At 60.3% G+C, this 57,671-nt stretch carries 47 protein-coding genes and 1 tRNA gene (1 of these 48 running past the window's edge); 16 read left to right on the forward strand and 32 right to left on the reverse strand.

Annotated elements, in window-relative coordinates; all coding sequences use genetic code 11:
• Positions 1 to 77: 77 nt before the first annotated feature.
• Positions 78 to 785: a 3'-5' exonuclease gene (locus tag ACXR0M_RS23530; RefSeq protein ID WP_458834059.1), complete on the reverse strand. Its 708-nt coding sequence runs from the start codon at positions 783 to 785 to the stop codon at positions 78 to 80.
• On the reverse strand, positions 782 to 2,716 hold the full coding sequence (locus tag ACXR0M_RS23535; protein ID WP_458834060.1) for a putative nucleotidyltransferase substrate binding domain-containing protein: 1,935 nt from the start codon (positions 2,714 to 2,716) through the stop codon (positions 782 to 784). The genes ACXR0M_RS23530 and ACXR0M_RS23535 overlap by 4 nt, the downstream gene beginning before the upstream one ends.
• Positions 2,717 to 2,974: 258 nt before the next feature.
• Here ACXR0M_RS23535 and ACXR0M_RS23540 point away from each other — a divergent pair, with 258 nt between their 5' ends.
• Positions 2,975 to 3,424, forward strand: a complete 450-nt coding sequence (locus ACXR0M_RS23540) for a response regulator (protein WP_458834061.1) — start codon at positions 2,975 to 2,977, stop codon at positions 3,422 to 3,424.
• 144 nt (positions 3,425 to 3,568) lie between these two features.
• On the opposite strand, the gene ACXR0M_RS23545 is transcribed toward ACXR0M_RS23540, so the two are convergent.
• Complete coding sequence (locus ACXR0M_RS23545; protein WP_458834062.1) at positions 3,569 to 5,746, reverse strand: malate synthase G; 2,178 nt, start codon at positions 5,744 to 5,746, stop codon at positions 3,569 to 3,571.
• 650 nt (positions 5,747 to 6,396) lie between these two features.
• Here ACXR0M_RS23545 and ACXR0M_RS23550 point away from each other — a divergent pair.
• Positions 6,397 to 6,915, forward strand: coding sequence for a glycine cleavage system transcriptional repressor (locus ACXR0M_RS23550; RefSeq protein ID WP_458834063.1), 519 nt, complete (start codon positions 6,397 to 6,399; stop codon positions 6,913 to 6,915).
• A gap of 223 nt (positions 6,916 to 7,138) precedes the next feature.
• Here ACXR0M_RS23550 and rarD read toward each other — a convergent pair whose 3' ends face one another.
• The 5 genes from rarD to ACXR0M_RS23575 form a co-directional block, all read right to left on the reverse strand.
• Positions 7,139 to 8,026 carry an EamA family transporter RarD gene (gene rarD, locus ACXR0M_RS23555; protein ID WP_458834064.1) on the reverse strand — a complete coding sequence of 296 codons (888 nt, stop codon included), beginning with the start codon at positions 8,024 to 8,026 and terminating at the stop codon, positions 7,139 to 7,141.
• A 196-nt stretch (positions 8,027 to 8,222) separates the two neighbouring features.
• Positions 8,223 to 9,197 (reverse strand): serine/threonine protein kinase, encoded by a 975-nt coding sequence (locus ACXR0M_RS23560; RefSeq protein WP_458834065.1) that lies wholly within the window; start codon positions 9,195 to 9,197, stop codon positions 8,223 to 8,225.
• 199 nt (positions 9,198 to 9,396) lie between these two features.
• Positions 9,397 to 11,298 carry a PhoX family protein gene (locus tag ACXR0M_RS23565; protein WP_458834066.1) on the reverse strand — a complete coding sequence of 634 codons (1,902 nt, stop codon included), beginning with the start codon at positions 11,296 to 11,298 and terminating at the stop codon, positions 9,397 to 9,399.
• Between the two features lie 71 nt (positions 11,299 to 11,369).
• On the reverse strand, positions 11,370 to 12,134 hold the full coding sequence (locus ACXR0M_RS23570) for a TOBE domain-containing protein (RefSeq protein ID WP_458834067.1): 765 nt from the start codon (positions 12,132 to 12,134) through the stop codon (positions 11,370 to 11,372).
• A gap of 185 nt (positions 12,135 to 12,319) precedes the next feature.
• Positions 12,320 to 13,054 carry a phosphoribosyltransferase family protein gene (locus tag ACXR0M_RS23575; protein WP_458834068.1) on the reverse strand — a complete coding sequence of 245 codons (735 nt, stop codon included), beginning with the start codon at positions 13,052 to 13,054 and terminating at the stop codon, positions 12,320 to 12,322.
• A gap of 91 nt (positions 13,055 to 13,145) precedes the next feature.
• On the opposite strand from ACXR0M_RS23575, the gene bioB reads away from it, so the two are divergent.
• The 9 genes from bioB to ACXR0M_RS23620 all read left to right on the forward strand — a co-directional run bounded on the left by bioB (position 13,146) and on the right by ACXR0M_RS23620 (position 23,660).
• Positions 13,146 to 14,201 carry a biotin synthase BioB gene (bioB, locus tag ACXR0M_RS23580; RefSeq protein ID WP_458834069.1) on the forward strand — a complete coding sequence of 352 codons (1,056 nt, stop codon included), beginning with the start codon at positions 13,146 to 13,148 and terminating at the stop codon, positions 14,199 to 14,201.
• A 137-nt stretch (positions 14,202 to 14,338) separates the two neighbouring features.
• On the forward strand, positions 14,339 to 15,517 hold the full coding sequence (gene bioF, locus ACXR0M_RS23585; RefSeq protein ID WP_458834070.1) for an 8-amino-7-oxononanoate synthase: 1,179 nt from the start codon (positions 14,339 to 14,341) through the stop codon (positions 15,515 to 15,517).
• Complete coding sequence (locus ACXR0M_RS23590; RefSeq protein ID WP_458834071.1) at positions 15,510 to 16,241, forward strand: alpha/beta fold hydrolase; 732 nt, start codon at positions 15,510 to 15,512, stop codon at positions 16,239 to 16,241. Before bioF ends, ACXR0M_RS23590 begins: the two co-directional genes overlap by 8 nt.
• Positions 16,234 to 17,046 (forward strand): malonyl-ACP O-methyltransferase BioC, encoded by an 813-nt coding sequence (gene bioC / locus ACXR0M_RS23595; protein ID WP_458834072.1) that lies wholly within the window; start codon positions 16,234 to 16,236, stop codon positions 17,044 to 17,046. Before ACXR0M_RS23590 ends, bioC begins: the two co-directional genes overlap by 8 nt.
• The gene (gene bioD / locus ACXR0M_RS23600) at positions 17,043 to 17,723 is read left to right on the forward strand and encodes a dethiobiotin synthase (protein WP_458834073.1); all 681 of its coding nucleotides are present in this window, start codon (positions 17,043 to 17,045) and stop codon (positions 17,721 to 17,723) included. The genes bioC and bioD overlap by 4 nt, the downstream gene beginning before the upstream one ends.
• A 108-nt stretch (positions 17,724 to 17,831) precedes the next feature.
• Positions 17,832 to 18,128, forward strand: a complete 297-nt coding sequence (locus ACXR0M_RS23605) for a hypothetical protein (RefSeq protein WP_003228898.1) — start codon at positions 17,832 to 17,834, stop codon at positions 18,126 to 18,128.
• 275 nt (positions 18,129 to 18,403) lie between these two features.
• Positions 18,404 to 20,209, forward strand: a complete 1,806-nt coding sequence (locus ACXR0M_RS23610; protein ID WP_458834074.1) for a phenylacyl-CoA dehydrogenase — start codon at positions 18,404 to 18,406, stop codon at positions 20,207 to 20,209.
• Positions 20,210 to 20,402: 193 nt separating this feature from the next.
• Positions 20,403 to 21,692, forward strand: a complete 1,290-nt coding sequence (locus tag ACXR0M_RS23615) for a GGDEF domain-containing protein (protein WP_458834075.1) — start codon at positions 20,403 to 20,405, stop codon at positions 21,690 to 21,692.
• Between the two features lie 189 nt (positions 21,693 to 21,881).
• Positions 21,882 to 23,660, forward strand: a complete 1,779-nt coding sequence (locus tag ACXR0M_RS23620; RefSeq protein WP_458834076.1) for an acyl-CoA dehydrogenase C-terminal domain-containing protein — start codon at positions 21,882 to 21,884, stop codon at positions 23,658 to 23,660.
• Positions 23,661 to 23,887: 227 nt separating this feature from the next.
• On the opposite strand, the gene ACXR0M_RS23625 is transcribed toward ACXR0M_RS23620, so the two are convergent.
• Complete coding sequence (locus ACXR0M_RS23625; protein ID WP_458834077.1) at positions 23,888 to 24,802, reverse strand: LysR family transcriptional regulator; 915 nt, start codon at positions 24,800 to 24,802, stop codon at positions 23,888 to 23,890.
• A gap of 169 nt (positions 24,803 to 24,971) precedes the next feature.
• On the opposite strand from ACXR0M_RS23625, the gene ACXR0M_RS23630 reads away from it, so the two are divergent.
• Positions 24,972 to 26,255, forward strand: a complete 1,284-nt coding sequence (locus ACXR0M_RS23630; RefSeq protein ID WP_458834078.1) for an aspartate aminotransferase family protein — start codon at positions 24,972 to 24,974, stop codon at positions 26,253 to 26,255.
• 197 nt (positions 26,256 to 26,452) lie between these two features.
• Positions 26,453 to 26,611 (forward strand): YqaE/Pmp3 family membrane protein, encoded by a 159-nt coding sequence (locus ACXR0M_RS23635; protein ID WP_003228885.1) that lies wholly within the window; start codon positions 26,453 to 26,455, stop codon positions 26,609 to 26,611.
• A gap of 116 nt (positions 26,612 to 26,727) precedes the next feature.
• Here the strand turns inward: ACXR0M_RS23635 and ACXR0M_RS23640 are convergent, their stop codons facing one another.
• The 16 genes from ACXR0M_RS23640 to rpsU form a co-directional block, all read right to left on the reverse strand.
• Positions 26,728 to 28,539: a S9 family peptidase gene (locus ACXR0M_RS23640; protein WP_458834079.1), complete on the reverse strand. Its 1,812-nt coding sequence runs from the start codon at positions 28,537 to 28,539 to the stop codon at positions 26,728 to 26,730.
• Positions 28,505 to 29,644 (reverse strand): pyrroloquinoline quinone biosynthesis protein PqqE, encoded by a 1,140-nt coding sequence (gene pqqE / locus ACXR0M_RS23645; RefSeq protein ID WP_458834131.1) that lies wholly within the window; start codon positions 29,642 to 29,644, stop codon positions 28,505 to 28,507. Before pqqE ends, ACXR0M_RS23640 begins: the two co-directional genes overlap by 35 nt.
• Positions 29,637 to 29,912 carry a pyrroloquinoline quinone biosynthesis peptide chaperone PqqD gene (gene pqqD / locus ACXR0M_RS23650; protein ID WP_458834080.1) on the reverse strand — a complete coding sequence of 92 codons (276 nt, stop codon included), beginning with the start codon at positions 29,910 to 29,912 and terminating at the stop codon, positions 29,637 to 29,639. The genes pqqE and pqqD overlap by 8 nt, the downstream gene beginning before the upstream one ends.
• The gene (gene pqqC / locus ACXR0M_RS23655) at positions 29,909 to 30,661 is read right to left on the reverse strand and encodes a pyrroloquinoline-quinone synthase PqqC (protein ID WP_123469296.1); all 753 of its coding nucleotides are present in this window, start codon (positions 30,659 to 30,661) and stop codon (positions 29,909 to 29,911) included. The genes pqqD and pqqC overlap by 4 nt, the downstream gene beginning before the upstream one ends.
• A 137-nt stretch (positions 30,662 to 30,798) precedes the next feature.
• Positions 30,799 to 31,710, reverse strand: a complete 912-nt coding sequence (gene pqqB / locus ACXR0M_RS23660; protein ID WP_458834081.1) for a pyrroloquinoline quinone biosynthesis protein PqqB — start codon at positions 31,708 to 31,710, stop codon at positions 30,799 to 30,801.
• An 80-nt stretch (positions 31,711 to 31,790) separates the two neighbouring features.
• Positions 31,791 to 31,865 carry a pyrroloquinoline quinone precursor peptide PqqA gene (pqqA, locus tag ACXR0M_RS23665; protein WP_003422658.1) on the reverse strand — a complete coding sequence of 25 codons (75 nt, stop codon included), beginning with the start codon at positions 31,863 to 31,865 and terminating at the stop codon, positions 31,791 to 31,793.
• Positions 31,866 to 32,021: 156 nt separating this feature from the next.
• The gene (pqqF, locus tag ACXR0M_RS23670; RefSeq protein WP_458834082.1) at positions 32,022 to 34,436 is read right to left on the reverse strand and encodes a pyrroloquinoline quinone biosynthesis protein PqqF; all 2,415 of its coding nucleotides are present in this window, start codon (positions 34,434 to 34,436) and stop codon (positions 32,022 to 32,024) included.
• 48 nt (positions 34,437 to 34,484) lie between these two features.
• On the reverse strand, positions 34,485 to 35,279 hold the full coding sequence (locus tag ACXR0M_RS23675) for a carbon-nitrogen hydrolase family protein (protein WP_458834083.1): 795 nt from the start codon (positions 35,277 to 35,279) through the stop codon (positions 34,485 to 34,487).
• Positions 35,280 to 35,291: 12 nt separating this feature from the next.
• Positions 35,292 to 36,974 carry a flavin monoamine oxidase family protein gene (locus ACXR0M_RS23680; RefSeq protein ID WP_458834084.1) on the reverse strand — a complete coding sequence of 561 codons (1,683 nt, stop codon included), beginning with the start codon at positions 36,972 to 36,974 and terminating at the stop codon, positions 35,292 to 35,294.
• Positions 36,975 to 37,198: 224 nt separating this feature from the next.
• Positions 37,199 to 37,660, reverse strand: coding sequence for an Lrp/AsnC family transcriptional regulator (locus ACXR0M_RS23685; protein ID WP_458834085.1), 462 nt, complete (start codon positions 37,658 to 37,660; stop codon positions 37,199 to 37,201).
• Between the two features lie 296 nt (positions 37,661 to 37,956).
• Entirely contained in the window at positions 37,957 to 38,523 is a 567-nt protein-coding gene (locus ACXR0M_RS23690) for a PBECR2 nuclease fold domain-containing protein (protein WP_458834086.1), read from the reverse strand.
• A 368-nt stretch (positions 38,524 to 38,891) separates the two neighbouring features.
• A tRNA-Ile gene (locus ACXR0M_RS23695) sits at positions 38,892 to 38,968 on the reverse strand.
• A 15-nt stretch (positions 38,969 to 38,983) separates the two neighbouring features.
• Entirely contained in the window at positions 38,984 to 42,730 is a 3,747-nt protein-coding gene (locus tag ACXR0M_RS23700; protein WP_458834087.1) for a bifunctional diguanylate cyclase/phosphodiesterase, read from the reverse strand.
• Between the two features lie 127 nt (positions 42,731 to 42,857).
• Positions 42,858 to 44,705 (reverse strand): RNA polymerase sigma factor RpoD, encoded by a 1,848-nt coding sequence (rpoD, locus tag ACXR0M_RS23705; RefSeq protein ID WP_458834088.1) that lies wholly within the window; start codon positions 44,703 to 44,705, stop codon positions 42,858 to 42,860.
• A gap of 67 nt (positions 44,706 to 44,772) precedes the next feature.
• Complete coding sequence (dnaG, locus tag ACXR0M_RS23710; protein WP_458834089.1) at positions 44,773 to 46,734, reverse strand: DNA primase; 1,962 nt, start codon at positions 46,732 to 46,734, stop codon at positions 44,773 to 44,775.
• Positions 46,735 to 47,213: 479 nt separating this feature from the next.
• Complete coding sequence (gene rpsU / locus ACXR0M_RS23715; RefSeq protein WP_002551877.1) at positions 47,214 to 47,429, reverse strand: 30S ribosomal protein S21; 216 nt, start codon at positions 47,427 to 47,429, stop codon at positions 47,214 to 47,216.
• 199 nt (positions 47,430 to 47,628) lie between these two features.
• Between rpsU and tsaD the strand changes: the two genes are divergently transcribed.
• Complete coding sequence (tsaD, locus tag ACXR0M_RS23720) at positions 47,629 to 48,654, forward strand: tRNA (adenosine(37)-N6)-threonylcarbamoyltransferase complex transferase subunit TsaD (RefSeq protein WP_458834090.1); 1,026 nt, start codon at positions 47,629 to 47,631, stop codon at positions 48,652 to 48,654.
• A gap of 23 nt (positions 48,655 to 48,677) precedes the next feature.
• Here tsaD and plsY read toward each other — a convergent pair whose 3' ends face one another.
• On the reverse strand, positions 48,678 to 49,247 hold the full coding sequence (plsY, locus tag ACXR0M_RS23725) for a glycerol-3-phosphate 1-O-acyltransferase PlsY (RefSeq protein ID WP_458834091.1): 570 nt from the start codon (positions 49,245 to 49,247) through the stop codon (positions 48,678 to 48,680).
• A 74-nt stretch (positions 49,248 to 49,321) separates the two neighbouring features.
• Here plsY and folB point away from each other — a divergent pair, with 74 nt between their 5' ends.
• On the forward strand, positions 49,322 to 49,678 hold the full coding sequence (gene folB, locus ACXR0M_RS23730) for a dihydroneopterin aldolase (RefSeq protein ID WP_248740038.1): 357 nt from the start codon (positions 49,322 to 49,324) through the stop codon (positions 49,676 to 49,678).
• Entirely contained in the window at positions 49,669 to 50,187 is a 519-nt protein-coding gene (folK, locus tag ACXR0M_RS23735) for a 2-amino-4-hydroxy-6-hydroxymethyldihydropteridine diphosphokinase (protein WP_458834092.1), read from the forward strand. Before folB ends, folK begins: the two co-directional genes overlap by 10 nt.
• A gap of 85 nt (positions 50,188 to 50,272) precedes the next feature.
• Here the strand turns inward: folK and ACXR0M_RS23740 are convergent, their stop codons facing one another.
• The 6 genes from ACXR0M_RS23740 to ACXR0M_RS23765 all read right to left on the reverse strand — a co-directional run.
• On the reverse strand, positions 50,273 to 51,502 hold the full coding sequence (locus tag ACXR0M_RS23740) for a multifunctional CCA addition/repair protein (RefSeq protein ID WP_458834093.1): 1,230 nt from the start codon (positions 51,500 to 51,502) through the stop codon (positions 50,273 to 50,275).
• 63 nt (positions 51,503 to 51,565) lie between these two features.
• The gene (locus ACXR0M_RS23745) at positions 51,566 to 53,128 is read right to left on the reverse strand and encodes a SpoVR family protein (protein WP_458834094.1); all 1,563 of its coding nucleotides are present in this window, start codon (positions 53,126 to 53,128) and stop codon (positions 51,566 to 51,568) included.
• Positions 53,125 to 54,396, reverse strand: coding sequence for a YeaH/YhbH family protein (locus ACXR0M_RS23750; RefSeq protein WP_458834095.1), 1,272 nt, complete (start codon positions 54,394 to 54,396; stop codon positions 53,125 to 53,127). The genes ACXR0M_RS23745 and ACXR0M_RS23750 overlap by 4 nt, the downstream gene beginning before the upstream one ends.
• Before the next feature lie 117 nt (positions 54,397 to 54,513).
• Entirely contained in the window at positions 54,514 to 56,436 is a 1,923-nt protein-coding gene (locus ACXR0M_RS23755; RefSeq protein ID WP_434766918.1) for a PrkA family serine protein kinase, read from the reverse strand.
• 293 nt (positions 56,437 to 56,729) lie between these two features.
• Positions 56,730 to 57,059, reverse strand: a complete 330-nt coding sequence (gene glpE, locus ACXR0M_RS23760) for a thiosulfate sulfurtransferase GlpE (protein WP_458834096.1) — start codon at positions 57,057 to 57,059, stop codon at positions 56,730 to 56,732.
• Positions 57,060 to 57,092: 33 nt separating this feature from the next.
• Positions 57,093 to 57,671, reverse strand: partial view of a symmetrical bis(5'-nucleosyl)-tetraphosphatase gene (locus ACXR0M_RS23765; RefSeq protein ID WP_458834097.1) — the 3' portion only. It continues 303 nt past the right edge of the window; only the last 579 of its 882 coding nucleotides appear in the window; its start codon lies beyond the right edge, outside the window; the stop codon is at positions 57,093 to 57,095.

A 57,671-nucleotide genomic window follows, 5' to 3' on the forward strand; every position in this document is an offset into this window, starting at 1 on the left:
CTCCTACAAAGGCGCGATGGCGCAAATTCTGTGGGAGCGAGCTTGCTCGCGAAGGGGCCGGAACCGGCAACGCAAAGCTAGAAGGACGGCGCCTGCTGCCGCCGCTTCCACTGACTCAAACGCTGCTGCAAATTCAACGGGCTGTGAATCTGCTGTTGCCGCGCGCGGCTGAACAGAATCAGCGCGAGTTCCGCCGTGGCCAGCGCATCGGCGCTCGCGTTGTGTCGCTCGAACACCTCAAGCTTGAACCAGTCGATCCACTCATCCAGCCCGGCCTCGCGAATATTCGCCTGCGGGCTCAGCAGCGGCGCCATGTCCGCGACATCCAGAAACACATTTTGCAGCTTGTAGCCCAAGTGTTCCTTCAGCGCGCGCCCGAGCATGTGCTGATCGAACGGCGCGTGAAACGCCAGCACCGGGCTGTCACCGATGAATTCCATGAGCGCCAGCAGCGCCTCGGCGGGGTCGCTGCCGGCGGCAATCGCATTCGGCCCCAAACCGTGAATCAACACGCTGGGGCCGAGTTTCAGCTCTCGACATTGCAGGGTGCGCTCGAACTGCTGACTGAAATCGATTGCGCCGTCCTCAATGACCACCGCGCCGATCGACAGCACGCGATCCTTGTTCAGGTTCAGCCCGGTGGTTTCCAGATCCAGCACCACCCAGCGCTGTTCGCGCAGACTGCATTCGCGCGGTTGGCTGATCGCCGGCAACTGCGCCAGACGCTGTTGCAGGTCGGCCGAGAGCAGCGGACTGGCCGGACGCAGCCACGAAAACAGGCTCATAGCTGATACCGCAAGGCCAGGCTGCTTTGCAGGCGCTGGGCCTGGCGCAGCGATTCACGCAGGATGCGCCGGTCCAGATGATTGAGGCTGTCGGGATCGACCCGGTTCGACCACGGCTGGTTTTCCCGGGTCTGAATCTGGTGTTGCTGCATGCGCGTCTGCTGAATGAAATGGTAAGCCTCTTCATACGCCGCGCCGTCGAGGCGTTCGATGACCTCTTTTTCGACCAACTGACGCAGGCGTTCCAGGGTGTTATTGGTTTCGATGCCATGGGCCAAAGCGAGCAAGCGTGCGCCGTCGACGAAGGGCGTCAGGCCCTGGACCTTGAGGTCGAGGGTGGCTTTCTCGCCATTCTTGCGCGCCAGCACAAACTCGCGAAAACGCCCCACCGGCGGACGATTGCGCAGGGCGTTCTCGGCCATCATGCGCTGGAACAGACGGTTGTCGCCGACCTGATCAAGGATTCCCCGGCGCAGTTGTGCACAACCTGTTTCGTCGCCCCAGACCACCCGCAGGTCGAAATAGATGCTCGAACCCAGCAGGTTCTCCGGCGTGGCCTCGCGGATGAACGCCGCAAAGCGCCGCGCCCATTCCGCTCGGGACAAGCACAGCTCCGGGTTACCGGCCATGATGTTGCCTTTGCACAGGCTGAAGCCGCACAGCGCCAGGCTCTGGTTGATCTGCTGCGCAATCGGCAGCAGCTTGCCGCGAATCTCTGCCGCATGCGCCGCGTCCCGCGCTTCGAACAGAATGCCGTTGTCCTGATCGGTGTGCAGGGTCTGCTCGCGCCGGCCTTCGCTGCCGAAGCACAGCCAGCTGAACGGCACACCGGGATCGCCTTTTTCGGCGAGGGTCAGTTCGATCACCCGGCATACGGTGTGGTCGTTGAGCAGGGTGATGATGTGTGTGATCTGGGTCGAGGACGCGCCGTGCGCCAGCATGCGTTCGACCAGTTGGCCGATCTCGCCGCGCAGGCTCACCAATTGCTCCACGCGCTGGGCGCTGCGGATGGTCCGGGCCAGGTGCACCAGGTCGACTCGTTGCAGCGAAAACAGATCGCGCTCGGAAACCACCCCGCACAGGCGCTGGTCCTTGACCAGACAAACGTGGGCAATGTGCCGTTCGGTCATGGCAATCGCCGCGTCGAACGCACTGTGATCCGGCGACAGATAAAACGGCGTGCGGGTCATGTGCTGCTCAATGGCTTCGCTGAAATCGCCGCTGCCATTGGCCACCACTTCACGCAGATCGCGCAGGGTAAAAATCCCCAGCGGCGTCTTGTGCTCATCCACCGCAACGATGCTGCCGACCTGTTGTTCGTGCATCAGCTTCACCGCTTCGCGCAGGGGCGTGTCGGGGCTGCAGGTCACCGGATGCCGCATTGCCAGCTCGCCCAGGCGGGTGTTGAGCGAATACTGGGTGCCGAGAGTTTCCACGGCTTTTTGCTGGACTTGCTGGTTGACCTGATCGAGCAGGCTGCTGACTCCGCGCAAGGCGAAGTCGCGGAAGCTGGTGGACAGGGCGAACAGTTTGATGAACGCCGGTTTGTTCAGTTGCAGACAGAAGGTGTCTTCACCGGCCAGGTGTTCGGTGCGCGTGGCCCGTTCGCCGATCAGCGCGGCAAGGGGGAAACACTCGCCGGTGGTGATCTCGAAAGTGGTTTCGGTGCCGGCTTTGGTGATGTGCTGCCGCTCGCCGATCACCCGGCCCTGTTTGACGATATAGAAGTGTTCCACCGGCCCGTCGGCAGGCTTGATGATGCTCTCGCCCTGGCCATAGAAACGCAGCTGGCATTGCTCCACCAGATACGCGAGGTGGGCGTGTTCCATCTGATTGAAGGGCGGGAAGCGCTGGAGGAATTGCAGGGTGCCCTGAATGTTCTGCAACACCGCGGTTTTCCCTGCCTGGGTGAAGGCGTCCGCTTTGCTCATAACCATTACCGCAGTCTTTTTTGAATTGTTGTGGTCGGATCGTTGCGGCCATGGTCGACCCCCGCGCGCAGGGTGCCCATTGGACGTAAGTCTAGGTTTGCGCCGCCGTTGAGCACATTTAGGAAGTGCCCTACAAAAACAGTCGGAAATTCCCCTGTCAGCCTCTTGGAAAAAAATCCGACGAAGTGCACATTGAAGCGGTGCCTAGCGATGTCTGACCACTTGCCAAGGGATTGATCCAGTACTTTAGAGAATGTTATGTCCGACCACGATATTTTGAGCGACGCCGAGCGTGAAGCGCTCAGCGCTGTAATGCTCGAATCCGACCTGCTGCCGCCGCAGCGTGTGCTGATCGTCGATGACGACAAGGACGCCCGTGAGCTGCTATCGGAGATTCTCGCGTTGGATGGAATTCGTTGTATGACCGCAGCCAGCGGCGAAACCGCACTGAAGATGCTCGACGAAAAACCGTCGATCGGGCTGGTGATTACCGATCTGCGCATGGGCAATGTCGACGGCCTCGAGCTGATCCGCCAGGTGCGCGAATCGGTCAGGGCGGCACTGCCGATCATCATTGTCTCGGGGGATGCGGATGTGAAAGATGCCATTGCGGCGATGCATCTGAGCGTGGTGGATTTTCTGCTCAAGCCGATTGATACGGTGAAGTTGCTTGGGCTGGTCAAACACGAACTTGGCATTGAGCCCTGACTTTTAAGATCAAAAGATCGCAGCCTGCGGCAGCTCCTACAGGTGATCTCATGTAGGAGCTGCCGCAGGCTGCGATCTTTTGATTTTGCTTTCCAAAGAAAAAGCCCTGACCGAAAGATCAGGGCTTTTTCACATCAGCGCGAATTACAGACCATTGGCCTTCTTGAACTCGCGACGACGACGGTGCAGCACCGGCTCGGTGTAGCCGTTCGGCTGCTTGGTGCCCTCGATCACCAGCTCGACCGCCGCCTGGAAGGCGATGTTGCTGTCGAAGTTCGGGGCCAGCGGACGGTATAGCGGGTCGTTGGCGTTCTGACGGTCAACCACCGGCGCCATGCGCTTGAGGCTTTCCATCACTTGCTCTTGGGTGACGATACCGTGGCGCAGCCAGTTGGCGATGTGCTGGCTGGAGATCCGCAGTGTGGCACGGTCTTCCATCAGGCCGATGTCGTTGATGTCCGGCACTTTCGAGCAACCGACGCCTTGGTCGATCCAGCGCACCACGTAGCCGAGAATGCCCTGGGCGTTGTTGTCCAGTTCGTTCTTGATCTGCTCCGGTGTCCAGTTCGGCTTGACCGCCAGCGGGATGGTCAGGATGTCGTCCACCGAAGCACGGGCGCGCTTGGCCAGTTCGGCCTGACGGGCGAACACGTCGACCTTGTGGTAGTGCAGCGCGTGCAGGGCTGCGGCGGTCGGCGACGGTACCCAGGCGGTGTTGGCGCCGGCCAGCGGATGAGCGATTTTCTGTTCGAGCATCGCCGCCATCAGGTCGGGCATTGCCCACATGCCTTTACCGATTTGCGCACGACCTTGCAGGCCGGTGCTCAGACCGATATCGACGTTCCAGTTTTCGTAGGCGCCAATCCATTTCTCGGCCTTCATGTCGGCCTTGCGCACCATCGGGCCGGCTTCCATGGAGGTGTGGATTTCGTCGCCGGTGCGGTCGAGGAAACCGGTGTTGATGAACACCACGCGCTCGCTGGCGGCCTTGATGCAGGCCTTGAGGTTGACCGTGGTACGGCGCTCCTCGTCCATTATCCCGACTTTCAGAGTGTTGCGTTTCAGGCCCAATACATCTTCGATGCGCCCGAACAACTCGTTGGTGAACGCCGCTTCTTCCGGGCCGTGCATCTTCGGTTTGACGATGTAGACCGAACCGGTGCGGGTGTTCTTGCGCGAGGTGTTGCCGTTGAGGTTGTGCATCGCCGCCAGGCACGTGACCAGACCGTCGAGAATGCCTTCCGGCACTTCGTTGCCGTGCTTGTCGAGGATCGCGTCGATGGTCATCAGGTGTCCGACGTTACGCACGAACAACAGCGAGCGACCGTGTAACGTCAGTTCACTGCCATCGACGCGGGTGTAGGTGCGATCCGGGTTCATGGTGCGGGTGAAGGTCTGGCCGCCCTTGGCGACTTCTTCGGACAGGTCGCCCTTCATCAGGCCAAGCCAGTTGCGATAGATCACCACTTTGTCATCGGCATCGACGGCAGCCACGGAGTCTTCGCAGTCCATGATGGTGGTCAGCGCCGCTTCCATCAGGATGTCTTTGACGCCGGCAGCATCGGTCTGGCCGACCGGGGTGCTGGCGTCGATCTGGATTTCGAAATGCAGGCCGTGGTTCTTCAGCAGGATCGCGATCGGTGCGTCGGCCGGGCCCTGGAAACCGATCAGCTGAGCATCGTTGCGCAGGCCGCTGTGGTTGCCGCCCTTGAGCGCCACCTGCAGTTTGCCGTCAACGATTGTGTAACCGGTGGAGTCGACGTGGGAGCCGGCCGCCAATGGCGCCGCTTCGTCGAGGAAGGCGCGGGCGAAGGCGATGACTTTGTCGCCACGCACCTTGTTGTAGCCTTTGCCTTTTTCCGCGCCACCGTCTTCGCTGATCGCGTCGGTGCCGTAGAGGGCGTCGTACAGCGAACCCCAGCGAGCGTTCGAGGCATTGAGGGCGAAGCGGGCGTTCATCACCGGGACCACGAGTTGCGGGCCGGCGGTACGGGCGATTTCATCATCGACGTTTTGCGTCGTTGCCTGGAAATCAGCCGCTTCTGGCAGCAGATAACCGATTTCTTGGAGGAAGGCTTTGTAGGCCACGGCGTCATGCGCCTGGCCAGCGTGCTCCTGATGCCAGGCATCAAGGCGAGCCTGGAAGTCATCGCGTTTGGCGAGTAGGGCTTTGTTCTTCGGTGCCAGGTCGTGAATGACCTTGTCGGCACCTTCCCAGAATTTTTCGGCGGTGAGGCCGGTACCGGGAATGGCTTCGTTGTTCACGAAGTCGAACAGGACTTTGGCGACCTGCAGGCCACCGACTTGAACGTGTTCAGTCATTGCTTGCCTCACTCTGCTCAGCTATTTCGCTTTTCAGCTCTTCAATTTTGACAATGAAGCCTCTGGCCATTTAAACCACAAACCTGCCGACCAGTACATGCCATTGCTGGCGGCTGGGCTGGGACCAATCAACGGCTGGGTGGCCTTGCTGACAGGGCTTTCAGGGTTGCGAACATGCCTTGGGCAGACATCGATCCAGCGTTATGTAGTGCGCGCTGCGGCATACTACATGATGCGTTGCGCTTGTGAAAATCAGACTAATTACGTCGTTCTGCGACCTCATGACGCATTGCGGTCACGTCGCGGAACGGGATGTTCTCAAAAAACCGGGAGATTGTTCCAGTTAAATATAAAAAGTTGTACACATAAATACTTTCTGCCTGCTATGGCATCCCCCTGCGGAGCACACTTCTGTGGCGAGGGGATTTATCCCCGATGGGTGGCGAAGCCACCCCCTGCGCGCTGACAGGTAGACCGAGCTGACAGGGCTTACGGCTGCTGCGCAACCGATCGGGGATAAATCTCCTCGCCACAGGTTGCTTCCAAAACCCAGACACAGGTCATCCGCACAAAATGCTGTCCGGGCTGAATCAAACCCCTTGCCTATACTTGCCTTTCTATAACAAAAGTCATGACAAGAGGGCTGTGCCATGGACCATCTCGTACTCACTGTCTTCGCCCCGGACAAGCCCGGGCAGGTCGAGCGCATCGCCCAATGCATTGCCGAGCACGGCGGCAACTGGCTGGAAAGTCGCATGTCACGGATGGCCGGGCAGTTCGCCGGGATTCTGCGGGTGGCCGTGCCGGCGGAGGCTTACGACGAATTAGTCGATTCCCTACAAGCATTGTCAACGCACGGCATTCGCGTGCTGATTGCCGAAAGCGGCATCGAGCAATCCTGCACCTGGAAACCGATCGCCATGGACCTGGTGGGCAATGACCGCCCGGGGATCGTGCGTGATATCACTCGCCTGCTCAGCGAGCAGGGGGTAAACCTCGAACGGCTGGTGACGGAGGTGCGACCGGCACCGATGAGCAGTGAGCCGCTGTTCCACGCCGAGGCGATTCTCGCGGTGCCGCTGACCCTGTCGCTGGATGTGCTGCAATCGCGCCTGGAAACTCTGGCCGATGATCTGATGGTCGAATTGGTGTTACGCACGGACGTTTAAGCGGCGTCCGGGTTATCCAGTTTTAACGTGCACCTGCCTGTGGATAACCTGTAGAGACCGGGCGCCAGCCCTTACCGGCCGTGGCTCGCCGAGAGTTGATCAAAAAAACGCCAGTATTCAGTAACTTGCACACAAACGGCGGGGATCACGCTGTGGATAACCTTGGGAAGGAACGGTGCAGGCCACGAGAACCGTGGCCTGCGAAGCTTTGTGCGTTTTTTGATCAGCTGCGCCGACGCAAACTGATTACCGCATCGACGCTGTAAACCGCCAGACCGGCCCAGATAAAGATGAACGCGATCAGGGTGCTCGACGACAAGTGCTCGCCAAACAGCAGCACCGCTTGCAGCAATACCAAGGTCGGCGCCAGGTATTGCAGGAAGCCAATCGTGGTGTACGGCAAGTGGCGCGTGGCGGCGTTGAAGCACACCAGCGGCACCAGCGTCACCGGGCCAGCCGCTACCAGCCACCAGGCTTGCGAGGTGGTCCAGAACTCGGGTTGCGCACTGGTGGCGGTCTGGTTGAATAGCAGCCAGGCCACGGCAATCGGCACCAGCATCCAGGTTTCCACCACCAGCCCCGGCAAGGCTTTGACCGGTGCCTGTTTGCGGATCAGCCCGTAAAAACCGAAGGTCAGCGCCAGCACCAGCGAGACCCACGGCAGGCTGCCGACCTGCCACACCTGCTGCGCCACGCCGACGGCTGCCAGCCCCACCGCGATCCACTGCATCCGGCGCAGACGTTCGCCGAGAATCAACATCCCCAGCAGCACGTTGACCAGCGGGTTGATGTAGTAACCGAGGCTGGCTTCGAGCATGCGTCCGTTGTTCACCGACCACACATAGGTCAGCCAGTTGGCTGCGATCAGGGTGCCGCTCAGTGCGAGGATCGCCAGACGTTTGGGATTGTCCAGCAACTCGCGCCACCAGCCGGGGTGCTTCCACACCATCAGCAGCAAGGCGCCGAACAGGGCTGACCACAGCACCCGGTGAATGATGATTTCAACGGCCGGGACTTCGGCAATGGCTTTGAAATAGATCGGGAACAGGCCCCAGATGATGTAGGCACTCAGGCCCAAAATGTACCCGCGACGCGGGTTGGCGGCTTGCATGCAGAATCCTTGCTCAGACAGCTGACAAAGGAGGGATTGTAAGGAGATTTGTTGGCCAATGAGTTCTGAAATTGTGAGCACAGGACAAAATTGTGGGAGGGGGCTTGCTCCCGAAGGCGGTGTGTCAGCCAACATTTTTGTTGAATGTCAGTCCGTCTTCGGGAGCAAGCCCCCTCCCACATGGATTTGCGGGTAATCAGAAGAGTTTCAGCGGTTCTTCGTTGAGCGCCGCCAATTGTTCACGCAACGCCAGCACCTGATCGCCCCAATACCTTTCCGTACCAAACCACGGAAAGCTGTGCGGAAACGCCGGGTCATCCCAACGCCGCGCCAGCCAAGCGCTGTAGTGCATCAGGCGCAGGGCACGCAGCGGTTCGATCAGCGCCAGTTCGCGTGGGTCGAAGTCGTGGAATTCGTTGTAGCCGTCCATCAGTTCCGACAGTTGCCCGAGGCATTCCTGACGGTCGCCGGCGAGCATCATCCAGATGTCCTGTACCGCCGGGCCCATGCGGCAATCGTCGAGGTCGACGATGTGGAACATCTCGTCGCGGCACATCATGTTGCCGGGGTGGCAGTCGCCGTGCATGCGGATGTTCTGGTGCGGCGTGTTGGCGTAGGCATCTTCCACGCGTTTAAGCAGATCGCGGGCAACCGATTCATAGGCCGGCAGCAGGCTTTTCGGAATGAAATTGCCTTCGAGCAAGGTGTTCAGCGAGGCGTGACCAAAGTTCTGCACCGCGAGCGCTTCGCGGTGTGCGAACGGTTTGGTCGAACCCACCGCATGAATCCGCCCAAGCAACTGGCCGAGGCGATACAACTGATCGAGATTGCCCGGCTCCGGCGCCCGGCCTCCACGACGCGGAAACAGGGTGAAGCGGAAACCGGCGTGTTCGTGCAGGGTCTCGCCGTTGTGGATCAGCGGCGCCACCACCGGAATCTCGACATCCGCCAGTTCAAAGGTGAATTGGTGTTCTTCGAGGATCGCCTCGTTGCTCCAGCGTTGCGGACGATAGAACTTGGCGATCAGCGGCTCGGAGTCTTCGATGCCGACCTGGTAGACGCGGTTTTCGTAGCTGTTGAGCGCCAGAATGCGCGCATCACTGAGGAACCCAATGCTTTCGACGGCATCGAGGACAAGGTCGGGGGTGAGGGTTTCAAACGGGTGGGCCATGCTGACTCCTGCGCGCAGCAGGCTGCCGCGTCCGGCCCAGCATGGTAGCGCAGATGGCGGGATTGATGGGGCTGGCTTCGCATGGGCGGTTGTCAGTGAAGACCCCTATCGCGGGCAAGCCCGCTCCCACAGGTTTTTGCGCAGATTTGCAGATAGCGCAAGACCTTGTGGGAGCTGGCTTGCCAGCGATGAGGGCCTGTCAGGCGCCGACTATTCCGCCATCCTCACGGGTAATCGCCATCACCGAAGACCGTGGCTTGCCATTCGGCAGATGTTCGGGGAAGGTCGAGCCACCGTTCTCGCCTGGATGCTGGATCCCGACAAACAGAGTTTTCTGATCCGGCGAGAAGCTGATCCCGGTGACTTCACAGCCCACCGGCCCGACCATGAATCGGCGAATTTCGCCAGTCGCCGGGTCGGCGCAGAGCATCTGGTTGTTGCCCATCCCGGCAAAATCCCCGGCGTTGCTCGAATCGCCATCGGTGAGAATCCACAGGCGCCCGGCCTTGTCGAAACCCAGGCCATCCGGGCTGTTGAACATGTTCTGCGGGGTGATGTTCTTCGAGCCGCCTTTCGGCGTGCCGGGATGCACGCTCGGGTTGCCGGCGACCACGAACAGATCCCAGGCGAAGGTCTTCGAGGCGTGATCGTCGCGGTCGGTGCGCCAGCGCAGGATCTGCCCGTAGACGTTCTTCGCGCGCGGGTTCGGTCCACCCACCGGTTGCCCGTCCTCGCCGCGTTTGGCGTTGTTGGTCAGGGTGCAATAGACCTGGCCATCCTTCGGACTGACCACGATCCACTCCGGTCGGTCCATGCGCGTGGCGCCGACGACACTGGCGGCGAGGCGCGCGTGGATCAGCACTTCGGCCTGATCGGCAAAACCGCTGCTGGCGTCGATGCCGTTCTTGCCGTGGGCCAGTTCGATCCACTGGCCCTGACCTTTCGGGTGATCCGGGTTGCCGTCACCGGCATCGAACTTGGCTACGTACAGGGTGCCGTGATCGAGGATGTCGCGGTTGGCTTTCGGGTTGCGGTGGTTGATGCGGTCGCGGCTGACGAATTTGTAGATGAACTCGCCACGCTCGTCGTCGCCCATGTACACCACGGCGCGACCGTCATCGGTCTCGGCCAGCGCGGCGTTTTCATGTTTGAAGCGGCCCAGCGCGGTGCGTTTGACCGGCGTCGATTGCGGATCGAACGGATCGATCTCCACCACCCAGCCGTGACGGTTGAGTTCGTTGGGGTTCTTCGCCATGTCGAAACGCGGATCGAACGGGTGCCAGTTGATCTCGCGGCTGGCGGCCGTCACGCCGTAGCGCTTCTGCGCCGGGTCGAACTGCTGCTGGGCGTTGCTGCTGCCGAAGCAATCAGTGAAGTTCTCTTCACAGGTCAGATAGGTGCCCCACGGTGTCTTGCCGTTGGCGCAGTTCTGGAAGGTGCCGAGGACTCTCTTGCCGTGCTTGTCGGCGGCGGTTTTCATCAGATCGTGGCCGGCAGCCGGACCACTGATGCGCAGTGGCGAGTTGCCGTGGATCCGCCGGTTGTAACGCGAGCCCTGGACGAACTGCCACTGACCATTCTTGCGCTGCACTTCGATCACCGACACGCCTTCGCAAGCCAGCGCCTTGCGCACATCTTCGGCCGATTGCGGCATGCCGCCGTGCGGGTAGAGGTAGCGGTAGTTGGTGTATTCGTTATTGATCGCCATCAACGCGCGGTTTTTGTCGTCAGGGAAGGCGAACAGGCTCATGCCGTCGTTGTTGTCGCCGAACTGCACTTCCTGGGCGGCGGCGGTGCCGTTACCGCTCGGGTCGAAGGCCGGGCCGTTTTTGTGCAACGGCTGGCCCCAACTGATCAGCACCGAAGACTTGTAGCCCTTGGGCAGGCTGATGGCGTCGCTGGTTGCGGCGGGAATGCTCTCGAAACCCAGCAGGCGACTGTTGCCGGCGCTGACGCTGGATGCCAGCACGCTGCGGCTGAGCAGGTTGCCGCCGAGGAACATCGCCGCGCCGCACAGCGCGCCGGCGCTGATGAAACCGCGACGGCTGAGGCCGACCATTTTTTCCAGATCAGTCGATTGGTTTTCTTCTAATAGGCTCACATCAGGCTCCCTGCTTGGTTTTGGCAGCCACCTTAAAGCGGGGCGATGAAGCTTTTGTTGCAGGCCGTCCGTTACAGCGGTGTGCCGAGCAGCACATTGGACGGCGAGAACTGCACCTGCACCGGCTGCCCGACACCCAGCCCGCGAGTGCGCAACTGCAACGGCTCAGCCAGGGCGCACAGCGTCGGCCCATTGGGCAGGGCGATGCGCACTTCGCTGGGGCCGTCTTCGGCATCGAGAATGGCTTCGATGCTGCCGCGCAGAAGATTGTGTCCGGATGTTGCGGATTGGTCTGTCGCGAGCAGTTCAAGCCAGCCGGCCTTGATCAGTGCCACCACTTCAGTGCCCGCTTGCAGCTCCAGATGCACGGTGCTGTCGTGGGTGATCTGCGCGTCGATCCACAGGCCTTCGGCCAGTTCGAGGCGGATCAGGTCATTGCGGCCCTGGCTATCGATGGCCACGACTGTGCCATGCAACTGGTTGCGCGCACTGGTGCGCAGCATCAGCCGACCCAGCAGATCGAGATCGCTGGCGTCTTCGGCGGCTTCCAGTACCTGCGCCTGCAGGGCTTGCAGTTTTTGATACAGACGCAGTACCCGCTCGCCTTCGCTGGACAACCTCGCGCCACCGCCGCCCTTGCCACCGACGGCGCGTTCCACCAAGGGTTTCTGCGCCAGGTTGTTCAGCTCATCGATCGCATCCCACGCCGCCTTGTAACTCAGCCCGGCGCTTTTCGCGGCACGGGTGATCGAGCCCTGTTCGGCAATGTGCTGCAGCAGGGCAATGCGCTGCGGGCGGCGGACGATGTGCTGGGACAGCAGAGAGGGCATGGACATGAGTGGGGGGCTTTTGAGCTGTGGCGGTGGGAACGAAGTTGGCCGCTTGCAACACATCAGTCAAGCCAGACACAAGATCTTGTGGGAGCGAGCTTGCTCGCGAAAGCGCTGTGTCAGGCAGCACAGATGTTGGATGTGATGGCCTCTTCGCGAGCAAGCTCGCTCCCACAAGGTTGGTGTTGGCTTCAGCTTCCGGGTTTTGGTGTGCGCGCCAGGCAGTACACGTCGACCCTTGCCGCCCCGGCATCTCTCAACAACCGCGCCAATGCCTGCGCGGTGGCACCGGTGGTCAGCACGTCATCGACCAAGGCGAAATGCCGACCTTTCACGTCCGCGTCTGGCGCGAGGGCAAATGCGTTGCGCAAATTGCGCTTGCGCGCCTTGGCGTCGAGGTCCTGCTGGGCGCTGGTGTCGTGAATTCGCCGGAGCACTTGCTCTGCAAACGGCAGATCGAGCTGTTTGCTCAACCATCGCGCCAACATGGCGGCTTGATTGAACCCGCGTTGACGCAGACGTTTGTTGGCCAACGGCACGGGCAGCAACACGTCGGGGCGTGGCAATCCCTCATCGAAGCGATGTTGCAGGTATTGGCCGGCAACGTCGGCGAGCAGGTGACCAAACGGCCATTTCGCGTTGTGTTTAAAACGCGTAATCAGCGTGTCCACCGGAAAGTCATAGCGCCACGGCACCACCACCTGCTCGAAGGCCGGCGGCTCTAGCAGGCACGCTCCGCAGGTCAGGCCGGCGGTGGAAAGTGGCAATGCGCAGGTCTGGCAATGATCGCCGAGCCACGGCAGATCGGTTTCGCAGGCGTCGCAGATTGGCATTTCTGCCTCTGCGGGCTCATCGCACAATAAGCATGCCTGTACGTTTTTTAAACAGATGTAAACCTGCTCTTCGTCGTATGGTTGACAGCGCATGGCTCTTCCTTAAATATGCCGAACATCCGTGTCGCGTCTGTGGGTATTGCGTTCCCGCAGCCGCCAGCCAAGCATAACCAAGGAACTGCCCATGAGCGCCAGCACCTCTGCCACCCTGCGTCACGACTGGACTTTAACCGAAGTCAAAGCGCTCTTCGTACAGCCATTCAACGACTTGCTGTTTCAGGCGCAGACCGTGCACCGCGCGCATTTCAACGCCAACCGCGTACAGGTTTCGACGTTGCTGTCGATCAAGACCGGCGCCTGCCCGGAAGACTGCAAGTACTGTCCGCAGTCCGGGCACTACAACACCGGCCTGGAAAAAGAAAAGCTGATGGAAGTGCAGAAGGTCCTCGAAGAGGCGGCCCGCGCCAAAGCCATCGGCTCGACGCGGTTCTGCATGGGCGCGGCGTGGAAACACCCTTCGGCCAAAGACATGCCGTACGTGCTGAAGATGGTTGAGGGCGTCAAGGCCCTGGGCCTGGAAACCTGCATGACCCTCGGTCGCCTCGACCAGGAACAAACCGAGGCACTGGCCAAGGCCGGTCTGGATTACTACAACCACAACCTCGACACCTCGCCGGAGTTCTACGGCAGCATCATCACCACCCGTACTTACAGCGAGCGCCTGCAGACGTTGGCCTACGTGCGTGAGTCGGGGATGAAGATCTGCTCCGGCGGCATCCTCGGCATGGGCGAGTCGCTGGACGACCGCGCGAATCTGCTGATCCAGCTGGCCAACCTCCCGGAGCACCCGGAATCGGTGCCGATCAACATGCTGGTGAAAGTCGCCGGTACGCCGCTGGAAAACGCCGACGATGTCGATCCGTTCGACTTCATCCGCATGCTCGCGGTGGCGCGGATTCTCATGCCGCAATCCCACGTGCGGCTGTCCGCCGGCCGCGAAGCGATGAACGAGCAGATGCAGGCCCTGGCGTTCTTCGCCGGTGCCAACTCGATTTTCTACGGCGACAAACTGCTGACCACCGCCAACCCGCAGGCCGACAAGGACATGCAATTGTTCGCGCGTCTGGGCATTCAGCCGGAAGCGCGTGAAGAGCACTCCGATGAAGTGCATCAGGCCGCGATCGAGCAGGCGCTGGTGGAGCAGAAGAGCAGCGAGCAGTTCTATAACGCGGCGGTTTGAACATCGCTTGAAATGCAAACCCTGTAGGAGCTGCCGCAGGCTGCGATCTCTTGATCTTGTTTTTAAAAAATCAGAATCAAAAGATCGCAGCCTGCGGCAGCTCCTACAGGGGATATTTCTGACTTTCGAGGCTTGCAATGTCTTTCGATCTCGCCGCACGCCTTGCTGCCCGCCGTGCCGAAAATCTCTACCGCCAGCGCCCGTTGCTCGAGTCGCCGCAAGGGCCTGAAGTGGTGGTCGATGGTCAGCCGTTGCTGGCGTTCTGCAACAACGACTACCTCGGCCTGGCCAATCACCCGCAAGTGATCGAAGCCTGGCGCGCGGGGGCCGAGCGCTGGGGTGTTGGCGGCGGCGCGTCGCATCTGGTGATCGGCCACAGTGGCCCGCACCATGCACTCGAAGAAGCGCTGGCCGAGTTCACCGGCCGGCGGCGTGCGCTGCTGTTCACCACCGGTTACATGGCCAACCTCGGCGCAGTCACGGCGCTGGTCGGGCAGGGCGATACCGTGCTGGAAGACCGGCTCAACCACGCCTCGCTGCTGGATGCCGGTCTGTTGTCCGGCGCGCGCTTCAATCGCTATTTGCATAATGATGCCGCCAGTCTGGCCAAGCGTCTGGAGAAAGCCACTGGCAACACGCTGGTGGTCACCGATGGCGTGTTCAGCATGGACGGTGATATCGCCGATCTGCCGGCCCTGGCGCGCGCGGCCACGGCCAAGGGCGCGTGGCTGATGGTCGATGATGCCCATGGCTTTGGTCCGCTCGGCGCCAATGGCGGCGGGATTGTCGAGCATTTCGGCCTGAGTCAGGAGGATGTGCCGGTGCTGGTCGGCACCCTTGGCAAGGCGTTTGGCACTGCGGGAGCCTTTGTTGCCGGCAGTGAAGAGCTGATCGAAAGCCTGATCCAGTTCGCCCGGCCGTACATCTACACCACCAGCCAGCCTCCGGCGCTGGCCTGTGCGACCCTGAAAAGTCTGGAATTGCTGCGCAGCGAACACTGGCGACGTGAGCATTTGCAGACGCTGATCCGCCAGTTTCGCCGTGGCGCCGAGCAGATCGGTCTGCAACTGATGGACAGCTTCACCCCGATCCAGCCGATCCTGATCGGCGATGCCGGGCGCGCCGTGCGTCTTTCGCAACTGCTGCGCGAGCGTGGATTGATGGTCAGCGCGATCCGTCCGCCGACCGTGCCCGCCGGCAGTGCACGTTTGCGCGTGACCCTGACCGCCGCCCACAGCGAGGCGCAGGTGCAGCTATTGTTAGAAGGACTGGCCGATTGCGTTGCCCAACTGCCGCCGGAGCCAAGCCATGCGTAATCGTCTGATCCTGCTGCCCGGCTGGGGTCTGGGTGTTTCGCCGCTGGAGCCTTTGGCGGCGGCGTTGCGCGGGCTCGACGAGCATCTGCACGTCGAGATCGAGCCGTTGCCGGAGCTTGAGTCCAGCGATCTGCAGGACTGGCTCGACGAACTCGATGAACGTGTTGATCAGGATGTCTGGCTTGGCGGCTGGTCGCTGGGCGGCATGCTCGCGTCCGAGTTGGCAGCACGCCGTGGTGAGCGTTGCTGCGGTCTGCTGACCCTGGCGAGCAATCCGTGTTTCGTGGCCCATGAGCAATGGCCGAGTGCGATGCCGGGCGAGACGTTCGATGCGTTTCTTGCGGGCTGCATGGCCGATCCGAAAACCACCCTCAAACGTTTCACGTTGCTGTGTGCCCAGGGCGCGCAAGACCCGCGTGGCTTGTCGCGCCTGATGCTCGGCGGTGCGCCGAATATGGCCCCGGCAGCCTTGATGGCTGGGTTGGAGTTGCTCGCGCAACTGGACACTCGCGTGGCGTTACAGGCGTTTCGTGGCCCGCAGTTGCACCTGTTTGCCGGGCAGGACGGCCTGGTGCCAGCGGAGGCCGCGGGCGAGTTGTTCAGGCTGTTGCCGGATATCGAAATTGGCCTGATCGAACAGGCCAGTCATGCGTTCCTTCTGGAAGACCCCCATGGTGTGGCGGGTGCGATCCAGGCTTTTCTCCACGAGTGCGGTGATGACTGATTTGTCTTTTGTTGCGCTGCCCGGCGGCTTGCCCGACAAGCGCCAGGTTGCGGCCTCGTTTTCCCGTGCGGCGGCCAGTTACGACAGTGTCGCCGAGTTGCAGCGCGATGTCGGCACGCAGTTGCTGCAGCGCTTGCCGGCGAGTTTTGTGCCGTCGCGCTGGCTCGATCTGGGCTGCGGCACCGGTTATTTCACTCGCGCACTGGCCGAGCGATTTGCCGAGAGTCAGGGCCTGGCGCTGGATATCGCCGAAGGCATGCTCGAGCATGCGCGTCCGTTAGGCGGGGCCGAGCATTTCATTGCCGGTGATGCCGAGCGTCTGCCACTGCAGGACGCAACCTGCGAGCTGATCTTCTCCAGCCTGGCGGTGCAGTGGTGTGCGGACTTCGAATCGGTGCTCAGCGAGGCTTTTCGCGTGCTCAAGCCCGGCGGGATTTTTGCGTTTGCTAGTCTTTGCGTGGGGACGCTGTACGAGTTGCGCGACAGCTGGCGTCAGGTCGATGGCCTGGTGCATGTCAATCGCTTCCGCGAGTTTGCCCGTTATCAACAGCTGTGCGCCGCCAGTGGTTTGCGCACGCTGAGTCTGCAGAATCAGGCGCACGCGCTGCATTACCCGGATGTGCGCAGCCTGACTCATGAATTGAAAGCTTTGGGTGCGCACAATCTGAATCCGGGTCGTCCCGGCGGTTTGACCGGGCGGGCGCGGATTCTGGGTCTGGTCGAGGCTTATGAGCAGTACCGTCAGGCACAGGGATTGCCGGCGACTTATCAGGTGGTTTACGCCGTGTTGGAGAAACCCTTATGAGCGCAGCCTATTTCATCAGCGGAACGGACACCGATGTCGGCAAGACCACCGTGGCTGCCGGCTTGCTGCATGCGGCGCGGGCGGCGGGGTTGACTACGGCGGCGGGTAAGCCGGTGGCTTCGGGTTGTGAAGTGACGCCCAAAGGCCTGCGCAATGCCGATGCGCTGGCGCTGCTGGCTGAATGTTCGGTGCCGCTGACTTATCAACAGGTCAATCCGGTGGCGTTCGAGCCGGCCATCGCCCCGCATCTGGCAGCGCGCGAGGCCGGTGTGGCGTTAACGGTGCAATCGCTGCTGGCGCCGATGCGCGAAATTCTCGCGCTGAATGCCGAGTTCACCCTCATCGAAGGCGCGGGTGGCTGGCGCGTGCCGTTGGCCGATCAGGCCAATCTGTCCGACTTGGCGATGGCATTGAAGCTGCCGGTGATTCTGGTGGTGGGGGTGCGGTTGGGTTGCATCAGTCATGCGCTTCTGACGGCTGAGGCAATCGCCCGCGATGGGCTGCAACTAGCCGGCTGGGTGGCCAACATCATCGATCCGAAGACGTCGCGGCTGGAAGAGAATCTGGCAACGCTGGCCGAACGGCTGCCGGCGCCGTGCCTGGGGCGTGTGCCGAAATTGAAGGCGCCGAGTGCCGAGGCGGTGGCGGCTCATTTGCAACTGGATTTGCTCGACTAAGCTTTTGTCTATGGGCAGGCACTGTGCCATTAGTGTTTTTGACGGGTGTTTTTCTGGCGCGTCTGCTTCAATGGCAACCATTGATCCTTCCCAAGGATGAGAACTCCCATGGAAATCTCCGGTAACACAGCTTTTTATGCGGGTTTGAGCACCATTCAGACCGGGCAGAACCGCGTCGATCAGGCGGCCAGCCAGATCGCCAATAACACCATTGAGCGTTCGGTCACCAGCCAGTCTTCCGAGGCGCAGGTCGATCGTCTGCGCGGTATCGACCGCAGCCAGCAGATGGATCCGGGCAGCGCCATGGCCGAGATGGCCCAAGGCAAGTTTCAGGTGGAACTGGGCACCAAAGTCGCCAAGGCTTCCGATGAAATGCTCGGTACGATCATCGATACCTTTGCCTGATTTTTTCCTCTTCTGTCCGCCGAACGCCGCGCCTTGTCGCGGCGTTTTCCGTTGTAAGTCCTTCTCCCTCAACTAATCTTTTTCAAGACTCGTGGCGCTTGGCAGTCCATGGCGATTTATTGCGTCCGGCGTTTGAAAAGAGCGGATGACGAACGGCAAAAGATCGACGCTTGACAAGATTTCGGCGTAAACGTATGTTTCAAACAACTGTTTGACCGTCATAACAAATCAACACGGTCGTTCATTCCCGGTTACATCAGCAGAGGTTTATCGCTATGCCTGACTACAAGGCCCCCTTGCGTGATATTCGCTTCGTACGTGACGAACTGCTTGGCTACGAAGCGCACTATCAGAGCCTTCCGGCTTGCGCCGACGCAACGCCTGACATGGTTGACGCCATTCTTGAAGAAGGCGCCAAGTTTTGTGAGCAGGTACTGGCACCGCTGAACCGCGTGGGCGACCTGGAAGGCTGCACCTGGAGCGAGTCCGGCGTGAAAACCCCGACTGGCTTCAAAGAGGCCTATAAGCAATTCGTCGAAGGCGGCTGGCCTAGCCTGGCGCACGACGTCGAGCACGGTGGTCAAGGCCTGCCGGAGTCGCTGGGTCTGGCTGTCAGCGAAATGGTTGGCGAAGCCAACTGGTCGTGGGGCATGTACCCAGGCCTGTCGCACGGCGCGATGAACACCATCTCCGAGCACGGCACCCCGGAGCAGCAGGAAGCCTATCTGACCAAACTGGTCTCCGGCGAATGGACCGGCACCATGTGCCTGACCGAACCGCACTGCGGCACCGATCTGGGAATGCTGCGCACCAAGGCCGAACCTCAGGCCGATGGTTCCTACAAAGTTTCCGGCACCAAGATCTTCATCTCGGCCGGTGAACACGACATGGCCGACAACATCGTCCACATCGTGCTGGCCCGCCTGCCGGACGCTCCGGCTGGCACCAAAGGCATTTCGCTGTTCATCGTTCCAAAGTTCCTGCCGAATGCCGATGGCACCATCGGTGCACGCAATGCCGTGAGCTGCGGTTCGCTGGAACACAAGATGGGCATCCACGGCAACGCCACGTGCGTGATGAACTTCGACGGCGCCACCGGTTTCCTGATCGGCCCGGCGAACAAAGGCCTTAACTGCATGTTCACCTTTATGAACACCGCACGTCTGGGCACCGCGCTGCAAGGTCTGGCTCACGCCGAAATCGGCTTCCAGGGCGGCCTGAAATACGCTCGCGACCGTCTGCAAATGCGCTCCCTGACTGGCCCGAAAGCACCGGACAAAGCCGCTGACCCGATCATCGTGCACCCAGACGTACGCCGCATGCTGTTGACCATGAAGGCATTCGCCGAAGGCAACCGTGCGATGGTGTACTTCACCGCCAAACAGGTCGACATCGTCAAATACGGCGTCGATGAAGAAGAGAAGAAGAAAGCCGACGCACTGCTGGCCTTCATGACGCCGATCGCCAAGGCGTTCATGACCGAAGTCGGTTTCGAAGCCGCCAACCACGGCGTGCAGATCTATGGCGGCCACGGCTTCATCGCCGAGTGGGGCATGGAGCAGAACGTTCGCGACAGCCGCATTTCGATGCTGTACGAAGGCACCACCGGTATCCAGGCGCTCGACCTGCTCGGCCGTAAAGTGCTGATGACTCAAGGCGAGGCTCTGAAAGGCTTCACCAAGATCGTCCACAAGTTCTGCCAGAACAACGAAGGCAACGAAGCCGTCAAAGAGTTCGTCGCACCGCTGGCCGCGATCAACAAGGAATGGGGCGAGCTGACCATGAAGGTCGGTATGGCCGCCATGAAGGATCGCGAAGAAGTCGGCGCAGCCTCCGTGGACTACCTGATGTACTCCGGTTACGCCTGCCTGGCCTACTTCTGGGCCGACATGGCACGTGTGGCCGCCGAGAAGCTGGCAGAAGGCAGCGGCGACGCAGCGTTCTACACCGCCAAGCTGCAAACTGCGCGTTTCTACTTCCAGCGCATCCTGCCGCGTACCCGTACCCACGTGGCCACCATGCTGTCCGGTGCCAACAACCTGATGGACATGAAGGAAGAAGACTTCGCACTGGGCTACTAAGCCTTAACGCGGTCTGACGAAAAACCGCTGCTCCTCCGGGAACAGCGGTTTTTTTATTTCTGATTCGCTCAGAAACCGGGGTTTTCGGCCGTTAAAGAGACTGCCTGTGATCTGGATCACATTGTGAGTGCTTAACTGCGCACATTGCAGGCACAATGCCATCTCTTTGCTATGACGGGTCGGAGCTTTACCCTTGCCGCGTTCTTCCGCTGTACGTTTCAGTCATTTCCTGCCTTCGCTGCTGTTGTTGCTTGCGGGGCTGTCGGCTGCGTACATCAAAGACCTCAATGTTTTCTTCACTTCGCTGTTCAATGTGCTGCCGACCCTGGTGCTGCTGTTGGGTGGTGCTTACTGTGCGGTTTACCGACGTCAGCGCGAACTGTTTCTGATGCTCACGGTGTACATCGCCTACTTTCTGCTCGACACCCAGACTGACTATTACCGCGACAACGGCAAAGTGCGTGACGACGCCGCGGTGGTGTTCCATCTGGTCTGTCTGCTGCTGCCGTTGCTGTTCGGCCTGTTTGCCGCGTGGCAGGAGCGCACCCATCTGTTTCAGGACATGGTCGCGCGATTCGCGGTGCTGCTGGCCTTTGGCAGCGTTGCTCTGGGGCTTGAACAAAGTTATCCCCAGGCGTTGCTGCTGTGGCTTTCGGAGATCCGCTGGCCGGCGCTGCACGGGGCGTGGATGAGTCTGATCCAGATGTCCTATCCGGTATTCCTCTCGGCATTCCTGCTGCTGGCGTGGCAATACTGGCGCAATCCGCGTCCGCTGCATGCGGCGCAACTGGTCGGCTTGCTCGGGGTGTTCTGGATGCTGCCGAAAACCTTCATCCTGCCGTTTACGCTGAACATCATGTGCAGCCAGGTAATGTTGATGATTGCCGCCGCCGTGGCGCACGAGGCGTATCAAATGGCCTTCCGCGACGAGCTCACCGGATTGCCGGGGCGTCGCGCGCTGAATGAGCGCATGCAGCGCCTGGGGCGCAACTACGTGTTGGCAATGAGCGACGTCGATCACTTCAAGAAATTCAACGACACCCACGGTCACGACGTCGGTGATCAGGTGCTGCGACTGGTTGCCAGCAAACTGTCGAAAATCAGCGGTGGCGGTAGGGCGTATCGCTACGGCGGTGAGGAATTTGCCCTGGTGTTTGCAGGCAAAACCCTTGAGGAGTGCATGCCGCACCTGGAAGTGATCCGCGAGTCGATTGCTTCCTACAACATCCAGCTGCGCAATCAGGAAAACCGTCCGCAGGATGACCAGCAAGGTCGCCAGCGCCGTGCTGGCTCCGGCGCTTCCAGCGTTTCGGTCACGGTCAGTATCGGCGTCGCCGAGCGGGTCGATCAACGCACCCCGGAAGAAGTCCTGAAGTCCGCCGACCAGGCCTTGTACAGCGCCAAGGGCGCCGGGCGTAACTGCGTCATGGCGTTCGGACAGAACCGTCGCGGCGCGGTACGCATGGACAGCGCCGCTAGTTGAATCGAGTCCTACCCGTTCTCTGAAGAGCCCGCGATTGCGGGCTTCTTTTGATCCATGAAATGCCAGTGACTAAAAATAACAAATCAGTCACTGGCTGACCCTATGTGTCGCAAAAGTTGTTGAGGTACACTCGGCCTCAACGAAAACACCCTTCCACGAATCACCTGTTTAGATCTTGCGAGGTTTGCCATGGCTGACTACAAAGCGCCGCTGCGCGATATGCGCTTCGTCCTCAATGAAGTATTCGAAGTCGCCAAACTCTGGGCCGAATTGCCGGCATTGGCCGAGACCGTCGATGCGGAAACCGTGGAAGCCATTCTCGAAGAAGCCGGCAAGGTCACCAGCAAAAGCATCGCGCCGCTGAGTCGTGCCGCCGACGAAGAAGGCTGCCACTGGAAGGACGGTGCAGTCACCACGCCGGCCGGTTTCCCACAGGCTTATCAGACTTACGCCGAAGGTGGCTGGGTCGGTGTCGGCGGTGATCCGGCCTATGGCGGCATGGGCATGCCCAAAGCCGTTTCGGCGCAGGTCGAAGAAATGGTCAACTCCGCCAGCCTGTCGTTTGGTCTGTACCCGATGCTGACCGCCGGTGCCTGCCTGTCGATCAACGCCCACGCCAGCGAAGAGCTGAAAGCCGCGTACCTGCCCAACATGTACGCCGGCATCTGGGCCGGTTCCATGTGCCTGACCGAGCCACACGCCGGCACCGACCTAGGCATCATCCGCACCAAGGCCGAGCCGCAGGCCGACGGTTCCTACAAGGTCAGCGGCACCAAGATCTTCATCACCGGCGGTGAGCACGACCTGACCGAAAACATCATTCATCTGGTGCTGGCGAAACTGCCGGACGCCCCGGCGGGGCCGAAAGGCATTTCGCTGTTCCTGGTACCGAAGTTCATGGTCAATGCCGATGGCAGCCTCGGTGCGCGCAACCCGGCGAACTGCGGGTCGATCGAACACAAGATGGGCATCCAGGCGTCCGCGACCTGCGTGATGAACTTCGACGAAGCCGTGGGTTATCTGGTCGGCGAGCCGAACAAGGGTCTGGCGGCGATGTTCACCATGATGAACTACGAGCGCCTGGGCGTCGGTATTCAGGGCCTGGCCAGCGGCGAGCGCTCGTATCAGAACGCTGTCGAATACGCCCGCGATCGTCTGCAGAGCCGTTCGCCGACCGGCGCGCAAAACAAGGACAAGGTCGCCGACCCGATCATCGTCCACCCGGACGTGCGTCGCATGCTGCTGACCATGAAAGCCTCGAACGAAGGTGGCCGCGCGTTTTCCACCTACGTGGCGATGCAACTCGACACCGCCAAGTTCAGCGAAGACGCCACCACCCGCAAAAGAGCGGAAGACCTGGTGGCGCTGCTGACGCCAGTCGCCAAGGCGTTCCTCACCGACCTCGGTCTGGAAACTACCGTGCACGGCCAGCAGATTTTCGGCGGCCACGGTTACATCCGCGAGTGGGGCCAGGAGCAACTGGTACGTGACGTGCGCATCACCCAGATCTACGAAGGCACCAACGGCATTCAGGCGTTGGACCTGGTCGGGCGCAAGATCGTAGGCAGCGGCGGCGCGTTCTATAAGCTGTTCGCTGACGAGATTCGCCACTTCACCGCGACGGCCAGCGCTGAACTGGGTGAATTCACCAAGCCGCTGAACGATGCTGTAGGCACTCTGGATGAGCTGACGGCGTGGCTGCTGGATCGGGCGAAAACCAATCCGAACGAAATCGGCGCGGCCTCGGTCGAATATTTGCAGGCCTTCGGCTACACCGCTTACGCCTACATGTGGGCGCTGATGGCGAAAGCCGCGCTGGGCAAAGAAACGCAGGACGATTTCTACGCCAGCAAGCTGGGCACCGCACGCTTCTATTTCGCCCGTTTGCTGCCGCGTATCCACTCGTTGAGCGCTTCGGTGAAGGCCGGCAGCGAGTCGCTGTTCCTGCTGAACGCCGAGCAATTCTGATGAGGTAACGTCATGTAAGCAATCTCTTACATGACGTGCTGCTGTTCTCCCATAGGCGTAGATTGGATCCACGGCTAATCTACAACTCATGGACGTCGCGCAGGAAGCGCAAAGTAACAACACGGACACGTAGGATTCTGCCAGGACGGCGGAGTGAAATGGATGTCAGGGAAACAGTCTGCAAAGCCCCGCTTCGGCGGGGTTTTCTTTTGCCTGAAGAAAAGTGCTCAGGTCAGTGGATCCAGTGTTGGCTTCTCTTCGCGCTCCATAACCTCTTCGAGCAGAGTCCGCAGCAGCGCCAACGAGGCTTGCTGGCGTTGTACATCGCGACATACCAGCCCGACCTTCAGCGGCACCCGTGGTTCGCTCAGCGGTTTCCACAGCAAGTCCTGATCGTCGTACTCCTTTTGCGAACGTCCCGGCAGCACCGTCGCCAGTCTGGTGTGCGGCAGACTGTCGAGAATCCCCAGCATATTGTTGAGTTCGGCCTGCACCTGTGGCCGGCGCCCAAGGCTCGTCAGTTGCGCCTGCCAGATCTGCCGGATCTGGAACTCCTCGCCCAGCAACAACATCGGCAGCTCGGCGGCCTGCCGCATCGAGACTTTCTTGAATTCACGCAGCGGGTGATCTGCCGGGATCACCAGCGTCAGCTCGTCTTCATACAGCAGCACGCCATGCAGACCCGGTTGGCGCGGCGGCAGGTAGCTGATGCCGATGTCCAAAGAGCCGTTGAGCAAGCGGCGTTCGATCTCCAGCCCGGTCAGCTCGTAAATCTGCACCACCAGATGTGGCTGCGCCTTGCGCACCCGTTCGAGCATTTGCGGCACGAGGCTGGTGTGCACGGTTTGCAGCACGCCGATCGCCAGTGTGCGCACCGCCTGACCCTTGAAGTTACCCAGCGCCTCCCGCGCTCTTTGCAGTCCATCGAGCAGCGGCAGGGCGTGGTTGTACAACGTGTGCGCGGCGAAGGTCGGCAACAGGCGTTTGCTGCTGCGTTCGAACAGCGTAACGTCGAGGTTTTGTTCGAGTTGGCGGATCTGCTGCGACAGTGCTGGCTGCGAGATCGACAAGCGCTCGGCAGCACGGCCGACATGACCTTCTTCGTAGACCGCGACGAAATAACGCAGTTGTTTGAAATCCATAAGTAATGCTTATCGAAAATGCTGGTAAATCGAAATGGCCCGAAGCCGTCCGTGAGCCTAGTCTAACCGTAATCACAAGGCTTACAGGGCCAAAGAGCGCGATGAATAGCGTTTGCTTCGATAGTGTATGCATAGGCAGTTCAAAAAACCTCGGACGAGGTGTTTTTCAATGAATCTGTTCAGTTTGCGGCGCCAGACGCCGAGCCTTGATGACCTCGCGTTTGAGGCCAGCTCACCTGATGCAGGCGAAAGCCTGACTGCCGAGCGGCTGATGCCCAGCGTCGAGCGCCCGCAGCAGGTGTTCGTGCGTGGCCAGGGCTCCTGGCTGTGGGACAGCAACGATCGCGCTTATCTCGACTTCGTCCAGGCCGGTGGCGCCAACAGTCTGGGGCACAGCCCTTCGGCGTTGGTCAAAGCGATTGCCGCTCAGGCTCAGGCGCTGATCAATCCCGGTTTCAACCTGCACAATCGCGGCATGCTCAGTCTCGCCGAGCGGCTGTGTGCCAGCACCGCAAGTGATCAGGCCTATTTGCTCAACAGCGGCAGCGAGGCCTGTGAGGCGGCGATCAAACTGGCGCGTAAATGGGGTCAGTTGCATCGGGGCGGCGCGTCGCGAATCATCGTGGCGAAGCAAGGCTGTCACGGTCGGAGTCTGGCGACGATTTCGGCATCGGACAGTTGCAACCTGCATAACCACTTCGCCCCGTTGCTGCCGGGTTTTGATTGGGTGCCGTTCAATGACTTGCCGGCGCTGCATGCGGCGGTCGATGCGCAAACCGTGGGGATCATGCTCGAACCGATCCAGAGCGATGCCGGGGTGATTCCGGCCAGCGAGCATTACCTCAAAGGCGTTGAGCGCCTGTGTCGTGAGCTGGGCATTCTGCTGATTCTCGACGAAGTGCAGACCGGCATCGGTCGCTGCGGCAGCTTGCTCGCCGAACAGTCCTACGGCGTACGCGCGGATATCGTCGTGCTCGGCAAGGGGCTGGGCGGCGGTGTGCCATTGGCGGCGCTGCTGGCCCGGGGCAAGGCCTGCTGCTTTGAAGCGGGTGAACTGGGTGGCACCCATCATGGCAACGCATTGATGACGGCGGCTGGCCTGGTGGTGCTCGACAGCGTGCAGGATCGGGCGTTTCTGCAGCAAGTCAACGACCACGGCCAGTACCTGCGCGAGGGTCTTGCTCGACTGGCCCAGCGTTACGGCCATGGCGAATTGCGTGGGCAGGGGCTGTTCTGGGGACTGAGCCTGTCAGAGGATTCAGCGGAGGCTGTAGTCACAGCCGCCCTGCATGAAGGCCTGCTGCTCAACGCACCACAAACCGATTGCCTGCGCTTCACCCCGGCACTCACCGTCAGCAAGGGCAACATCGACGAAATGCTCCTGCGCCTGACCCGTGCCTTCTCACGAGTACGCACCGCGCAACTGCAATGCCGCAAAGGGGTTGCCGTCTGAGCTGAAGTTTCCTACCCGATTTCCAGAACCGTCTCGCGGTATAACGCACGCCTCACGCCTGATTCTTTTGGCGTGGGGCGTTTTTTTTGTGTCTGGTGATGGCGATCAACTGGCAACTGCACTGAACCCTGACGAACGGCGCGGGTCGATTAGCTTGTATGGCTCATGTGAGCCAACCCCCATTCAGGAGCTGACCCATGGACTTCATTCGTATCATCATCGCCATTCTGTTGCCGCCACTGGGTGTGTTTCTGCAGGTCGGGTTTGGCGGGGCGTTCTGGTTGAACATTCTGCTGACACTGTGCGGCTACATTCCGGGGATCGTGCACGCGGTGTACATCATCGCCAAGCGCTGAGTTCTGCGGCGCCAGATAGATGCCTTCGCGAGCAAGCCCGCTCCCACATTTGATTGTGTTATCTACACAAAACCCTGTGGGAGCGGGCTTGCTCGCGAAGGGGGCAACTCGGTAATTCAGTCCGAGAGCCCCATCACCCGCCGATAAAACTTCCATTCCTGCTCCAGCGCATGCGCCTGATTCACCGCCCGGCGAAAGCCATGGCGTTCTTCAGCGTAATAGTGCGCCTCGACCACAACGCCATTGCGCTCCAGCGCCGCAACCATGTCGCGGGTCTGTTGCGGCACGACCACGGCGTCCAGTTCACCCTGAAAGAAAATCACCGGCACGCGGATGTTGCTCGCGTGCAGCAGCGGTGTGCGCGCTGCGTAGCGCTCTGCGTCCTGCTTGGGATCGCCGATCAGCCAGTCGAGGTAATCGCCTTCGAACTTGTGCGTCGCCCGCGCCAGCGCCACCGGGTCGCTGACCCCATACAAACTGGCACCGGCGCGGAACACCTGATGAAACGCCAACGCGCACAACGTGGTGTAACCCCCGGCACTGCCGCCACGAATGAATGCCCGTTCGCCGTCGATCAGGCCTTGTTCAGCGAGATACGTCACCACTGCGCAAGCGTCTTCGACATCCACGTCACCCCAGCTCAAGTGCAGAGCCTGCCGATATTCGCGGCCATAACCGCTGCTGCCCCGGTAGTTGAGGTCGGCAACGGCGAACCCGCGTTGCGTCCAGTACTGGATACGCGGATCGAGCATCGGGTAGCAGGCCGAAGTCGGACCTCCATGGATAAACACCACAAGCGGCGGTTGCGCCTGATCGTTCATCGCCGGATAGAAGAAACCGTGAGCCTCACCGCTGCCGCTCGGGTAGCGCAAAGTCTGCGGACGGCTGATGCGCTCCGCCGCCAGAGGTGCAACACCGCCGGCCAGCACCTGCACCGAGTGGGTGGCGCAATCGATCGCAATCACCGCTGACGGACTGATCGGCGAGGCAGCAATGCAGTAGATGAATTGCTGATCCAGCGCCAGATGGCGGAAGCGACTGTAGTCACCGGTAAAATCCTGGTCGCCGAGCGTCAGGCGACCAAAACCGCTCTCGGTCCGGCTAGCCAGATACGAGTCGCCCACTGGCAACCAGGTGCAGCCGCCCATTTGCCAAGGCGCGGGCGCATGGTCGACCTGCGCGGCTGGCAAAGGTCGCAAGCCGTCACCGGTTTCAGCCCACGGCTGCCAGAATCCGCCGCGATCGGTCAGGCACAAAAGGCGGTTTTCGGCATCGAAACGCGGTTGCTGGATCGACTCTTCACGCTCGGCGCCCGCCACGCAACGCGGGGAGCCGAATGCACCGTTGCTCAGGCGCTCAGCCACCATCAAACGCGTTGAGGTCCATGGCTGATGCGGCCGACTCCACTCGATCCAGGCCAGCCGCGAACCGTCCGGGCTGATGATCGGTGCCGCATAAAAATCCGCACCCTCAGCCAATACACGCCGTGCGCCATCGGCCAAATCAATTGCCACCAGCCGATGCTGATCCTGCTGTTCCTCAGCTGCCAGAACCTGGCCGAAAGCAAAATGCAGATCGCCATAACGACACTCGCCCGACGTCAGCGCCTCCGGTGCGCCTTCCAATGTCTGCCGATAAAGCTGCTGGTCTGCCTCATTGACGAAAATCACCCCGTCCGCCGTCAGACAAAACGCACCACCGCCATATTCGTACACCCGACTGCGCACACTGAAGCCATCCGGCGTCAGACATTTCGCTACACCGTCGCGCCACTGCCAGATCCGGCACGCGGCATCTGCCGGGCGATATTCATTCCAGAACAATCCGTTGGCGCCGAGCTGCAGTTCGGCGAAGTCCGTGCCGGCGGCGACGGCCTGGGCGGCGCTGAAAGGCTCAGCCCTTGGCGATGAGGCGCGAGTTTCGTTCATTACGGAAGGCCAATTGTTCGATGGTCTGGGTGGCGTGTTCGGCTTCTTCGCGGGCCTTGAGGATCACGCCGTGATCTGCGGATTTGCTGCATACCGGGTCGGCGTTACTCGCGTCGCCCGTGAGCATGAAGGCCTGACAGCGGCAGCCGCCGAAATCCTGTTCCTTCTCGTCGCAGGAGCGGCATGGCTCGGGCATCCAGTCGTAACCGCGAAAGCGGTTGAAGCCGAACGAGTCGTACCAGATGTGCTGCATGCTGTGATCGCGCACATTGGGAAATTGTACCGGCAGCTGTCGGGCGCCATGACAGGGCAGGGCCGTACCGTCCGGGGTGACCGTCAGAAACAGGCTGCCCCAGCCGTTCATGCAGGCTTTCGGGCGTTCCTCGTAGTAATCCGGGGTGACGAATATCAGCTTGCACGGATGCCCTTCGGCTTCGAGTTTGGCGCGGTATTCGTTGGTGATGCGTTCAGCGCGCACCAGTTGTTCCTTGGTCGGCAACAGGCCGACGCGATTGAGCTGCGCCCAGCCGTAGAACTGGCAGGTGGCGAGTTCGACGAAGTCGGCCTCCAGCGCGATGCACAGCTCGATGATGCGGTCGATCTTGTCGATGTTGTGCCGGTGGGTGACGAAGTTCAGCACCATCGGATAGCCGTGAGCCTTCACCGCCCGGGCCATTTCCAGCTTCTGCGCAAAGGCTTTTTTCGAGCCGGCGAGCAGGTTGTTCACTTGCTCGTCACTGGCCTGGAAACTGATCTGGATGTGGTCGAGGCCGGCCTTTTTGAAGTCGCTGATTTTCTGCTCGGTCAGACCGATGCCGGAGGTGATCAGGTTGGTGTAAAAACCCAACTGCCGCGCTTCACGAATCAGCTCGGCGAGGTCCTGGCGCACCAGCGGCTCGCCACCGGAAAAGCCCAGTTGCGCCGCGCCCATTTCCCGCGCTTCGCGGAAGACCTTGATCCACTGCTCGGTGCTCAGCTCTTTGCCCTGCTCGGCGAAATCCAGTGGATTGGAGCAGTACGGACATTGCAGCGGGCAGCGGTAGGTCAGCTCGGCGAGCAACCACAGCGGCAGGCCGATCTCGGGCTTGGGCGGCAGATCAGGCAAGTTCGATCCAGTGCTGCGCACGGGCAACCTCCATGAATTGCTCGATGTCATCGCCGAGCTCGGGCACACCAGGGAATTGCTCATCGAGTTTGCCGATGATCGCCGCGACGTCGCGTTCCCCGTCGATCAGAGCACCGATCAGCGCGGCCGTCTCATTGAGCTTGATCATGCCCTCGGGGTAGAGCAGCACGTGGCCTTTCTGCGCCGGTTCGTACTGGAAGCGGTAGCCGGGACGCCAGATCGGGACTTTGCTGCGATCGAAACTCATAAGGTGATTCCTTTGTGCCAGACCCGTTGCTCGGTGACGCTGTGATACGGCGGGCGATTCAGTTCGTAAGCCATGCTCATGGCATCGAGCATGCTCCAAAGAATGTCCAGTTTGAACTGGAGAATTTCCAGCATGCGCTCTTGGCCTTCGCGGGTCTTGTAGTGCTCAAGCGTGATCGCCAGACCATGCTCGACATCGCGCCGCGCCTGGCCGAGGCGGGTGCGGAAGTATTCGTAGCCGGCCGGGTCGATCCACGGGTAATGCTGCGGCCAGCTGTCGAGGCGCGACTGGTGAATCTGCGGCGCGAACAGCTCGGTCAGCGAGCTGCTGGCGGCTTCCTGCCAACTGGCGCGGCGGGCGAAGTTGACGTAGGCGTCGACGGCGAAACGCACGCCGGGCAGCACCAGTTCCTGTGAGCGCAGTTGATCCGGATCGAGCCCGACCGCTTGCCCGAGGCGCAGCCAGGCTTCAATACCGCCGTCTTCGCCGGGAGCGCCGTCGTGGTCGAGCAGACGTTGAATCCACTCGCGGCGGATCTCGCGATCAGGGCAGTTGGCGAGGATGGCTGCGTCTTTCAGGGGGATGTTCACCTGATAATAGAAGCGATTGGCGACCCAGCCCTGAATCTGTTCGCGGGTGGCGCGGCCTTCATACATCGCCACGTGGTACGGGTGGTAGATGTGGTAATAGGCGCCCTTTGCGCGCAGGGCGGCTTCGAATTCGCTGGGGGACATTGGCGTGTCGGTCATGTCTGGTCTCCGGGAGCAAGCGTTGGATTCTGTGGTGTCTATCAGGACGCCATCGCTGGCAAGCCAGCTCCCACAGGGTTTTTGTGTGCGCCACAAATCCTGTGTGGGAGCGGGCTTGCTCGCGAAGAGGCCATCCGCTACAGCACGATACTCATGCCATCAAACGCCACTTCAACATTACGCCGCACCAGCTCCGCACGCTCCTGCGAATCCTCGTCGAGAATCGGGTTGGTGTTGTTGATGTGGATAAGCACCTTGCGCTGCTCAGGCAACTGCTCCAGCACTTCGAGCATGCCGCCGGGGCCGTTCTGCGCCAGATGGCCCATCTCGCGACCGGTGCGGGTGCCGACGCCGCGGCGCTGCATTTCATCGTCGTCCCACAGCGTGCCGTCCACCAGCAGGCAGTCGCTGCCGGCCATGATTTCCAGCAGCGGCGCGTCGACCTTGCCCAGGCCGGGGGCGTAGAACAGTTTGCCGCCGGTGTTGAGGTCTTCGACGATCAGACCGATGTTGTCGCCCGGGTGCGGGTCGAAACGGTGCGGCGAGTAGGGCGGCGCGGCGCTGCGCAACGGCAGCGGGGTGAAACGCAGGTTCGGGCAGGCGGCGACGGTGAAGCTCTGGTCGAGTTCGATACGGTTCCAGTTCAACCCGCCGTTCCAGTGGGTAAGCATTTTGAACAGCGGGAAACCGGTGCTCAGGTCTTCGTGAACCATGTCCGTGCACCACACCTGATGCGGGCAGCCTTCACGCAGGCTGAGCAGGCCGGTGGTGTGGTCGATCTGGCTGTCCATCAGGATAATCGCGCTGATCCCGGTGTCCCGCAGGGCACGGCCCGGTTGCATCGGGGCGAAGCTCTGCAGTTGTGCGCGGATGTCCGGCGAGGCGTTGCACAGCACCCAGTTCACACCGTCATCGGAAATCGCAATGGACGATTGGGTGCGGGCCTTGGCATTCAGGCTGCCGTCGCGAAAGCCTGCGCAATTGACGCAGTTGCAGTTCCACTGCGGAAATCCGCCACCGGCGGCCGAACCCAGAATCTGGACGAACATGAACGCTCCCATCTTTCAACGCTGAAAATAAAACGCCCCGGCGAGCCGAGGCGTTGCACTGCAAGTCTGCGTAGCAGAACTCAGCGGCTGGCGAAGTACATGGTGACTTCGAAGCCGATACGCAGGTCGGTGTAAGCCGGTTTGGTCCAGGACATGGGTGTCTCCTTCAGGGTGGGTGGGATAGCGCTGTCCATAGTTATAGTCCACGGCAACGCAGGGATGTTCCAAATAGTTAGGCGGCTATGTTACTCAAAATTTCCGGGTGTTTGCCCGTGAATCTTTGAGAAAGCTCCTTACAGCTTGGGTAACGATCATTTTCCGGCTTGCCACGGCGTGCCCGGTGACGCGCCGCTGGCCAGACAGTGCCAGCCAGCCTCGCTGAGCAAGCGTTGCGCAGCCGCCAGCAGTGCCGGACGCTGCAGGTGTGCGATGGCTGCGATCAGTTGCGGCAGATAATCCGACGAGTGGCCGGCAAGTTTGGCCTGCCACAGCAGTTCGGCGGCGTCTTTGGTGGACAGGTTATTCTCGTCGAATTGCTCGGCAAGTGCCTGGCGCTGCTGGTTGAAACTGTGGTCATCCAGAGATCCGATCAGCTCGGGAACACTGGCGAGGAATTGCTGGATATGCCCGAGCAACGCCGTTGGCGCGACGCTCGGCGACTGCACGCCAAACAGCAATCCGGTCTGGCCATGCAGCTGGCGCAATCCGCTGAACACCGCATAACCCAACTGCAATTCCACACGCAGGCGCTGGTAGAACGGTGTCTGGCATAGTTGCGCGAGCAGGCGCCAGGCGGCTTCGTCGGCGATCTCTCGGCTCGCGGTCGGGCAGAACAGCAGCAGTGCATGTTCGCTGGAAGCTGTGTCGATGTTGTTCCAGATCTGCCCAGAACTGCTCATCGCCGCTGTTGGAATCTGGTTGTCCGGAATGCCGGGGATGCGACTCAGGGCCAGGCCCAAGGCGGATTGGGTTTGAGCGTTGAGGCCCAGGGCCAGTCCGTCCCAACGGGACGTTGTCCACAGCTGTTTGATATCGTCCGAGCGTGGTGCTGCTGGCAGGCAGGTTTGCGGTAATGCTCTGAGCAACTGGCGGATCGGGATCAGCAGCGCTTCCGGCTCTGAGCTGGCGGAATCGGCATCAACCTGCGTCAGACATTTCAGCGCATGCTCCAGGACGCCGGGCATCGGTTCTTGCAGGCCGGTCAGTTTCAGCAGCCACTGGGTGCCGCTGGTGCTCAACGACAGCTCGACTCCGGCCTGACGCGCATCCTCTTGGGTTTGTCGCAGACTGCGCTGCAGCTTACCGAGCAGATCGTCCGTGGCTGCTGTTTCCAACTGCCAGCGCAAGTAGATCGCGCGTTCATCGCCACTGTCGGCCAAGGCCTGGCTGAATTGCATCGGCGAGCGTTCGCGGCGGCTGCGGGAGCGGTCCTGCGCGAACGTACGCAGACCCCGGTGGGCACTGGTTTGTCCACGAATCAGTCCAGCGTTGGCCAGCGGCTCGCTGGAACCGAGGAAAGGGTTGGCGGCAGGCAGGTGCCAATGCGCGCTGAAGTTATCCACAACGCCGATGTCATGCAGGATCTGTTTGAGAGCGACCACGCCGTTCTCCGACAAGCCGTGTTCAAGCTGTTCACTGTCGAGGCGCGCCAGTTGCAGTGCGCCACTGACTTGCTGCTGACGTTCCTGCAGTTTCGCGTACTCCTCGCGCAACACCGCCCAATCCTGTTGCGCGGCGAAGAAACTCAGCCAATCCAGTACCTGTGCGCGAATAGCGTCTAGAGATTCGGCACGGGCAGTGAATTGCAGATGCAGTAAGGCTTGCCCGGCAAACTGGTACAGCGGCGTAGCTTTCAGGCTGTCCGCGAGGCCCAGTTGCTGCAGATTGGCCTGCAGGCCACCGGGCTTGGCGTTGTTCATCCAATGACAGAGAAACGCCGGTGCCTCGGCGGATGAATCGGGCAGCGCTTCGAAGGCGAACAGCATATTGCAGTACTGCACGCCTGCCTGTTGATAACTTTTTACCTGCAGTGGCTGGGTGGCCGCTTGCGCAACGTTATCCCCAACCGGCAGCGCTGCAGCGAACTGCTGCGCCATCGCGCGCAACTCCTCAATGCTCTGCGGCCCGACCAGACTCAGGGTCATCTGGCCGCTGCAATAAAAGCGCTGATGGAAATCTTTCAACGCCTGCTGAAATGCCGGCTGCTCGACCTTCAGGCTGTCGCGATTGCCCGCATGAAATCCGCGCAACGGATGCGTTGCCGGCAAACCCTCGTACAAGGACAGTGCCTGCTGTGCCACGGGATCCTGCGACCACGCGATAAATTCCGCTTCCAGCACTTCGCGTTCACGCAATTGATCGTCCACATTCATACGCGGTCGGGCGAGCATGTCTGACAGACGCTCAAGCCCGGCGCCGAAGGCCGAGGTCGGCGATTCAAAGAAGAAATCGGTGGTGCGCTCGCGGGTGCTGGCATTCACCTGACCGCCATGCCTTTGCACATAGGCCATCAGCGTCTGCTCGGCAGGAAAGCGTTCGGTGCCGAGAAACAGCAAATGCTCAAGGAAATGTGCGAGCCCCGGCCACTCCAGCGGCACATCATGACTACCGGCGGCCACCCGCAGCGCGGCGGCACTGCGCTTCAAGCCAGGCACATGACGCAGGGTCACGCGCAAGCCGTTGGCCAGGGTTTCGGTGTGGGGGCGGGGGTGAGTCGGCGCAGGCATGGGCACTTCCAGAACAGTGAAGTGCCAATGCTAGCGGATTGCGTGGGGTCAGCGCTTGTTCAGTGCGTGGTAAAGCTCGGGACGGCGATCACTGAGGTAGCGATTGGCGGCGCGGGAATCGGCCATCAACTGCCGATCCAGCTCGCCGACGATCAGCGCTTCATCCAGGCCGGCCAGGGCGATTTGGTTGCCGTCCGGAGCGGCGATGCTGCTTTGCCCGCAATAGTGGATCTCGCCTTCGTTACCGCAATAGTTGGCGTAGGCCACGTAGCACTGGTTTTCGAAGGCGCGGGAGCGCACGGTGACGTCGGCGACGAAATCGAACGGGATCATGTTCGCGGTCGGCACCAGAATCAGTTCGGCGCCGGCCAGCGCCAGACGCCGCGCGTTTTCCGGAAACTCCAGGTCGTAGCAGATCAGGAAACCGAGCTTCCAGCCGTTGAGTTCCACCACTGGAAACGCATCGTCGCCGGGGCTGAACATCGAGCGGTCCAGATCACCGAACAGATGAGTCTTGCGGTAGTTGCACAAGCGTTCGCCGTGCGCGTCGATCAATTGCACGGCGTTGTAGATCTGGCCGTCAGCGGTACGCTCCGGATAACCGTAGACAATCGCCAGCCCGGCGGCTTTGGCGATGCGGCCGATCTGCTGCGCCCATTCACCGTTGTAGACCTCGGCCAAGGTACTGACCGCCTCGGCACCGATGTTGTAGCCGGTCAGAAACATCTCCGGCAACACCAGCAGGTCGGCGCCCTTGGCCTCCATCGCCACTCGGTGCAGACGTTGCAGGTTGGCGGCGGGTTCCAGTGGCAGCGGTGGACATTGGTAAAGGGCTACACGCATCGGGGATTCCTCTTACTCGGGCAGGGCGATAGGGCCGATGTCTTTGAACACATCACCCGGTCCCGGGTTCTCTTTATGTGTCGAACCGCCGAAATGCTTCATGATCCCCCACACCGCGTTAAGCGAAGTCTGCACCGCACCTTCGACCCACGCCGGGGTCCACGATACGTCGTCACCGGCGATGAAAATTCCGCGCTGCTCGGCCGGCATGTCGTCCTGCATGAAGTGCGCGTACATGCGCTGGTTGTAGCGATAGTGGCCGGGCAGGGCGCCTTTGAATGCGCCGAGGAAGTACGGATCGGCTTCCCACGACACGGTGATTGGATCGCCGATGATCCGCGCGGCGATATCGACTTTCGGGTAAATCTTCTTCAACGCGTTCAACGCCAGTTCCACACGTTTTTCCACCGGGTGCGGCAGCATCTTCAGCGCGTCGCTCATCCACGAGTACGACAGGCAGATCACCCCCGGCTTGTCGTCGCCGTTGTCGAACAGATAGGTGCCACGGGTCAGACGATCGGTGAGGGTCATGCTCATCAGGTCGCGGCCGGTTTCCGGATCCTTGTCCTTCCAGAACGGGCGGTCGACCATCACGAAGGTCTTCGAGGACTGCATGTAGCGCGTGCGGTCCAGCGCCATCCACATCTTCTGCGAGAACAGGGTTTCATCGCATTCGATCTGGGTGGTCAGCAGCCAGCTCTGGCAGGTGGTCAGCACGGCAGCGTATTCGCGGGTGTCGCCGTTGTTGTCGGTGACGGCGAAGCGGCCGTCCGGCGCGTGGGCGATTTTTTTCACGCCGGAACGCGGCGCACCACGGTGCAGGGATTTCAGGCTGGTGCCTTCAGGCCAGTGCACGCAACGTTCCGGCACATGGCGCCAGATGCCTTGCGGCACTTGTTCCACGCCGCCGACCACCAGGTGCTGATGGTCGTCGCAGTTGGTCATCACCACGCGGAAGATTTCCAGCATCGAGTTGGGGAAGTCCGAGTCCCAGCCGCCCGTGCCGAAGCCAACCTGGCCAAACACTTCGCGGTGATGGAACGACAGCTTGGCAAAGGCTTTGGAGGTGGCCACGAAGTCGTAGAACGTGCGGTCATCCCACAGCGGCACAAGCTTGTTCCACAGCTCCTTGAGGCGAGGCACATCGCGGTCGCGGATCGCCTGCTGGATATCGGCGAACTGGGAACCGGCCTCCAATGCATCCGCCCAGGCGTCAGCCACTTCCTGGAACAGTGCAGGAAGATCCTTCAGGCTTTGTGCGTAATGGGTTTTGCCTTCCAGATCGATCACCGTGCTGCCGGAGGCTGGCGTCAGCGGGTTGGGGAAGGGCTTGGTTTCGAGGCCGAGCTTGTCGACGTAGTGATAGAACGCGGTGGAGGACACGGGGAAACGCATGCCACCCAGCTCTGCGACAATGCCGTCGGTGCCGTTGAACGCTTGCGAGCGCAGGCGCCCGCCGAGCTTCGACGCCTCGTAAACCACCGGTTTCAAGCCGAGCTTCATCAGCTCGTAGGCGGCCACCAGGCCAGCGATGCCAGCGCCGACAATCGCCACTTCGGCACCGTGGTGCTGTTCAGGAATGCTGCCGAGGCCGGCCGGGTGTTCAATCCAGTCGTCGAACGCGAAGGGAAAGTCCGGACCGAAAATGGTGACTGGTTTCTTACCGTCTGCAGGATGGCGATTGTTCTTGTTCATGGCTGACCTTGCTGGCGACCCGACGCCGAATGCGCGTCTGAGTATAGGAAAAGATGCCAGCCATTCTAGGGAGCACGGAATACGTTAATAAGACGCAAAGTGTCGTCGTTTTGCTATTTGTTTGAACATAATGACGATATTGAACGTCAATTCGACCACTTCTGGAAGCGGGCTTGCCCTCGAAGAGGCCTTTCCATTCAACTAAGAATTCCCGGTGGGAAAACCTAGACCGGCTGCCCCCGATCAATCTTGCTGCTCAAAATAATCGACGTCGTGGTCTTCTCCACACCATCGACACTGCCAATCTGATCCAGCAACTGATCCAGCTGTTCTGGCGAATCGGTGCGCAACCACGCCACATAATCAAACTCGCCACTCACTGCACACAGCTGCTGCACCTGCGCCATCGCACTCAAGCGCCGCAACACATCCTTGCCGGAACGCGGCTGCACCTTGATCCCGACATAAGCCTGCAACCCGCCATCCACCACTCGTTGCCCCAGACGCACGCCATAGCCGGTGATCACCTTGGCCTTTTCCAGCCGCGCCAGACGAGAGGTGACGGTGGTGCGGGCGATCCCGAGCTGCCGAGCGAGCATGGCCACGCTCTCGCGGGCGTTGATCTGCAGGGCGGCGATCAGTTGGCGGTCGATTTCATCGAGTGCGGGGGGGCGGGTGTCGGGCAAGGGGTGGCTCCATGGGGGCAGAGGCGTTGAGTTGCGCATGTTACAGACACTATTGGCAACGCGCTTGCGGGCGCCATTTAAACGTATCACCCAGGCACCGACGTGATCGCGCTGCGGTAACAATACATCGGATATTTGATTTGACTTGCCCGGCTCATTTATCAAAAATGCCCGCAAGAGCGCGAAATCTGCTGCCTTGCAGGGCATTAGCGGACGTAGGTACCTCAGCGATGCTGCAACATCGGTGTAAGGTGAGACCTCTTCACCCCAGTTCCTGAGGGTGCAAATATCGGGATTCAAACATCAAGGGCAGCCAAATGGCTGCCCTTTTCTTTGTCTTCAAGAATGTATCGCTTGTACAGAAGCTCACCTTGCCGGTGCTTGTTCATGGCTCTTGCCGGAGCGTGCATGAAGTTCCAGAGGACATGCCCGTTTCGCACGTCGACCACAACCAGCATGTCGTTTTTTGCCTCATAGGCATTGATGAATGCCATTCGGTATCCGCCATTATCGTAAAGGACTTTCCATACTTCGAAAGGGCCTGTCAGCGTATCAATGGCATGTCGAACATAGCGCTCTCGGGAGTCTGGACGTTTCTCGACGATATGGGCCAGTTTGTCTCTCATGATCGCAACGTTCCCGATAGGCGTGAGAATGGTGACCGCCAACAAGGAGTCGTCGACAAACCCAAAGTGATCCAAGAGGATTTTGAGGGCGCCTTCCGCGTCCTCGGCTCTTTTTACTTCCTCGATTGCGGCTGACCGAAGCTCTCTCGATAACATTCTCAAATCAGGTAAGGCAAGGTCGATCCAGGTTGGCTGGTCGGCTGCTTCCTTTATCAGTGGCGCAGCATTCGCGAGCATAAAACGATCCTGGACGGGCAATGGCGTCCGGAGATTACTCGTCTGTAGAAACGGTCAACAAGACAGCGGAGGGGAGGAAAATTTGAATTCGGAACATTCCTACAGTCGTTGCGGATATGTACGGCAAAAGTGCGGTGGCGTAGGTTGATTGGTGACTGGCGGAGGTTCGCGCAACTTGCTTTGGGTCGCGACTGCGATTCTTGGTGCCCCGTCAAACCTTCGCCTGACATGCGCCAAGTCCCCCCCCCACCCCTTTTGAGCGGATAAACAACTTTCAGGAAAATGTTTCGAGCATTGCGCTCGCCAAGGCTGAGTCTCTAACCATTCACCCAATAAAAAGCCGCGCATTCGCACGGCTTTTTGATGTTTGGTGGGCCCACACGGACTTGAACCGTGGACCAAAGGATTATGAGTCCTCTGCTCTAACCAACTGAGCTATAGGCCCTCAGTAGGTCGCGGATTATAGCGACGGTTTGGCGGCTGTGCTATCCGAATAATCCGATACGGTTACACGCAGAAACGTCGCGGCGAATTCTTCGGGGGGCAGGGGCAGGCTGACGATGTAGCCCTGGATCTGTTCGCAGCCTTCGGCGGCGAGGAATTGTTGTTGCGCCTGGGTTTCCACGCCTTCGGCAATCACGGTGAATTGCATGCTGCGGCCCAGGGCGATGATCGCTCGGACAATCGCCGCATCGTGGGGGTCATCGGGCAGTCCGCGAACAAAAGACTGGTCGATTTTGAGGATATCCAGCGGCAGGCGCTTGAGGTAACTGAGCGAGGAATAGCCGGTGCCAAAGTCGTCGATTGCCAGTTGTACGCCCAGGTGTTTGAGCTGATGCAGCACCGCCAGAGCCTCTTCGGCCTGACTCATGATGAAGTTTTCGGTAATTTCCAGTTGCAGTAAATCCGGCTGCAAATGGTTTTCCCTGAGCAGTTGTTCGATGCGTCCGAGCAGGTTCGGCTGGCGCAACTGTGCTCCAGCGAGGTTGACCGACAGCGGGCCGAGGCTGTCGTAGATCTGGTTCCATTCGAACATCTGCCGGCAGGCGGTCTCCAGTACCCAATCGCCAATCTGCAGGATCATGCCGTTTTCTTCGGCCAACGGAATGAAATGCTCCGGCGGCACATCGCCAAAGGTCGGATGACGCCAGCGAATCAATGCTTCGGCACCCACCAGACGATGATCGTCGAGGCTGATTTTCGGTTGGTAATAGAGGAACAGTTCGTCGCGCTCGATGGCCCGGCGCAGCTCGTGCTCCAGCGCAATACGTTCGCTGGCTTGGGCGGTGAGGTCGCGGGTGTAGCTTTCGACGCGGTTGCGGCCCTTGGCCTTGGAGCGGTACATCGCCGCGTCGGCGTTTTTTACCAGGGTGGCGACATCGCAGCCGTCGCGGGGGTACAGACTGGTGCCGATACTGGCGCTGATGAAGAACTCGTGTTCGCCGGCCTGGAACGGTGCGCCGAAGCAGTTGAGCAATTTGCTGGCGATGTGGTCGGCGTCGCTGGCCTGTTGCAGGCCTGGCAGCAGGATGATGAATTCGTCGCCGCCCAGGCGTGCGACGGTGTCAATGTCGCGTAGCTGTTCCTTCAACCGCACCGCGATGCCCTTGAGCAGCAGGTCGCCGACCGGATGGCCAAGGCTGTCGTTGATGTGTTTGAACCGGTCGAGATCGAGAAACAGTACCGCGCCCTGACCGCCGTTTTCCTGCTGGCTGTTCAGTGCGGTGAGCAGGCGACTCTCAAACAGCGTGCGATTCGGCAGGCCGGTGAGCGGATCGTGATGCGCCTGATAATCGAGCTTGGCCTGGGCGTGCTTGAGGCTGGAAATATCGGCAAACACCGCGACGAAATGGGTGATGAACTTGTCGCGATTGCGCACAGCGCTGATGGTCAGCCAGCTCGGATACAGCTCGCCATTCTTGCGCCGGTTGGAAATCTCCCCCTGCCAGTGCCCCTCGTCGGTCAACTGATGCCACATCGCTGCGTAAAACGCGCTGTCATGCAGGCCCGAGGCGAGCAGGCGCGGGGTGTGGCCCAGGGCTTCGCTTTCGCTGTAGCCGGTGATTTCGGTGAAGGCGCGATTGACCGCGCTGATGTGCTGCTGAGTATCGGTGATCAGCACGCCTTCGGCGGTACTCTCAAAGACCGTAGCGGCCTGCTGCAGTTTTTCCTGCATCAGATGGCGCTCGGTGATGTCCCGGGCGATGGTCAGCATGCAGTCTTCGTCGCCGATTGGCAGCGGACGACTGGACACCTCGCAGAGGCGGATCTGCCCGTCGCTGCGGCGGATATGGCAGGTGAAGTCGCGGACGAAACCATCCCGGTGCAGCAGGTCGAGCATCTGTTTGCGTTCGTTGAGGTTGACCCAGATCCCCAGATCCAGGGCCGAGCGGTCCACTGACATCGCGCTGTTGAACCCGGTGATGCGGCTGAAACCCTCGTTAACCTCCAGCAGCAGGCCATCGCTCTGACGTGACAGCAGCAAACCGTCCGGCGAGGCATGGAAGGCCTTGGCGAACTTCTCTTCCGAGGTTTGCAGTTGCTGTTGGGTTTCCTTGAGCTGGGAAATGTCACGTACCACGACGACCAGCGCCGGAGTGGTGTCGAGGTCGAACGGTTCGGCGGAAATCAGGCCGGTGAACATCTGGCCATTGTTGCGGCGAAAGGGCATTTCCAGGTTGCGGATGCTGCCGGCCTGCAAACGCTGCAACAACCCCGGACCAACTCCCGGAATGCCCCAGATGCTCAGTTCGGTAGCGGTCTGGCCGATCACTTCCTCGGCCTTGAGGCCGATCTGTTCTTCAAAGGCTTCGTTGACCTCCAGCAGGCAGCCATCCGACAGCCGCGCAATCACCAGAATGTCCGGGCATTGCTGGAATACCGACGCGAACTTCTGCTCCGACAGGCGCAGCGCTTCTTCGGTGCGCTTGGTTTCGCTGATGTCGATCATCAGCCCGCGCATCACTGGCTCATGCCCGTGTTCAATCAGGCTGACGATGTCGCGTACCCAAAGGCAGCGCCCGTCTGCGGTAATCACCCGATAGTCGAGGGTGTGATCGCGTCCCTCGCGCACCGCGTCATCGCAAATGGCCTGAGCGCGGGTCAGGTCGGCCGGGTGAATGATGTTGCGCCAGAACCCCGGGATCAGCCAGTGCGCCTGTGGATAACCGAGCAGATCCTCGGCGTGGGGCGACACATAGCTGTAGGTGAAGTCGCTCATGCGTGCTTCCCAGGCAATCGCCGACAGACTCTCCACCAGGCCGCGGTAGTGGTATTCGCTACTGCGCAGTTCCTGTTCAAGGTCGACGCGCCGGGCGATCTCGGAGCTCAAGCGGCGGTTGATGCGAATGACCACCGCCAGAATGATCATCAGCAAAACCAGGCCCGGCAGGCCGTAGATCAGCAGGTCTGACCAGAAGGTCCGATGGTCCAGGACATTGCCGACCCAGTGCTCCTGAATGCTGCTGATTTCCTCCGGACTCATGTCCGCCAGGACTTTATCCAGAATGCCCACCAGCATCTTGTTGTCACGTGGCACACCCATGGCCAACTGATATCGATATGGGGTTTCGCCGCTGACGTACAAGCCGTCGAGCTTGAGCTGGCGCAGGCTCCAGACGCTGGACGCGAGGTCACCGACCACCGCATCGACTTCGTCGGTCGCCAGCGCCTGCAGGGCCGAACTGACATTGGGCATGGCCACCAGATTCAGGTCGGGATGATGGGTGCGCAGCAGTTCGTGGGGGGCATAGTTTTCCACCACGGCGATCTTCAGGCCGTACAGGTCCTCGATTTTCCGCGGTTGCGCGCCGCCGACGTGGGAGAGGATCACGATCGGGAAGTCGAGGTAGGGGCGGGTGAACGACAAATAGTTCTGGCGTTCGGGCGTGGACATGATCCCCGGCAGCAGGTCGATCTTGCCGGTTTTCACCTGAGCCAGTACCTCGGTCCAGCTCGACGGCTCGATCGGGGTCAGTTTGATCGCCAGGCGTTGACGGATCACCTCGATGTAATCAGCGGCCAGGCCTTGATAGCGATTCTGCTCGTCGCGGAACTCAAAGGGCGGCCACGAGGCATCGACACCCAGACGCAAGTCCGGGTGAGCCGCGAGCCAGCTACGTTCTTCATCGGTCAGAGTCAGCGCGTCAGCCGTTGCGGTCCAGATTATCAGTGACAGCAAGAAAAGCACGGGCGCCAGTCTGGGCATAACCGTCTCGGTCAGGGCACGGGATTGATTGTTTCGAGTGTAGACGGGGTATGCAGGGGAGGGGCGTTGCGGGGGATTTAATCTGCCATAAAAACAAAACCCCCGGCCTGGGCCGGGGGTTCTGGGATCACTCGTCGAGGAAGGAGCGCAGATGCTCGCTTCGCGTCGGGTGGCGCAGCTTGCGCAGCGCCTTGGCTTCGATCTGACGGATCCGCTCACGGGTTACGTCAAACTGTTTGCCCACTTCTTCGAGCGTGTGGTCGGTGTTCATGTCGATACCGAAACGCATGCGCAGTACCTTGGCTTCACGGGCAGTGAGGCCGGACAGCACTTCGCGGGTCGCTTCTTTCAGGCTTTCAACGGTTGCCACATCGATTGGCGACTGCATGGTCGAGTCTTCGATGAAGTCACCCAGATGAGAGTCTTCGTCATCACCGATCGGGGTTTCCATGGAGATCGGCTCTTTAGCGATCTTCAATACCTTGCGGATCTTGTCCTCAGGCATTTCCATGCGTTCGCCCAGCTCTTCCGGGGTCGGTTCGCGACCCATTTCCTGCAGCATCTGCCGGGAAATGCGGTTGAGCTTGTTGATCGTCTCGATCATGTGCACCGGAATACGGATGGTGCGGGCCTGGTCGGCGATCGAGCGAGTGATCGCCTGACGGATCCACCAGGTGGCATAAGTCGAGAACTTGTAACCACGACGGTATTCGAACTTGTCCACCGCTTTCATCAGACCGATGTTGCCTTCCTGGATCAGATCGAGGAATTGCAGACCGCGGTTGGTGTACTTCTTGGCGATCGAGATCACCAGACGCAAGTTGGCTTCAACCATCTCTTTCTTCGCGCGGCGGGCCTTGGCCTCACCGATCGACATGCGACGGTTGATGTCCTTGATTTCAGCGATGGTCAGACCGGTTTCGGTTTCCAGCGCGATCAGCTTCTGCTGGCAACGGAGGATGTCCGGCTGTACGCGACCAATGGCTTCGGCGTACTTGCTCTTGCCTTTGGCCAGGGCGTCGGACCAGCTTTCGTCGACTTCGTTACCCGGGAACTGACGCAGGAAATCGGCGCGTGGCATACGTGCATCACGTACGCACAGCTGCATGATCGCGCGCTCTTGCTGACGCAGACGATCCAGGGCACTGCGAACACGCTCGACCAGGGCTTCGAATTGCTTCGGCACCAGTTTGATCGGCATGAACAGCTCGGCCAGGGCCAGCAACTCGGCAACCGCTGCCTTGTTGTGACGACCGTGCTTTTTCAGGGCCTTGCGGGTGATTTCCATCTGATCGGCCACAGCGCCAAAACGCTGGGCAGCGATGACCGGATCCGGACCGCTTTCGGCTTCTTCTTCGTCATCCGAAGATTCGGCTTCATCGTCGTCGGTATCGTCGTCAGCCTTGGCGGCTTTCGCGTCGATCGGCGGCGGTACTTCGGCGGCTGGCGGCGCAATACCGTCGTCCGGGTCGATGTAACCGCTCAGCACGTCGGACAGGCGACCGCCCTCGGTGGTGACGCGAGTGTACTCGGAGAGAATGTGGTCAACCGTGCCAGGGAAGTGCGCAATAGCGCTCATCACTTCACGGATGCCTTCTTCGATACGTTTGGCGATTTCGATTTCGCCTTCACGAGTCAGAAGCTCGACCGTACCCATTTCACGCATGTACATGCGCACCGGGTCAGTGGTGCGACCGATATCGGTCTCCACCGCGGCCAACGCGGCGGCTGCTTCTTCCGCAGCGGCCTCGTCGGTATCGGCGTCGGCCAACATAAGGGCGTCCGCATCCGGAGCACTCTCGTGTACGGGGATCCCCATGTCGTTGATCATGCGGATGATGTCTTCCACCTGCTCCGGATCTGAAATATCCTCGGGCAGGTGGTCGTTGACCTCGGCGTAAGTCAGATACTTCTGCTCACGACCCAGTTTGATCAACTCAATAATACGAGACTGCTGTTGCGCTTTTCCGGACATAACACCCTATCCACTGAAGGTCTTGGCGGGCAAAAAACAAGCCGAGGATTATACCTGAGCTATGACCTCACGCGCCAGTTGAGGTCGGGTTTGATGCGGAAACATTGCGACTTAAAAGGTCGCGCAGTTGATTTTTCTCTTCGGCGCTCAGTTCGCTTTGACGCGCTTTTCTGAGCAGCTGTTCCAGATTTCGCTCGCGTTGGCGGGCTGACAAGCTAGTAATGGTGTCGAAAAACTGTTGTTCAAGGTTTTCTCCGTCAATCAGCCACTCCTTTTCCGCCAGCGCCTTGAGCAGGCGACCCTGTTCAGTGCCGTGCCATCGCGCGATCAACTGAAATGAGTTTAGCTTGGGATTCTTCTGTACGGCTTCGAGCAATGCCACAAGCAGCTGGGCGTTGGTCTGATTTTCGTCGGCAATGTGCCCGGCGTCTTCGACGCGCTCGGCCAGTTGCGGGTGATGCAGCAAGGTGCGCAGGGCGGTCAGAGTCGGCGATTCGACGCCGATCGGTGTGCGCGGGCGCTGCTGATCGCGATCGCCACCACGCTTGCCGTTCTTGTCCCAGGGCTTCTTGTCCCATTTCTTGCCGCCGGCGCCGGGTTTCTTCGGCGTCCACTCCTGCTGCGGCACATACATGTCCGGCTGCGGCTGATGGTAGTCGCTGTAATCCGGCATGGCGTCGTAATTGATGCCCGGATCGTAGGCGGGTGGCGCCTCCTGTGGCGCGCTCTGGGCCAATTGACTGACGGTTTCGCTGCTCAGGCCGGTGATCTCGGTCAGGCGCTGGCGCATCAGGATGCGCAGGTTGGCCCCTGGCACTTTATCGATCAGCGGTGCGGCGAGCGTGGCCATGTGCGCCTTGCCCTCGAGCGATCGTGGGTCGGCCTCTTCAGTCAGTTGCTGGAAGAAATAGTCCGCCAGCGGCTGCGCATGCTGATTGATCCGCGCCTTGAACGCGTCGGTACCTTCGGCGCGGACCAGGGTGTCCGGGTCTTCGCCTTCCGGCAGAAACAGGAAACGCGCGCGGCGCCCGTCCTGCAGGCACGGCAGGGTCGCTTCCAGTGCGCGCCAGGCGGCATTGCGGCCGGCCTGGTCACCGTCGAAGCAGAACAAAACGTTGGGCACCACGCGGAAAATGCGCTTCAAGTGCTCTTCGCTGGTCGCTGTGCCCAGCGTTGCGACGGCATTGCGCAGGCCTTGCTGGGCGAGGGCGATGACGTCCATATAACCCTCGACGACGATGATTTCGTCGAGGTTGCGGTTGTTTTTGCGGGCTTCATACAAGCCATACAGTTCCTGGCCTTTATGGAACACCGGGGTTTCCGGGGAGTTCAGGTACTTAGGCTTATCGTCGCCAAGTACCCGGCCACCGAACGCGATGATTCGCCCTCGGGTATCGCGGATCGGGAACATTACGCGATCGCGGAAGCGGTCATAGCGCTTGCCGGTCTCGGCGTTCTCGATCAGCAGTCCTGCGTCGATCATTGCCTTCTGTTGCAGAGTGTCGCTGCTCAAGTGCTTGAACAGGTTGTCCCAGCCCGGCGGCGCGAAGCCGAGGCCGAAGTCCCGGGCGATCTCGCCGGTCAGTCCGCGGCCCTTGAGATAATCCACGGCGGCTTTGCGCGCGGGATGGCTCTTCAGCGCCTGCCGGTAAAAGTCGGCGGCGGCGTTCAGCAGCGGGTACAGCGGCGAATCGGTCGGCTGTCGCGGTTTGTGTGGCCGGCCGCTTTCTTCGCGGGGGATTTCCATCCCGGCGGCTTTGGCCAGGTCCTCGACGGCCTGGGGAAAGTCCAGGTTGTCGTGGTCCATGAGAAAGCCCAGGGCGTTACCGCCGGCACCGCAACCGAAGCAGTAATAGAACTGCTTGTCGGGGCTGACGCTGAACGACGGGGTTTTCTCTTTATGGAACGGGCAGCAGGCGGTGTAGTTCTTGCCGGCTTTTTTCAGTTGCACGCGCGAGCTGACCACGTCGACGATGTCGGTGCGGTTCAGGAGGTCGTCAATAAAGCTCTGGGGAATCAGCCCGGCCATGGCGTTCTCGTGTGCAGTAATGAATCCGGTGCGAAGGTCGGCCGAACACAGGTCTTGAGTGAGGCGCGCATGAAAGGCGGCTCGACCGTTGTCGTAGGCGTGATCGCTGTCGGGAAGTGTATCTGCCGAAAATCCACTGACGTTAGTACCTATCAGTCTTCGACCATTTGAAAATGTTGCGCTGAGTCCGCTGACGGCCGGTAAGTGGCCTCGGATAGCTCAATAAAGCGGGCACGCATGCAGGTGCCTTGGGCTGATCGTCGTAAGAGGAATCAGTGGGTGTGCTCGTCAGTAGCCTTGAAAGGCTCGTCAGAAAAGACGTGCACCGCTGGCAAAAGAGCCAGGTCTGACGCGTGAGGCGGATTTGTCTCGGTCGCGTGTGCGGCGTCGACGGTGAAGCATCAAGCGTTTTACGCAAATGCCATTAGCCCGGCTGAGGGCCGGGCTTAGGCAAGAAGCTTGCTACGAACGTCTGTGTATTAGTACAGACGAACGGCGCGGCGCTGTTCGCGCTGAACTTTCTTGGCGTGACGCTTAACAGCGGCTGCTGCTTTGCGCTTACGCTCAGAAGTTGGCTTCTCGTAAAATTCGCGGCTACGAACTTCAGCCAGTACACCGGCTTTTTCGCAGGAGCGCTTGAAACGACGCAGAGCTACGTCGAAGGGTTCGTTCTCTTTAACTTTGACGGCTGGCATCCAGAGCTACCTTCATTCATTACCGGGGTCAACATCCTCGCGGCAAAAGAGCACTTGAAGACGTCGGTTTTTAAGGGTTGCGGATGTTAACCCCTCATCGCTCGGAATGCAAAGCCTCTGATCGAAAACCGCTAGTCGGGGCATCGCATGGCGACTATTATGCGCGCCTTCGAATTCAGCCTAAACAAGGCGCAAACCCATGCTAGTACTGGGATTAGAAACCTCTTGCGACGAAACCGGCGTCGCATTATACGACAGTGAACGTGGTCTGCTGGCCGACGCACTGTTCAGCCAGATCGACCTGCATCGCGTGTATGGCGGTGTGGTGCCGGAGCTGGCCTCGCGTGACCACGTCAAACGCATGCTGCCCTTGATCCGTCAGGTGTTGGCCGAAGCCGGCTGTGTGCCGACCGAGATCGACGCCATCGCCTACACCGCAGGTCCCGGCCTGGTCGGGGCGCTGCTGGTCGGTGCTTCCTGCGCCCAGGCGCTGGCGTTTGCCTGGGGCATTCCGGCACTCGGCGTGCACCACATGGAAGGCCACTTGCTGGCGCCGATGCTGGAGGCAAAACCGCCGCAATTCCCGTTCGTCGCTTTGTTGGTTTCCGGTGGTCATACGCAGCTGGTTCAGGTCGATGGCATCGGCCAATACAGCCTGCTCGGCGAGACCCTCGATGATGCGGCCGGCGAAGCGTTCGACAAAACCGCGAAAATGATGGGCCTCAATTACCCGGGCGGACCGGAAATCGCCAAGCTGGCGGAGAAGGGCGTTGCAGGACGTTTCACTTTCCCGCGTCCGATGTGTGATCGCCCGGGGCTGGATTTCAGCTTCAGCGGCTTGAAGACCTTCGCGCTCAACACCTGGCAGCAATGCGTCAGCGCCGGGGACGACGGCGAGCAAGCCCGTTGCGACATCGCGCTGGCGTTCCAGCAAGCCGTGGTGGAGACTTTGACCATCAAGTGCAAGCGTGCCCTGAAACAGGCCGGGATGAAGCGTCTGGTGATCGCCGGCGGCGTCAGCGCCAACAAGGCGTTGCGTGTTTCGCTGGAGAAGATGCTCGGCGACATGCAGGGCGATGTGTTCTATGCCCGTCCCGAGTTCTGCACCGACAACGGCGCGATGATTGCCTTTGCCGGTTGCCAGCGTTTGCAGGCCGGTCAGCAGGAAAGTCTGGCGATCAGCGTGCAGGCGCGCTGGCCGATGGAGCAGTTGTCGGCGCTGTGATGAGTGAGGCTCATGGACGGTATTTAAAAATGCCGTTCGCGCCCGGCAAACAGGTCGCGTAGATTGCCGCGGTGGCGCCAGACGATGAGTAATGTCAGCGCACTCATCGGCAGCAGCGCCTCCGGTTCCTGCCAGGCCAGCAACGGCAGGGTCAGGGGCGTGGCGATCAGCGCCGCCAGCGAGCTGGTGCGGGTCAGGTAGAACGTCAGCAGCCAGGCGCACATGGCCAGCAGTGCGGCGGGCGGATACAGGCCCAGCAGCATGCCGGCAGCGGTGGCGACGCCTTTGCCGCCGCGAAAACGGAAATACAGCGGGAACAGGTGACCGATCACGGCGCACACGCCGATCCAGGCCTGATCCTGCAGCGAAAGGCCTGCAGCCGCTGCTATCAGCACCGGCAGCAGGCCTTTGCACAGATCACCCAGCAGGGTCAGGATCGCGAGTTTGCGGCCGACCAGGCGCAGCATGTTGGTGGCGCCGGCATTGCCCGAGCCACTCATTCGCGGATCCGGATTTCCGGTCAGGCGGCTGAGCAAAATGGCGAAGGACAGAGAGCCGAGCAGGTAGGCGAGAGTCGCCAGTAACCAAAACATGCTAACCATTCCGGGCGAGGACGCCCTGATTCTAACGGCGCATTGCGCCCTTGTCGTGCAGCGGAGAAAAGTGCTTGGACAGAGTGTTTATCGAGGGCCTGGAAGTCGACACCGTGATCGGTGCCTACGACTGGGAGCGCGGCATCCGACAATGCCTGCGTCTTGATCTGAGCTTCGCCTGGGACAACCGCCCGGCAGCGGCGGGTGATGACCTGACCCTGGCGCTTGATTACGCCAGCGTGTCCGCACGCATCCAGGCCTTTGCCGAGCAAGCGCAGTTCCAGTTGGTCGAGACCTTTGCCGAGCGTCTGGTCGAAGTATTGATGGCCGAGTTCAAGATCACCTGGGTTCGCCTGAAGCTGACCAAGCCTGGCGCCGTGCCGGCAGCGAAGGGCGGTGTGGGCGTGGAGATCGAGCGCGGATGTCGCTGACTCAGGTGTACCTCGGGCTCGGTAGCAACATCGAGCGCGAAACCCATTTGCGCGCCGGGCTCGATGCTTTGGCGACGTTCCTTGTGGATATCCGCTGTTCGGCGGTATTCGAGAGTCAGCCGGTGGGGATCAAGAGCGGGCCGTTCTACAACTTCGTGGTCTCGGCGTTTACCGACCTGCCGTTGATGGAGCTGGATCGACGGCTGAAATTCATTGAGGCCGATAACGGTCGCTATGCCCCGGACCGCAAGGGTTTGCCGCTGGATATCGACGTGCTGTTGTACGGCGACCTGACCGGTAACTTCGACGGTCTGATTCTGCCGCGTGCGGAAATCCTGAAAAATGCCTTTGTGCTGTGGCCGCTATCGCTGATTGCGCCGGATCGGGTGCATCCGGGGGTGGGAAAAAGCTTCGCTACGTTATGGGCCGAGGCGCAGATTGATCAGGTGTTGGCGCCGGTTGCGTTCGAGTGGCGAGGGCGGCAACTCACGCCTTCGGATCTTCATTGAGTTGACTGCCGCCTTCGCGAGCAAGCCCGCTCCCACATTTTGGAATACATTCCCCCTGTGGGAGCGGGCTTGCTCGCGAAGCTTTTCAGGCTGACGCCGTGTCTTTATAGGTCTTCAGCGCTTTCAATCGCTCACGCTTTAGCGCCTCGCCCAGCTCCGGGCCTTTAAACCCCTTCTCCAGCAATGGCTGCACCGCCACGCCACGCGCCACATTGGCCGCGCCGCGCAGATAATCCGCCTGTGGATAACTGCGCTGTTCCAGCCCCTTGCGCCCGCGCGCATCCATCTCGCAGGCCACAATGAATTCCTCAAACCGTTGCGGGCGGCGATACACGTCAAAGCTCTGCAGCAGTTCCAGCAAGGTCGACGCCTTCAGTTCCAGCGCTCGGTGGCCATGGGTGTGGTACTGGCCGACCAGCAGCGCCAGTTCCTGGCAATCCTTCGGCGCCTTGAAACGTTCGTTGACCGCTTTGATCAGCTTCAGCCCTGTGTGTTCGTGGGCGATGTGGCGAGGCCATTCTTCCTCGGGTGTCAGGCCTTTGCCGAGATCGTGCAGCAGACAGGCCCAGCGCACCGTCAGTGGTTGTTTGTGCAGCGCCGCTTGTTCGAGCACGCTCAGGGTATGAATGCCACTGTCGATTTCCGGGTGATGCGCCTCCGGTTGCGGTACGCCAAACAGAGCGTCCACTTCCGGCATCAGAACCTTCAAGGCGTCGCAGTCACGCAGGACCTGGATGAATACCTGAGGCTGATCTTCCATCAGTGCCCGCGAGATTTCTTTCCAGCTGCGCTCGGCGGTCAGGGCTTGCAGTTCGCCGGACTCGCTGAGCTGACGCATCAACTCCAGAGTCTCTGGGGCGACGCTGAAACCCAGTCCGGCATAACGCGCGGCGAAGCGCGCAACACGCAACACCCGCAGCGGATCTTCGGCAAACGCCGGGGAAACGTGTCGCAGTATGCGATTTTCGAGATCGTGTTGGCCGTGATAGGGGTCGGTCAGGTGCTGCTGCTCGTCCTCGGCCATGGCGTTGATCGTCAGGTCGCGGCGAATCAGGTCTTCTTCAAGAGTCACTTCGGGGCTGGCGTGAAAGGTGAAACCGCCATAACCGCGACCGCTTTTGCGTTCGGTGCGGGCGAGGGCGTACTCCTCGCCGGTTTTCGGGTGGAGAAAAACCGGAAAATCCGCGCCGACCGGGCGAAAGCCTTGGGCGAGCATTTCCTCAGCGGTAGCGCCGACCACCACCCAATCGATGTCGGTGACCGGCAACCCGAGCAGGCGATCACGTACCGCGCCGCCGACCTTGTAAATCTGCATAAAAAACCTCCGTTGGCCCGACAGGATAACCCTTGCGCCGGACTTTCGGAGGTCAAAACCAGTTCAAAGATGAATCACGGCCAGATCGAGCCTGCCGTAATCTCCTTCGCTGTGTTCACTGCGGGGCGGTACATGATGGGTTTTCATGATCTGGTCGCCCTGCAGGGTTTCCAGGTGAATATCGAAGCCCCACAACCGGTGCAGATGTTTCAGCACCTCGTCGGTGGAATCGCCCAAGGGTTTGCGGTCGTGCTGCTGGTGACGCAGGGTCAGCGAGCGGTCGCCGCGCCGATCGATGCTGTAGATCTGCACGTTCGGTTCGCGGTTGCCCAGGTTGTACTGCGCGGCCAGGGTTTCGCGGATGATCCGGTAACCGGTTTCGTCGTGGATCGCCGGTACCAGCAGGTCATCCTTCTGGTCGTCATCGAGGATGCTGAACAGCTTGAGGTCGCGGATCACTTTGGGTGACAGGTACTGCAGGATGAAACTCTCGTCCTTGAAGCTGCTCATGGCGAATTTGATGGTCGACAGCCAGTCGGAACCGGCGATGTCCGGGAACCAGCGACGGTCTTCCTCGGTGGGTTCTTCGCAGATGCGCCGGATGTCGCGATACATCGCGAAACCCAGTGCGTAAGGGTTGATCCCGCTGTAGTAAGGGCTGTCGAAACCTGGCTGGAACACCACGCTGGTATGCGAAGTGAGGAATTCCATCATGAAGCCGTCGGTCACCAGGCCTTCGTCATACAGATCGTTCATCAAGGTGTAGTGCCAGAACGTGGCCCAACCTTCGTTCATCACCTGGGTCTGGCGTTGGGGATAGAAATACTGGGCGATCTTGCGCACGATGCGCACGATTTCCCGCTGCCACGGCTCCAGCAGCGGGGCGTGTTTCTCGATGAAATACAGGATGTTTTCCTGCGGCTCGGCCGGGAAACGCGCGTTGTCCTTGTCGCTGTATTTGTCCGCGCCTTTGGGGATGGTGCGCCACAGATCGTTGATCTGCTTCTGCATGTGTTCTTCGCGATCCTTCTGCCGCCGGCGTTCTTCTTCAGCGGAAATCGGATACGGACGTTTGTAGCGGTCGACGCCGTAGTTCATCAACGCGTGGCAGGAGTCGAGCAAGTCCTCCACCGCATCGATGCCGTGGCGCTCCTCGCATTGCATGATGTACTGCTTGGCGAACACCAGGTAATCGATGATCGAGCTGGCGTCGGTCCAGGTGCGGAACAGGTAGTTGCCTTTGAAGAAACTGTTGTGACCGTAGCACGCGTGAGCCACCACCAGCGCCTGCATGCAGATGGTGTTTTCTTCCATCAGGTAGGCGATGCAAGGGTCGGAGTTGATCACGATCTCGTAGGCCAGCCCCATTTGCCCGCGGCTGTAGGATTTCTCGGTGCTGAGGAAGTGCTTGCCGTAAGACCAGTGGTGGTAACCCAGCGGCATGCCCACCGAGGCATAGGCGTCCATCATCTGCTCGGCGGTGATCACTTCAATCTGGTTGGGATAGGTATCCAGGGCGTAGCCGGCCGCAATCCGGGCAATCTCGCGGTCGTAGGCCTGGATCAGCTCGAACGTCCATTCGGAGCCGGTGGAAATGGGTTGGCGTTTCTGCTCTTTGGCGGTCATGTCACTAACCTGCGCTGGAAGAGTTCACGGAAGACCGGATAGATATCCCCGGCCGAGACCAGCTGCTGCTGGGCAAACGTGTCGGAAAAGGCGTCGGCGATGCGTTCGTATTCGTACCAGAGGGCCTGGTGTTCGCGCGGGGTGATCTCCACATAAGTGTAGTACTGCACAAACGGCATGATCTGGTTGATCAGGATGTCGCGGCAGATCGGCGAGTCGTCGTTCCAGTTGTCGCCGTCAGAAGCTTGCGCGGCGTAGATGTTCCACTCGTTGCTTGGATAGCGCTCGGCCATGATCTCCTGCATCAGTTTCAGGGCGCTGGAAACGATGGTGCCGCCGGTTTCCCGCGAGTAGAAAAACTCTTCTTCGTCCACTTCCCGGGCGCTGGTGTGGTGGCGGATGAATACCACATCGATCTTGTCGTAGTTACGCTTGAGGAACAGGTACAGCAGGATGAAAAAGCGCTTGGCGATGTCCTTGGTGGCTTGGGTCATGGAGCCGGAAACATCCATCAGGCAGAACATCACCGCTTTCGAGCTGGGGTTGGGCTGCTTCACCAGAAGGTTGTATTTCAAGTCAAAGGTGTCGAGGAACGGTACGCGGTGGATGCGCGCGCTGAGTCGCTCGATTTCCGCTTCGATTTCCTGAATATCGCCGAAATTGTCTGGCTCTTCGCGCTTGAGTCGCGCCAGTTCCTCTTTTGCTTCGCGCAATTTGGCGCGGCTGCTGCCGGACAGTGCGATGCGTCGCGCATGCGCCGAGCGCAGGGTGCGGATGATGTTGATCCGCGACGGGTTGCCTTCATTACTGATCCCCGCCCGCACAGTCTTGAAGGTGTCGGTGCCGGTCAGGTTGCGTTTGACCAGATTGGGCAGTTCGAGGTCTTCGAACATGAATTCGAGGAATTCTTCCTGGGTAATCTGGAAGACGAACTCGTCCATGCCTTCGCCGGAATTCCCGGCCTTGCCCGCCCCGCGTCCGCCACCACCGCCCGGTGGCCGGGCAATATGTTCGCCGGCGGTGAATTCCTTGTTGCCGGGATGAACCACGGTCTGCTTGCCGCCGCGTCCGTGGTGAAGCACCGGTTCGTCGATGTCGCGACCGGGAATGCTGATCTGCTCGCCGTGCTCCATATCGGTGATGGAACGCCGGCTGACCGCCTCTTCGACGGCCTTCTTGATGTGATCACGGTAACGCCGCAGGAAACGCTGGCGGTTTACCGTGCTCTTGTTCTTGCCATTAAGGCGTCGGTCGATCACATAGCTCATAGGCCCCTCCGGGGAGCTTCAAGTCATAAGCTTCAAGCTGCAAGTGAAAGCGCTCCCGTTGTCGAGATCGGTTTTCGCTCTTCTCTTGCAGCTTGTCGCTAAAAGCTTGTAGCTGCTTTATTGCGATTTGCGGACCCTTAAGTACCATTCGGACAGCAGGCGTACCTGTTTGTCGGTGTAGCCGCGCTCGACCATGCGTGTGACGAAGTCGTTGTGTTTTTGCTGATCCTCTTTGCTGGCCTTGGCATTGAAACTGATGACTGGCAGCAGGTCTTCGGTGTTCGAGAACATTTTCTTCTCGATGACCACCCGCAGTTTTTCGTAGCTGAGCCAGGTCGGGTTCTTGCCGTTGTTGTTGGCCCGGGCACGCAGGACGAAGTTGACGATCTCGTTGCGGAAATCCTTCGGATTGCTGATGCCGGCCGGTTTTTCGATTTTCTCCAGTTCTTCGTTCAGCGCGACGCGGTTGAGGATCTCGCCGGTTTCCGGATCGCGGTATTCCTGATCCTGAATCCAGAAATCCGCATACAGCACGTAGCGGTCGAAGATGTTTTGCCCGTACTCGCTGTAAGACTCGAGATAAGCGGTCTGGATCTCCTTGCCGATGAATTCGATATAACGCGGCGCCAGGTATTCCTTGAGGTAGCGCAGGTAGCGTTCGCGGGTCTCGGCCTGGAACTGTTCCTGCTCGATCTGCTGTTCCAGCACATACAGCAGGTGCACCGGGTTGGCCGCAATTTCATGCGGGTCGAAGTTGAACACCTTGGACAGGATCTTGAACGCGAAGCGGGTCGACAGACCGTTCATGCCCTCATCGACGCCTGCCGAATCACGATACTCCTGAATCGACTTGGCTTTCGGATCGGTGTCCTTGAGGTTTTCCCCGTCGTAGACGCGCATCTTCGAATAGATATTGGAGTTTTCCGGCTCCTTGAGGCGCGACAGCACGGTGAATTGCGCCAGCATCTTCAGGGTGTCGGGCGCGCAGTGGGCCTTGGACAGGGAGCTGTTGAACAGCAGCTTGTCGTAGATTTTCACCTCGTCGCTGACGCGCAGGCAGTACGGCACTTTGACGATGTAGATCCGGTCGATGAAGGCTTCGTTGTTCTTGTTGTTGCGGAAGGTGTGCCACTCCGATTCGTTGGAGTGCGCGAGCAGGATCCCGGTAAACGGAATCGCCCCCAGGCCCTCTGTACTGTTGTAGTTGCCTTCCTGAGTGGCGGTCAGCAATGGGTGCAGCACCTTGATCGGTGCCTTGAACATTTCGACGAATTCCATCAGACCCTGGTTGGCTCGGCACAGTGCACCGGAGTAGCTGTAGGCGTCGGCGTCGTTCTGTGGGTATTCCTCGAGCTTGCGAATGTCGACCTTGCCCACCAGTGCCGAGATGTCCTGGTTGTTCTCGTCGCCCGGTTCGGTCTTGGCCACGGCGATCTGGTTGAGGATCGACGGGTACAGCTTGACCACGCGGAACTGGCTGATGTCGCCGCCGAATTCGGCCAGACGTTTGGTCGCCCACGGCGACATGATGGTATTCAGATAGCGCCGTGGAATGCCGAAGTCTTCCTCGAGGATCGCGCCATCTTCGGTGGCGTTGAACAGACCCAGCGGGGATTCGAAGACCGGCGAGCCCTTGATCGCGTAGAAGGGCACTTTTTCCATCAGCTGTTTCAGCTTCTCGGCCAGGGACGATTTACCGCCACCGACGGGACCGAGGAGATAGAGGATCTGTTTCTTCTCTTCCAGGCCTTGGGCGGCATGGCGGAAATACGAGACGATCTGGTCGATGCATTCTTCCATCCCGTGGAAGTCTTCAAAGGCCGGATAGCGCCGAATCACCTTGTTGGAGAAGATCCGCGACAGCCGCGAGTTGGTCGACGTGTCGAGCAGCTCGGGTTCGCCGATGGCCATCAATAGACGCTCGGCGGCGGAAACGTAGGCGCTGCGGTCCTTTTTGCACAGCTCCAGGTACTCCTGCAGCGAGAGTTCTTCCTGGCGTGTGGACTCGAAGCGTTGTTGGAAGTGGCTAAAGATACTCATGACGTCACCTCGCTCGATACGTGGAGCCGACGCCGGGTCACTCAGTCGATGCTGGCAAGCAGCCGCGGTGGCCGCTTGTTACCCCCCAGAACACTTTCGCGGTCGACAACCTTGAAAGTCACTCCCGATGACCCGTGCGCCGGTGTACCGGCTCTCCCCTGTTTTGGATGGCCTGCGCTTAAGGATAGTTGGGAATTCGGGAGGTAAAGGCGAGATACGTAATTAGTTGTGGCAGACCGTTCGTCTGCTACGCGCAGGCCCACGGCAGCCGGGGCCTGCGCCTGACAAAAAAATTATTCGGCGCTGCCTTGCGCGGTTTCCGCCGGATAAGTCGTACGCCACAGCTCGAAACCGCCATCCATGCTGTAGACGTTGGAGAAACCCTGGCTGACCAGATAAGCAGCAGCGCCCTGGCTGGAGTTGCCGTGATAGCAGACCACCACGGTCGGTGCATCGAGGTCCGCGCCTTGAATGAAGGCATGCAGGGAATGATTGTCCAGATGCTTCGAGCCGCTGATATGCAGCGCGGCGAAAGTGGCAGGATCACGTACATCGACCACCACGGCGCCTTGCTCGCGCAGGGTCTGGGCCTGTTCCGGGGGGATTCGTTTGAATTCGCTCATGGCGGGTTCCTGTAGCTCGGCAGAGTGCGCAGTCTAACGCGGAGCGCTGACTGGCGACGTTTCGGGAATAAGGGGGGCGACAGTCGGTGCAAGTCCGCCGTGTTCATCGCATTTGCATGACACGCGCTCGCCGCTGTCGACGTTCATCAGGGTCAGGCTGCCGCCCCAGACGCAACCGGTGTCCAGCGCCGAGATGCCCGGCTCGCGGACATCGCCTTCCAGTGCCGCCCAGTGGCCGAAAATGATGCGCAGGCCGCGGGTTTTCCGTTCTTTGTGCTGGAACCACGGTTTATAACCCGGCGGTGCGCTGTCCAGGCCTTCCTTGCTCTTGAGGTCGAGCTTGCCGTCGGCGGTGCAGAAGCGCATGCGGGTGAAATAGTTGGTGATGACGCGCAGGCGGGTAACGCCGGTGAGATCGCTGTCCCATTTCGCCGGCTCGTTGCCGTACATGCCATCGAGGTACAGCGGAAACAGGTTGTCGTCACGCAGGGCGGCTTCGGCTTCGGCGGCGCACTTCAAGGCCTTGCGCAAGGACCACTGCGGCGGGATGCCGGCATGGACCATGGCGACATCGCGTTGCTCGTCATAGTGCATGAGTTTTTGCTGGCGCAG

This window comes from Pseudomonas sp. Eth.TT006 (genome assembly GCF_054456575.1).

Coding starts and splice junctions, on each gene's coding strand:
- bioF (WP_458834070.1), top strand. CDS start 14,339: ATGTCTTTCGATCTCGCCGCACGCCTTGCTGCCCGCCGTGCCGAAAAT.
- ACXR0M_RS23575 (WP_458834068.1), bottom strand. CDS start 13,054: ATGCGCTGTCAACCATACGACGAAGAGCAGGTTTACATCTGTTTAAAA.
- pqqB (WP_458834081.1), bottom strand. CDS start 31,710: ATGTTCGTCCAGATTCTGGGTTCGGCCGCCGGTGGCGGATTTCCGCAG.
- ACXR0M_RS23750 (WP_458834095.1), bottom strand. CDS start 54,396: ATGAGCTATGTGATCGACCGACGCCTTAATGGCAAGAACAAGAGCACG.
- plsY (WP_458834091.1), bottom strand. CDS start 49,247: ATGTTTTGGTTACTGGCGACTCTCGCCTACCTGCTCGGCTCTCTGTCC.
- bioB (WP_458834069.1), top strand. CDS start 13,146: ATGAGCGCCAGCACCTCTGCCACCCTGCGTCACGACTGGACTTTAACC.
- ACXR0M_RS23630 (WP_458834078.1), top strand. CDS start 24,972: ATGAATCTGTTCAGTTTGCGGCGCCAGACGCCGAGCCTTGATGACCTC.
- pqqD (WP_458834080.1), bottom strand. CDS start 29,912: ATGAGTTTCGATCGCAGCAAAGTCCCGATCTGGCGTCCCGGCTACCGC.
- rpsU (WP_002551877.1), bottom strand. CDS start 47,429: ATGCCAGCCGTCAAAGTTAAAGAGAACGAACCCTTCGACGTAGCTCTG.
- ACXR0M_RS23700 (WP_458834087.1), bottom strand. CDS start 42,730: ATGCCCAGACTGGCGCCCGTGCTTTTCTTGCTGTCACTGATAATCTGG.
- bioC (WP_458834072.1), top strand. CDS start 16,234: ATGACTGATTTGTCTTTTGTTGCGCTGCCCGGCGGCTTGCCCGACAAG.
- ACXR0M_RS23755 (WP_434766918.1), bottom strand. CDS start 56,436: ATGAGTATCTTTAGCCACTTCCAACAACGCTTCGAGTCCACACGCCAG.
- ACXR0M_RS23675 (WP_458834083.1), bottom strand. CDS start 35,279: ATGCGTGTAGCCCTTTACCAATGTCCACCGCTGCCACTGGAACCCGCC.
- ACXR0M_RS23680 (WP_458834084.1), bottom strand. CDS start 36,974: ATGAACAAGAACAATCGCCATCCTGCAGACGGTAAGAAACCAGTCACC.
- ACXR0M_RS23545 (WP_458834062.1), bottom strand. CDS start 5,746: ATGACTGAACACGTTCAAGTCGGTGGCCTGCAGGTCGCCAAAGTCCTG.
- ACXR0M_RS23605 (WP_003228898.1), top strand. CDS start 17,832: ATGGAAATCTCCGGTAACACAGCTTTTTATGCGGGTTTGAGCACCATT.
- ACXR0M_RS23530 (WP_458834059.1), bottom strand. CDS start 785: ATGAGCCTGTTTTCGTGGCTGCGTCCGGCCAGTCCGCTGCTCTCGGCC.
- ACXR0M_RS23590 (WP_458834071.1), top strand. CDS start 15,510: ATGCGTAATCGTCTGATCCTGCTGCCCGGCTGGGGTCTGGGTGTTTCG.
- glpE (WP_458834096.1), bottom strand. CDS start 57,059: ATGAGCGAATTCAAACGAATCCCCCCGGAACAGGCCCAGACCCTGCGC.
- ACXR0M_RS23620 (WP_458834076.1), top strand. CDS start 21,882: ATGGCTGACTACAAAGCGCCGCTGCGCGATATGCGCTTCGTCCTCAAT.
- pqqC (WP_123469296.1), bottom strand. CDS start 30,661: ATGACCGACACGCCAATGTCCCCCAGCGAATTCGAAGCCGCCCTGCGC.
- ACXR0M_RS23640 (WP_458834079.1), bottom strand. CDS start 28,539: ATGAACGAAACTCGCGCCTCATCGCCAAGGGCTGAGCCTTTCAGCGCC.
- ACXR0M_RS23550 (WP_458834063.1), top strand. CDS start 6,397: ATGGACCATCTCGTACTCACTGTCTTCGCCCCGGACAAGCCCGGGCAG.
- ACXR0M_RS23745 (WP_458834094.1), bottom strand. CDS start 53,128: ATGACCGCCAAAGAGCAGAAACGCCAACCCATTTCCACCGGCTCCGAA.
- dnaG (WP_458834089.1), bottom strand. CDS start 46,734: ATGGCCGGGCTGATTCCCCAGAGCTTTATTGACGACCTCCTGAACCGC.
- ACXR0M_RS23535 (WP_458834060.1), bottom strand. CDS start 2,716: ATGAGCAAAGCGGACGCCTTCACCCAGGCAGGGAAAACCGCGGTGTTG.
- pqqF (WP_458834082.1), bottom strand. CDS start 34,436: ATGCCTGCGCCGACTCACCCCCGCCCCCACACCGAAACCCTGGCCAAC.
- ACXR0M_RS23625 (WP_458834077.1), bottom strand. CDS start 24,802: ATGGATTTCAAACAACTGCGTTATTTCGTCGCGGTCTACGAAGAAGGT.
- ACXR0M_RS23570 (WP_458834067.1), bottom strand. CDS start 12,134: ATGTCCATGCCCTCTCTGCTGTCCCAGCACATCGTCCGCCGCCCGCAG.
- ACXR0M_RS23690 (WP_458834086.1), bottom strand. CDS start 38,523: ATGCTCGCGAATGCTGCGCCACTGATAAAGGAAGCAGCCGACCAGCCA.
- ACXR0M_RS23560 (WP_458834065.1), bottom strand. CDS start 9,197: ATGGCCCACCCGTTTGAAACCCTCACCCCCGACCTTGTCCTCGATGCC.
- folK (WP_458834092.1), top strand. CDS start 49,669: ATGTCGCTGACTCAGGTGTACCTCGGGCTCGGTAGCAACATCGAGCGC.
- ACXR0M_RS23740 (WP_458834093.1), bottom strand. CDS start 51,502: ATGCAGATTTACAAGGTCGGCGGCGCGGTACGTGATCGCCTGCTCGGG.
- ACXR0M_RS23635 (WP_003228885.1), top strand. CDS start 26,453: ATGGACTTCATTCGTATCATCATCGCCATTCTGTTGCCGCCACTGGGT.
- ACXR0M_RS23610 (WP_458834074.1), top strand. CDS start 18,404: ATGCCTGACTACAAGGCCCCCTTGCGTGATATTCGCTTCGTACGTGAC.
- rpoD (WP_458834088.1), bottom strand. CDS start 44,705: ATGTCCGGAAAAGCGCAACAGCAGTCTCGTATTATTGAGTTGATCAAA.
- ACXR0M_RS23540 (WP_458834061.1), top strand. CDS start 2,975: ATGTCCGACCACGATATTTTGAGCGACGCCGAGCGTGAAGCGCTCAGC.
- rarD (WP_458834064.1), bottom strand. CDS start 8,026: ATGCAAGCCGCCAACCCGCGTCGCGGGTACATTTTGGGCCTGAGTGCC.
- tsaD (WP_458834090.1), top strand. CDS start 47,629: ATGCTAGTACTGGGATTAGAAACCTCTTGCGACGAAACCGGCGTCGCA.
- bioD (WP_458834073.1), top strand. CDS start 17,043: ATGAGCGCAGCCTATTTCATCAGCGGAACGGACACCGATGTCGGCAAG.